We start from the raw sequence: 50,942 nt of genomic DNA, 5'->3' as shown, positions 1-50,942 counted from the left end.
TTATGCCCTGCAAAGCATACATTTTATGATAGAGTACCTTCTCTTTTTTGGCTAGGGGATTTTTTATCACTTTCGAGTATTATTTTACACATACTTTAGTTGGATCTAATATAAAATGAAGTTTTCATCAGTGTGTGGGGGCTGCATGAAAGATTAATAAAAAAGTGACACTCAACGTATCACTTTTTTATTAATCCAATTACAGTCAATCGTAAGCTCTATGAGGAGGGGAGAATGAAGTGAAGCCCTGATAAGTCTAAAAATTGGCAGTGGGGGAACGAAAAGTCCCCCACTAATGGCATTCTCGCATGATTAACTTTGTTTTGCTTTAGAATAGCGTTTTCTAGCGATTTTAGCTGCTTCGACCATTTTTTCCAACGCAGCAATAGTTTCAGGCGCTTTTCTTGTTTTCAGTCCACAGTCTGGATTGATCCAGAATTGTTCAACATCGATCGTTTCTAGGGCGCGGTCTATATTGGTTAACAGTTCTTCCACAGAAGGGACGCGCGGGCTGTGGATATCATATACACCCAAGCCAATTTCTTTATCATAATCATTTTTCTCAAAAGTTTCGACCATTTGACCATGGCTGCGTGATGTTTCGATCGAGATAACATCGGCGTCTAGACCATCAATTGCCTCATAGATAGCACCGAAATCAGAATAGCACATATGGGTATGAATTTGGGTATCGGACTTGACGGTAGATGTAGCAATCTTAAAGGCATTGACTGCTGCTTCAAAATATGCCGGCCATTTCAATTTATCTAGTGGCAACCCTTCACGCAATGCAGGCTCATCTACTTGAATAATACCAACTCCAGCCTTTTCAAGTGCCAGTACTTCTTTTTCTAAGGCAAGGGCAATTTGGTCTTGAACTGTGAAACGTGGTAATTCTTCGTGTACAAACGACCAGTTTAAGATCGTTACAGGACCTGTCAGCATGCCTTTAACAGGACGGTCTGTCAGTGACTGTGCATATTCAATTTCTTTGACGGTAATTGGTTTTTCCCATTCTACGTTACCTGCTAACAATGGCGGCTTCACACAACGGGAACCATAGGATTGTACCCAACCAAACTCTGTTACAGCAAAACCTTTCAGCTTCTCACCGAAGTATTCCACCATATCAGTACGCTCGAATTCACCATGTACTAAGACATCTAAGCCTAAATCTTCTTGGATTTTGATCCATTTCTTGGTTTCTGATTTTACGAAATCTTCGTATTGCTCATTCGTGATTTCGCCTTTACGCCATTTTGTTCTGGTTCCTTTCACCTCTGGCGTTTGTGGCAAGCTTCCGATAGTTGTTGTAGGCAGTAAAGGCAGATTCAATTTCTCATGCTGCAATTTTTTACGCTCGCTAAATGGCAGGCTGCGTTGGGCATTTTTTGTGGCAGCTTCTGGATTTTGATTGCGATAATCAGATTGATCCAAGTTATGGATAGCTTCTTGACTAGCTGTAAAATCCTTTTGAACCGCCTCTTTGCCTTCCTTTAAAGCAGTTGCCAGCGTGCTGATTTCAAACAATTTCTCATCGGCAAAACTCAAGCCTTCTTTTACAACTTGATCTAACTTTTGCTCTAACACTTTCGTAACTGGTACATGTAATAGGGAAGAAGAAGGCTGAACCAAAAGAGTCTCCACATTGGAAGCTTCTTGAATACCTTGTAATAATTGATATTTGTCTTCCAGATTGGCACGCCATACATTGCGTCCATTAATAACACCAGCACCAAGTACTTTATCTGCTGGGAAGCCGTGCTGTTGGATCAAGCTTAGGTTATCCCCATGAACAAAATCTAATCCAATCCCTGCCACAGGCAATGCTACCACGCGCTGATAGTGCTGCACTGTTTCAAAATAAGTTTGGATAATAATCTTGATATCAGGTACTTCTTGTGTCAGTTTTTGATATACTTTTTCGACCAGGCTTAATTGAGCTTCTGATAGATTGGTACCTAGGATTGGCTCATCAATCTGTACCCATTCAGCACCAGCGTCTGCTAATTCTTGCAGTACTTGTTGATAAAGTGGGAGTAACTTCTCTATCCATTGTTCAAAGTCTTTTTCTTGGTAGTTTTTCGATAATTTTACAAAGGTTACTGGTCCGACTAAAACAGGCTTTCCATTAATACCGAGTTCGTCTTTTGCTTCTTGATAATAGGTCAAAGCACGGTTTTCATTTAGTTTTGGAGCAGTTCCTTTCAGTTCCGGTACAATATAATGATAGTTAGTGTTAAACCATTTTGTCATTTCCGCTGCCACGGCATTTGCTTCTCCACGCGCAATCGCAAAATAGGTGGATAACTCAGATGGGTCATGATGTTGGAAACGCTCTGGAATGATATTGAAGGCTACCGCTGTATCTAAGACATGATCATAGAATGAGAAGTCCCCAACTGGAATAAGATCGATTCCTTGGTCTTTTTGTTTTCTCAACCCTTGCAGGCGTAATTGTTTCGTAGTTTTCTTTAAGTCTGCTTCACTGATGCTTCCTTGCCAGAATGCTTCGATGGCCTTTTTCCATTCTCTTAATTCTCCAATACGTGGATACCCTAGGTTACTGCTTAGAATAGTTGTCATGTGAAAAACTCCTTTATAGTTTAGTAATTAATTTCGTTTGTTCATGGACATACTTTGTTAATTCTACTGTTAAGGGGTAATGCATAAATGGTGTAATAATGTAGACGCCGTGGAAATATTGTAAGACCGTGTCGATAAGCTCCTTAGCAATTTGGACACCTTCTTTGAGACTGTCGGTACGGTTGTCATGCTGTTTCATGCGTGATCTTACTTCATCAGACAATTTCATGCCTGGTACTTCATAATGAAGAAACTCGGCATTGCGATGGGAGGTTAATGGCATAATTCCAATGAATATCGGTTTATCAATATGATTGGTTGCCTGATGTAAGGCGATAATTTGTTCATGGTTAAAAATGGGTTGGGTTAAGAAATAATCGGCACCATTGTCGATTTTGCGCTCCATCCGTTTGACGGCCTTATCCAGATTTGCCACGTTTGGATTAAAGGCAGCTGCCACTTGGAAGTTTGTTTTGGTTTTTAAGGAGCTGCCTGAGAAGGATAATCCTTCATTTCCTTGTTTAATCAACCTGGTAAGTTCAGCGGAAGTAACATCAAATACAGAAGATGCCCCTGGAAAACCGCCAATACGTGTTGGATCTCCTGTAATGGCTAAGATTTCATGAAATCCTAGTGTGTGTAATCCCATTAAATGGGACTGCAAACCAATCAAATTACGATCACGGCAGGTTAAATGAATCAGCGGGGTAACTTGACATCCCGCTTCCTTCATTTTCACAGCCATAGCCAAGTTGCTGACACGCGGGGTTGCCAGCGAATTATCGGCCAAGGTAATTGCATCGACACCGGCTTTTTCTAATGCTAATGCGCCTCGGATAAATTCCTCTGTGTCTAAGTGCTTGGGAGCGTCTAATTCCACAATCACAGTATGCTGTTTGGACGCTTTGTCTGCTAAGGTTTCGCGTGTAGCAGGCGGCTCTTCCTGTCTCTCTGTTGTAAATTGGATCACATTCGTTTCTTTCGATGTAATCGGTTCTAGATTGGCAACTCCAGTTTTCAATGCTTGGATATGTTCCGGTGTTGTACCACAGCAGCCTCCGATTAAGCGAACACCTTGGTCACGGAAATCCTTAGCACATTGTTCAAAATAGTTACTAAATTGGTTGTAGACTAGTTTGCCATTTTGATAGGATGGCAGACTTGCATTCGGATAGGCAGCCAGATAAGCCTTTTCCAGCAGTGGCACAGTTTCTAAAGCTTTTATCATAAAGTGTGGTCCAAGATGGCAATTAACACCGACTACATCTGCGCCAATATCCTCTAATGTCTGCAGGGCAGTAGAGAGGGCGGTCCCGTTTTCCATAACGCCCGGTTCATGCATAGATACATTCGCAATAATCGGCAGGTTTGTTTCTTTTCTAGCAATCCTGAGTACTTCTTGAATCTCTTCGAAGTCGTAGTAGGTTTCTAATAATAAGCCATCTACACCTTCTAATAGTAAAGAAAAAAGTTGTTCCTTAAAGCCGCGGATAATATCTTGTTTGGAGGTATCGAGTTTTTGTACCCCTCTGATTCCGCCCATAGTGCCGAATACAAAAGCCCTACTGCCAGCTGCTTGTTTGGCTAATTGTACGGCCTTCGTATTTAATTCATGTACATCATTTTCTAATCCATACCGCGACAATTTAATATAATTAGCCCCGTATGTATTGGTTTGGATTAACTCTGCCCCAGCTTCAATATAGGTTTGATGTACATGCAAGATTTGCTCTGGGTGTGTTGTGTTGTAGGACTCAAAGCAGCGATCACCGCCATGTGCATAGAGTAAGGTACCCATAGCACCATCAGCTACCAAAATTTGGTCTTTCAGTTTCTCAAGAATTGACGTCACTTTCTTTTTCACCTCTTTTCTGGAAAAATAAAAAAATCTCCGTCTGCTTAAAAGACGGAGATTGGAATTCACACATAAGTTCTCATCTTTCAAGCGAATGCTTGCTGGAAGTAGCACCTTGTCTATCATAAGACGGTTGCTGAGGTATCGACGGGCCAGTCCCTCCACCTCTCTGGATAAGAAAGATATTTAGTTTTATAACATTTGTAAGTATGTTACATTAAATCCAAGAACAATGCAAGGTTTTTTTGAAAAAATTGTTCAAAAGTGTAAAAGGTTACTAGAATAACAGGCACTTAGAAACCTATAACTAATGGAGAACAAACGCCTGTCAGCACTTAAAGGATAATGTATCTGACTTGCAGCAAATCTTGCTGGGAATAATTAAGGTTTAGTAATAGGTATACGTATTTCAAAATGAGGATCGTTCGGATTGGATGTACGATGATGGATGTCATGTTTAATCGGCAGTTCATCAAAGTAAGTTATACCTTCTTCTCGTAAGGGGATATACTCACTTTCTTTGAACCATTCCATAATTTGCTGATAAGTTGCTTCCACACTCCCTCCTTGATGGCTGGTAACGAAGTAAGTCATTTCCGGTACATGGATATCCACCATGCCTTCAAGTAACGGTTGACTCTTTTGTACTTCATAGACGGAATAATAAGTGAAACCATCTGGGCGGAGGTGATAAGACAATCCTAGTCTTACCTCTTTATTCACAACATATTGCAATTCGTCAACTCTAGTTATGGACGTGTGGATCAAATCTGCTATCGCTTCAATGTGTTGAAAGGATATATCACCCCTTAGTCCCATAGCTCGATAAGCAGGGATTTGCTTGATTTCATACTTTAAGTGAGTCATAGGCAACTCCTCCTTCATATATTTGCTGTACAGTATAACATAAGAAAAGGGAGGTTTGCAGGAAGAACAGAGGAAGGTTTTTTATGCTATACCATATTACCTAAACGAAGTGAACGAATACCTTGACAAGTACTTGAAATGTAACATAAAATGGTGGTAATTGAAAATCGTTATCAATAAGAAGGGGTGTTCCTTATTAACTTAAAACAAATAATTAAAGAACGTCGCTCGATATCTGCTTATCAAGATAAAGAAGTATCAGCAGATTTAGTGGCAGATTTATTAGAGACGGCCATTTGGGTGCCCAATCATAAACTAACTGAACCATGGCGATTTGTCTTTGTACAGGGAGAAGCCAAACAAAAGCTGGCAGAAATTAACCGTGAAGTCGCTCTTTCCAAGACCAAGACAGACAATGAACAAGATCGGCAGACCATCAGCGATAATGCCTATGAAAAGATTAATCAGGTACCTTTCCTCTTTTTTGTAATTAACACATTGCATCCAAATGAACAATTAAGAGAAGAGGATTATGCATCTTCCAGCTGCTTAATACAGAATTTTAGTTTGTTAGCTTGGGAGCAAGGATTAAGTACCTTCTGGAAATCTGGTAAACTAGCTATGTGTGAAGAAACGGCTGCCTTAATCGGTCTGAAAGAAAATGAAAGAGTGGTTGGCCAGATTCAAGTAGGTTATCCTGCTAAATCACCAACACCAGCTCCAAGACATCCGGCCAAAGATAGAATAACAGTGATGGAATAAAGCATCGGCTAGCCGGTGTTTTTTCTGTTATCGAGCAGCTTCAAAGAATTTTATGTGGAACTATTAGACACCTATTCTCGGTAAGTCATGCTCATGTTTTGTATCAAATAGAAGACAGGCGTAAGACATGGAATAGGTCTTAACCAGTATAAAAAGCAAAAAAGTACCGATAGCAGATTGCTACCGGCAAAAAGGGATATATCGTTTTGCGAGAAAAAACATGAAGCATAACTCCATGGAACACTTTAACTATAACAAAGAAATGAAAAGGGAATATAAATAAGAGGTTAACGTTTTGTAAAATAACTTAAAAACTATTGATCACGGTGAATCGTCTATTAAGACTGAGCACTTAAACGCCCAATAGAATGGGGAAAATAAGGGCGAAGCAACACTAAAAACTTTGATGCATTCAATTTATCTAGTACCTTAACTAAATACCAAAAATAACATAAAAAGAAAAAAATATTACGGATAAATGTATAAAATTCTTAAATGTTGCCCAATAATGACAAGTGTGACAGGCTATTGTAACATCGTAATGTTTGTTACACACTTTTAACACTTGTGTAACCACAAGGATTTTTTTATGTGTTATATTTGGCCTTGTCAACATGAAAGGAGGCAACATTGATGAAAAAAGTTTTAATATCAATGGGCGTTGTAGCGACTAGTTTTTGTATTGCATTACCAATTTCTGCAGCACAGCATGAGGTGAAACTAGGAGACACCTTATGGTCTATCGCTAGCGAACATAACACATCAGTTGCAGACATAAAGGAGCTTAACCAGCTAGATACACACATCATTCAACCAAATCAGATTTTACAGATAGATAAAGAAGTAGTACATGTGGTGAAGAAAGGTGAAACGTTAAGTGAGATTGCCAAAGAATATGGCGTATCTGTTAAACAACTTAAGAAATGGAATGAACTTAAATCAGATATTATTCTTATTGGCGATAAATTAACAATCGAGGAACCAAACAAGAAGGAAGCTGTTTCCACTCAACCTCAAGAACAGCCTGTTGAAGAGAAACAACAGGAGGAACCTCAGCAACCTGAACCTGTAGAGGAACCACAAGAAAAACCTCAACCAGAACCAGTTGAACAACCAAAACAAGAACAGCCTAAAGAAGAAGCTCCTGTTCAAGAGCAAAGTGCTCCAGCTCAAGGGCCGGCTGCAGAAACATCTTCTTCTGATCAAAGCGGAGAAACTATTTCTGTTTCCGCGACTGCCTATACAGCAGATTGTGAAGGATGTACAGGTGTTACAGCTACAGGTATTGACTTGAAATCTGATCGAGATAAGAAAGTCATTGCTGTAGACCCTAGTGTTATTCCATTAGGAAGCAAAGTCTATGTAGAAGGTTACGGAGAAGCTATTGCAGGTGATACTGGCGGTGCTATCAAAGGGAACAAGATCGATGTTCACGTACCTACTAAAGATGAAGCATTTGGCTGGGGAGTTCGCTCAGTAGATGTTACTATCTTAGACTAATAATCACATACTATTTATTTCATAACTCTCTCACATCTAACAGTGGGAGAGTTTTTTCTTGGCGTTAAGCCAAGTTTTTCTAGAGTGGAAAAGTGGCATTGTTAGCAGCAAAATGGGCTTGTGAAAAAAGAGTTATATCAAAGTCTAAAAAAATAGTTAAATTAAGTTGCTATTTTTGCGAATATATTTTACAATTTTAACAACGTTGTTATTAAAGCGATTACATTTTTAGAGAGGTGTAGGGAATAGTGAAGAAAAAATATGTACTTATTGGTACAGGTGGTCGTGCAGAGTTTTTCTATGGATCTATGGTAAGAGATTTTCAGGATACTTGTGAGCTTGTGGCATTTTGTGATGTGAACCAGACACGCTTGGATTATGCGAACAAATTGTTAGAGGAATCGTATGGTGTCCCTGCGATTCGCACATACCTGGCTAGCCAGTTTGACGAAATGATCAAGGCAGAACAACCAGACTTTGTTATCGTTACTTCTGTCGATCGAACCCATCACCGTTATATTATCCGGGCCATGGAACTGGGTTGTGATGTAATTACAGAGAAGCCGATGACGGTGGATGCAGAGAAGACTCAAGCCATTATTGATGCTGTAGAACGTACAGGTCAGCAAGTGCGGGTAACGTTTAATTATCGTTATGCCCCACACAATACAAAAATTCGTGAATTGATTCGTGATGGTGTGATTGGGCAGGTTAATTCTGTTCATTTTGAGTGGGCATTGGATACACAGCATGGGGCAGATTATTTCCGTAGATGGCATCGAGATAAGCGCAACAGTGGTGGTTTACTTGTACATAAATCAACCCACCACTTTGATTTAGTGAACTTTTGGTTAGGTACAGAGCCTGATACTGTATATGCAACTGGTGGTCTTCGTTTTTATGGAAAAGAGAATGCCGAAGAGCGAGGTGTTACTTCCTTTTACGAAAGGGCTTATGGAAGCGAGCTTGCCAAGGATGACCCTTTTGCCATTGATATGGAAAGCAATCCACATCTAAAAGGGATGTATCTAGACGCAGAGCATGAAGACGGCTATCACCGTGATCAAAGTGTTTTTGGTGATGGTATTAATATTGAAGACACTCTAGGTGTCAATGTCACCTATAAAAATAAGGCAATCTTGACTTATTCCTTAAATGCCTATCTTCCCTGGGAAGGATTCCAAATCGCCTTTAATGGCACAAAAGGCCGGATAGAAGTATCAGTTCGCGAGCAATCCTATATTAATTCTGGCGGGAAAAAGAGTGACGAAGGCAAGTTGGAACAGAAATCACTTCGTGTGATCCCGATGTTTGGTGAATCATATGAAGTAGAAGTCGAAGAGAAAGAAGGCGGCCATGGCGGTGGTGACCCAGAATTACTGAATGACTTATTTGGTGAACCAAAAGAAGATACGTTTCATCGGGCAGCTTCCCATATTGATGGTGCTGTCTCGATCTTAACCGGAATAGCAGGCAACCAATCCCTAGCAACAGGGCAAGCTGTTAAGGTAGATAGTTTAGTAGATTTAAAGCGTTAAATAGGAAAAAACTGGATCTGGTTGCAGGTCCAGTTTTTCTAGTTGGTTTAGATTAGCAGCTTGTGAGTCTATGAAGCGTTGGTGGTTTTAGCCTCTTAAAGAGGGGGCAAATTGCAAGACCAAATTGTGTGGACACAGGGAACAAGGAATATGCTCCTCAGTCTTTATGGACAGAAACACGAGAAAGCAAGTTCTTCAGTCCATAAAAACAAATCTAACAGATATCAAATGGATCAATTCTAAGTCTGTAGAAAATCATTATCTTCTGTTTATTAGATAAAAGGGAACTATCAGATCATAAATTGAGAATAAGGATAGTAATTTGACAATAACTAATAACATTAGTTAAAATACTAATATGATTAGTTAAAGGAGTGTTAAAGATGAAAATAAGTAAATATAAGAATCTTTATCAAATCACTTATTTACCTACGATGTTCCCGATTAACTGTTTTGTCATAGAGCAGGAACAAAAACTGTTGGTTATTGATATGGGTGTCCGCCCATTTGCAGATCAGGTGAAAAAGATCAGTGAACAAACAGGAAAAAAGGTAAGTCATTTGTTGTTAACACATGCCCATGCAGATCATGTAAATGGTGTCCCGCATTTCCGGCAGCTGTTTCCGGATGTCTCCATTGGTATTTCCAAACGTGATTCTCTTTTGTTAACAGGTGACTTTGAATTAAAAAAGGGTGAAAGTCAAAAGAAAATAAAGGGCGGTTTCCCAAACACACAAATCCCGTTTGATTTTACCATGGAAGATAAGGAGCAAATCGAAGGGATAAGTGTGGTCGAAAGCCCTGGTCATACACCTGGTTCGATATCATTTTATGAGCCCAACCATCAGCTATTAATCGTGGGCGATGCCTTTCAAATCCGCGGTGGTTTAGCTGTTTCCGGTACATTAAACCTTCTGTTCCCATTTCCGAAATTTGCAACTTGGGATGAAGACAAGGCACTGAATAGTGCCAAACGATTAACAGCGTTTCAACCCAAGTTATTGGCAGTGGGGCATGGAAATATGCGACAGGAGCCGCAACAAGCCATGCAACAGGCGATTCAAAAAGCAGAAAGCAGGAAATCATCATGAAAGCGAAAATAACTAGACAAGCTATTATCGACGTGACAAAGGAGATCCTTGATACGCAAGGTATCGAGGCGGTTACGATCAAAGCTGTTTCCGCTAATCTAGGAATTAAGCCTCCTTCTCTTTATAACCATGTCAAGAATTTGGAGGATTTATTAGATTGGATGGCTTACGAGAGTATCAGGAACCTTTATCAACATTTATTATTAGCTACAGTCGGTTTGGAGAAAAAGGAGGCCTTGATGGCAATAGCAAAGGAGTATCGGGAGTTTGCCAAACAGTTTCCCGGTCAATATGAGCTGACACAGAGGATTTCTTTTTGGAAGAGCAGTCAAACAAAAGAAATATCCTATCAAACGGTTCACTTGCTGGAGAAGATAGTGGAACGGTTTAACTTGTCAAAGGATGAAAGAATCTATTTTATTCGGACTCTAAGAAGTTATCTGCATGGCTTTACCCTATTAGAAGTGCAACATTCCTTTGGATTGGAACAAGATATCGAGACCAGCTTTTTATTTGGGATCGAGCTATTGCTGAATCAATTAAAAGCATAAAAAAAGGTTATGATTCTATCTGCCATCACAACCTTTTTGCCGCTATTTTTTCTATTGATCTTGCTCCATTTCAATGATGTCATTATTTATGGAATGGCTCTCTCTTGAGAAACCGAGCATGCTGAAGCCAGTGATTAATAGAAGAAATACAAAGATTAATAATTTTCTCATTGATTTTCCTCCCATTTGTCAATCCAAAATATATTGTATATGATAATTTAGAGAAAAACTATATAAATTTTGTGTAAATTGCAAAAAAATGTAGAATAGGGGTCGAAATATGCAAAATATCCTGAAAGAAGCAGAGGTTATCAACATGGAGCGAATTGGAGAAGGGGCAAGGGTCTGTCTGGATTTTGTGGATCGCCTCACTCCAACTGAGGGAGTGTTGATCGGCAATACAGGACATGGCTATATGGTAGTGTTGGCAGAGAATCGAACAACAGATACCTATCCAGCAAGACCGTTCCGAGTCAATTGTGGAGCTATTCACCATTATCTAGTAAAAGATGGACAACAAACAAACTATTTAGCAGAAGTAAAGCCAGGAGATACTATTCATGTTATCAATCACAAGGGTGAAACACGCACAATAGCAGTTGGTCGTGTAAAAATCGAAAAACGCCCCTTTATCCGAATAGTTGCCAAAGTTGATGAGACGGAGATTTCGGCGACATTGCAGGATGCAGACAGTGTCCATCTTTTAGCTCCAGATGATCAGGAAAAACAGGTGAGTTCGTTAAAAGAAGGGGATCTTATCATGGTGAGGATTGACCAGCCTGGCAGACATCTGGGAGAAAAAATAGAAGAAGAGATCACAGAACTGTAATGCTCTAGACAGAAGAAAACGTTTTATGTTATCCTAAATATGTCAATCGAAAATTGAATAATCAACACTAGGGGAGCCTTTGGCTGAGACGATAATTTCGGACCCTTTGAACCTGATCTGGTTAGCACTAGCGTAGGGAAGTGGCAGGAAAATGATACTATATATAAGTTTATATATCATGATGGCCGCTTATCCTTATTGGGTAAGCGGTTTTTCATTCTTCCTTCCAACCAGGAGAAAGGAGCATGCAGATGGGGAAATCATTACACCTGATTAGTGATGGCTGTTTCTCTAGAAGGCATTTACAAATACTACAGCAGATTCACCATGAGATTGATTATGTTCATATACGAGAAAAGGCGAAGACAGCGCAAGAGTTGCTAGCCATTTTGTCAGAATTAGAAAAAATTAAACTCCCAATGAAGAAAGTTATCCTCAATGACCGTGTCGATGTAGCTGTGGTTAAACAGTGTGGAGGAGTCCAGTTAGCCTATCATAGTCTCCCGGTAAAGGCTGTAAGGAACACCTTTCCGACATTAAAGATAGGAAGGTCTGTCCATTCCTTAGCAGAAGCACGGCAAGCGCAGCAAGACCAAGCTGACTTTTTACTGTATGGGCATATTTATCCCAGTCAGTCCAAGCCGAATCAGCAGCCAAAGGGTGTAAGCGACTTGAAGGCAGTGACAGCTAGTCTCTCGATTCCAGTCTATGCAATTGGAGGAATAACTCCCCAACTTGCCAAACAGGTGATCATGGCAGGTGCAGAAGGAATAGCGGTGATTTCAGGTATTTGGCAGGCGAGCGATCCGAAGCAAGTAGTTAAGGCTTACCGAATGGTGTTGAATAAATAGGAGGTTGCAGGTGAACAAAAGATTCGATCAAATTATTGTTGGCGGTGGAGTTATTGGTTGTTCGATTGCCTATCAATTAGCCAAAAGGGGTTACCAAGTACTGGTAGTAGAGGCGAATCAAATTGGCAGTGAGGCCTCAAGTGCAGCGGCCGGGATGTTAGGTGCTCAAGCCGAATTTACAGAGGATAGCCCTCTGTTTCGCTTAGCACAAGAAAGCAGAGCTTTATTTCAAAACTTGTCTGAGGAATTGCAGGCAGAGGCAGGTATTGATATTCAGTATATCCATAAAGGGATGTTAAAGCTGGCCTATGATCAGCAGCAATATCAGCAATTGGAACTAATGGCAATGTTTCAGCAGGCAATGGCAAATCCAGCGTATTTATTGTCAGCAGAAGAAGCGAGAAAAAAGGAGCCAGGTTTATCAAAGGATGTGATTGCTGCTCTGTTTCTGCCAGACGATGGTCAGGTTTCAGCTCGTCATATTACTAAGGCCTTTTCCTTGGCTGCGATTCATCGTGGAGCTGTATTACATGAACAGGAAAGAGTGAACAATTTGCTGGTCGAAAGGAAGACAGTCCGCGGTGTTCAAACAGCGCAAGCGGTCTATTATGCCGATCAAGTAATTATAACAACAGGTGCCTTTGGCGATGAACTGTTAGCTCCCCATTATACGACACGGCCGGTTAAGGGAGAGTGTCTGGCTTTGGAATTGGAGCAGCCGTTGTTTCAATCAACTATTTCAATGGCTGGCTGTTATCTTGTGCCCAAACATGGGCGGAAGGTAATTGTCGGGGCAACGTCGATACCAGGGCAGACCAATAAGCGTGTTAGTGCAGCTGGGATCCATCATTTGTTGACACATGCCCAACAAATGATGCCGCAATTGTCTGCTGCTAAGCTGGACTGTTATTGGGCAGGTGTCCGGCCGGCTACTGATGACGGCAACCCGTATCTAGGGCAGGTACCAGGTGTTTCAGGGTTATACACCGCCAAAGGTCATTATCGCAATGGGATATTGTTATCACCAATTACGGGGCACTATATGGCAGATATTATCGAAAATAAGCCTGTAGATCCGCTGTATGAAGAGAATTTTAAGTTGGATCGACAAGTGAGTCATAAACTGGAAAAGGCAGGTGAATGGCGATGAAGATAATCGTAAACGGAGATGGATTAGCAGTAAGTGAAGATATCAAGCATATCAAGGATTTACTCGATTATTTAGGCGTGGCAGATAAACCGCTGATTGTCGAACATAATCAACAAATATTACAAAAAGAAGCACATGAACAATCCGTATTAACAGAAGGAGACAAGATTGAGATTGTTCATTTTGTTGGAGGAGGTTAAACATATGCTTAAAGTTGGCAGTTATCAATTCAGTTCTCGTTTATTTTTGGGAACGGGTAAATATCCCGATTTTGATATACAGAAGCAAGCGGTAGAGAAATCGGGAACAGAGGTACTTACCTTTGCTGTGAGGAGGATGAATATTTATGATCCAACCCTGCCTAATTTTTTAGAAAAAATTGATGGAAATAAATATGCATTTCTGCCAAATACGGCGGGTGCGAAAGATGCCAAAGAGGCAGTAAGAATTGCTAAATTAGCAGCTGCTTCAGGCCGATGTGATATGATCAAAGTAGAGGTGATCGGCTGTAACAAGACACTGCTGCCTGATCCTATCGAAACATTAAAGGCAACGAAAGAGCTAGTAGCAGAGGGATTTACTGTTCTTCCTTATACATCAGATGATATCGTACTGGCAAGAAAACTAGAGGAAGCAGGTGCTCATGCGATTATGCCTGGTGCCTCTCCAATCGGCAGCGGACAGGGAATTATTAATCCGCTGCATCTCTCTTTTATTATCGAACAGGCGAATGTACCGGTTATCGTAGACGCTGGTGTTGGTTCACCGGCTGATGCGGCCTATGCTATGGAGCTGGGAGCAGATGGAGTTCTGCTAAATACAGCCGTTTCAAGTGCAAAAAAACCAGTGCAAATGGCAGAAGCAATGAAATATGCAGTTCAAGCAGGACGGCTTGGATATAAGGCCGGCAGAATAGACAAGAAGAGATATGCAACAGCAAGCAGTCCGGAAGAAGGGATCAGTATTGGCAGCTAATCGTTACCATCGTCAAGTGTTGTTCGCACCAATTGGAGAAGCGGGACAAGAAAAGTTAAGCCAGAGTCATGTATTGATTGTGGGAGTAGGTGCATTAGGCTCAAGCAGTGCCGAAGCGTTAGCTCGTGCCGGTGTTGGTAAGTTAACATTGATAGACCGTGATTATGTGGAAGAGAGCAATTTACAACGACAGCAGTTATTTAGTGAGCTGGATATGAAAAATAAGCTGCCAAAGGCTGTTGCGGCCAAACAGCGACTTGCTGCAGTGAATAGCTTGATTGAGATTGAGGCCATTGTAGGGGACGCTGAGGCAGATAACTTAAGTCAGCTTGTATCGCAAGTAGATTTGATTATCGATGCCACCGATAACTTTGAAACAAGGCTTTTGTTGAATGACCTTGCACAAAAATATCGCAAACCATGGATTTATGGAGCATGTGTAGCCAGTTATGGGATCACCTTTACCGTGATCCCTGACCAAACTCCGTGTTTACAATGTTTACAGGACTACATCCCCCAGCAGGGTGCCACATGTGACAGTGTTGGTGTGATTCAGCCCGTGGTACAGAAAGTCACCTCCCATCAAGTAACAGAAGCATTGAAATTGTTAACTGGTAATGAGGCGAATCTGTCAGGCAAGCTGACCGCCTTTGATCTATGGAAAAATCAGCATACGGAGGTCGATGTCGCAACCTTGCGAAACCCGGATTGTCCATCATGTTCCGAAGCGAGAAGCTACCCCAATTTGGCTTATGATGCTCGGATGAAAACAACCGTGTTATGCGGCAGGGATACCGTTCAGCTTCGTCCTCAGAGCAAGCAGGTTGAATTGGCGGAAGTTGCCCGAGAACTGCAGAAGAATAAGCAGATACAGCTAGTTCGGAATCCGTACCTGCTCTCCTTTGAAGTGGATTCCTTTCGGATTGTTCTTTTTCAAGATGGGAGAGCCTTGATCCATGGAACAATGGATCAAATGGAGGCAAAAAATATCTACTATCGTTATCTCAGCTGACGCCTTCCCGATGGCAGGCAAACGTCGCGACGACAATCGCCACGCTTGCACTAGTACGTCCTGTACGTCGAAAAATCGAAGGATTAGGCAGGAGTGAATTTTCGCATACTTAATTCAGTCAAAATAATAATAAGACAGGGGCGATAAGAAAGCATAGGTTTACGGAATGATAGCAAGATGTATGTGTTTGTTTATGTGTGCAAAAGTTGAGTAAATAATAAAACTTCTGATTATGGTTATCAATCATGAAAGGAGCGCAAACATTGATACAAGGTATTAATCATCTTACTTTTTCTGTCTCGAATCTTGAGACATCGATTGCCTTTTATCAACAAGCATTAGACGCAACTCTGCTGGTAAAGGGAAGAAACATGGCGTATTTAGATTTGGCTGGTCTTTGGCTAGCTCTAAATGAGGAAAAAAATATACCTAGACAGCAGAATCCGGCCACTTATACACATATTGCATTTACTGTTAGCGAAGCTGAAATAGCTAACTACCGAAAGAAATTTCAACAACTGAATGTGCATGTGTTAAAAGGAAGGACGCGTGATCCAAGAGATAAACAATCGATCTATTTTACGGATCCAGATGGTCATCTTTTAGAATTGCATACAGGTACATTAAAGGATCGAATTGATTACTACAAACAGGAGAAGCAGCATATGGAATTTTTTAATTGTGCTGATCCTCAGTAACTCCCGCCGATCATAGTCTTGCTTTAGCTGGAGTTTTCTGAAAATTAAATAAAATAGTTGACAAATAAAAAAAAGTAGTGCATAGTATAAATACAAAATATTCTGGCGTGGATGAAGAGTAGTAACTTAATCTTTCATACAACAAGAGAGCTGATGGCCGGTGTGAATCAGTGTATGAGATAAGTGAATGGACTTCTGAGCCTCCAAACCGAACGATAGACTAGTAGGCTTTGGCGAGAATCCCACTCGTTACAATTGGGCACATGCTGATATGGCATGATGAGTGAGCTGCTGATGCAGCTAATAAAGGTGGTACCACGGGTTTCCTCGTCCTTTGCGGATGTGGAGACCCTTTTTGTATATAAAAACTATATTATAAAATCAATGAGAAGGAAGAGTACAGATTCCCACTGTATGATAGAGAGCCGGAGCTGCTGGAAACCCGGTATACATGCAATCTGGAATGGACCTTTGAGAGAGCCTTGGAAATAGGAGTACAAGGCAACGGCTGATCTCCGTTAAGAGATAATGAGTGGAAGACAGTATTCAATCTGTCTTCAATAGAGGTGGCACCACGGTCAGAAACCGTCCTTATGTATATTGATAGCAGTATATATAAGGACGGTTTTTTATTTTTAAGTAACTATAGTGCGTATCAAAAAGATCGATAAATTTGAACAATCTCTATTAGAAGAAGATAAAGGAGTTGTAGAAAATGGTTAATTATAAAAGTTCTTCATTAAATGGTGACACCATTACACCGATCTCGGTATTTAATCGCATCCAAGGAAAAAAGAAATTCTTGCTGGAGTCTTCCGGCAATCACAGTGAAAAAGGACGCTTCTCCTTTATCGGATTAAATCCATATAAAGAAGTAATTGGAACAGGGGTGGATACTGTTGTAGTGGATCATACAAAGGCTACAGAAGAGCATCTGCAAGAGAAGCCGCTGGAGGTAGTCAAGGCACATATCCCAAATGAGGATATCCCGCTGCCATTTGCCTTCTATGGCGGAGCAATTGGTTTTATCGGTTATGATGCCATTCGACAATATGAATATATTGGCGAAATGTTAGAGGACGAAATTGATATGCCGGATGTCCACATGATGTTCTATCAAGATGTGATTGTATTTGATCATATGAAGCAATTGATTACCATTATGACGGTTGATTTAGATGGCACAAGGAATGAGGCTCTATTAACAGAACAGCTCCATCAGCTGCAGGAACAGATTCTTACACCAGAGAGTTTTTCTCCTGATAAAGAATTAGCAGTCAGCTTTGCACCGTCTATTCCTAAACAAGAATTCCTGCAAATGGTAGAAGAGGCCAAACAACATATTGTCGATGGTGATATTTTTCAAGTCGTGTTATCTCAGCGGATGAAGGCAACATTTGAGGCCGATCCATTTGTATTTTACCGCAAGTTAAGGGTGGCTAATCCGTCACCATATATGTATTTTATCGACTTTGATGATTATATTGTTTTAGGTGCTTCACCAGAGAGTCTAATCAAAACGACAGGCAGCCATGTGGTGACCAACCCGATTGCCGGCACAAGGCCTCGAGGTAAGACAGAGCAAGAAGATAAGCAACTAGCTGCCGAGCTGTTAGCAGATGAGAAAGAGCTGGCAGAGCATAAGATGTTAGTTGACTTAAGCCGTAACGATTTAGGCAGGGTTTGTGAGACTGGATCAATTACAATTCCGAAATATATGACGATTGAACGTTATCAACATGTTATGCACATTGTCTCTGAAGTACATGGTGAATTAACGGCTGCTTATACCGGCTTAGACGCATTAATTTCTGCCTTGCCGGCAGGCACGGTATCTGGAGCACCCAAGATACGTGCTATGCAGATCATTAATGAGTTAGAACAGAAGAAACGAGGCACGTATGCAGGTGCCGTCGGTTATATCAATATGAACGGTGATCTAGACCTAGCTTTAGCGATCCGCACTATGGTTATCAAGGGAGAACATGCCTATGTTCAAGCAGGTGCCGGTATTGTCTATGATTCTAATCCAGAGTCAGAATATCAAGAGACCCTGAATAAAGCCAAATCGTTATTGGAGGTTAGCAGCAAATGATTTTATTAATCGATAATTATGATTCCTTTACGTATAACTTATTTCAATATATGACAGAGCTGGGTAAAGAGGTAGAAGTTATCCGCAATGACAAATTGACACTGGAAGATATCACCGAGATGAATCCTGAGGCGATTATTCTTTCACCGGGACCGGGAACACCAGAACAAGCGGGTATTTGTATCGATGTTGTCAAGCAGTTAGCGAATAAGTTCCCAATCTTAGGTATCTGCCTGGGACATCAGGCCATCGGTGCAGCCTATGGGGCAGACATTATACATGCAGGACAGATTAAGCATGGCAAGACATCGATGATACGCCACCAAAATGATGAAATCTTCAGTTATCTGGAACAGCCGTTAGAGGTCATGCGCTATCATTCATTAGTAATTGATAAAGCTTCACTGCCTAATGAATTAGTAGTGACAGCAACAGCAATGGACGACGATGAGATTATGGCAGTCAAACATACGTATTTACCGGTATACGGCTTGCAGTTCCACCCAGAATCGATCGGTACAGGTAAAGGCAAGCAAATATTGAATAATTTCTTTGAAGCGATTAGAAAGGAGCAAAAGGCATGAAAAAGTATTTACAGAAAGTATTAAATAAAGAGGACTTATCCTTAACAGAAATGGAAGAGGCATCAAGACTTATTTTTTCAGAGGACACGAGTGATATTGCAATTGGAGCATTTTTGACGGCACTAAAGGCAAAAGGGGAGACATCAGATGAAATAACAGGACTTGTCAATGTATTATTAGAAATTTCGCCGCTTGCTTTGCCGGATGAATTGACCGATGCGATGGATAACTGTGGAACAGGGGGAGACGGCTCGCAAAGTTTTAATGTAAGTACAACGTCAGCCTTTGTCATTGCCGGTGCCGGAATTACGGTAGCAAAGCATGGGAATCGCAGTATCTCCAGTAAGACAGGGAGTGCAGATGTCCTAGAATACCTTGGTGTTCCATTAGAATTTACGCGCCCAGAGACATATGAAATTTTAAAAGAGAATGGCATTGCCTTCTTATTTGCACCAAATGTACATCCGGCAATGAAACGGGCGATGACAGTGAGACGGGCATTAGGTATTCCGACCATTTTTAATGTCATCGGTCCATTGACCAATCCTGTTAAATTAACTTCCCAATTAATGGGAACTTATCATCGGGAGTCGTTAGAAACGATGGCAAATGTATTGCACAAATTAGGCCGCCAGCGTGCCTTGGTTATTAATGGAGCGGGCCATATGGATGAAGCCTCTTTAGCTGGAGAAAATCATCTGGTATTATTAAATCAAGGAGAAATAACAAGATTCACGTTAAATCCAGAAGAAATAGACTTACCAGTCATTCCTAATGATTTGATCAAAGGTGGCGATGCCAAAGAGAATGCATTGATACTGCGTCAAGTATTAGAAGGTGTAAAAGGACCGCATCGTGATACCGTTTTATTGAATGCAGGCTTAGGAATCTTTGCCAATGGAAAAGCAGAAACCATTCAGCAAGGGATAAATATGGCACGTGAATCGATTGATTCTGGTGCAGCGCTGGCGAAATTGGAGAATCTTATTACGATTAGTAACCGAGTAAAAACAAGAGGTGTAGTATGACAATTTTAGATAAAATTTTAGCAGAAAAGGAAAAAGAGGTAGCTGAATTAAAGCAGCATTATCAGCCTGGTTCGATTCAAGGCAAACGAGTTGATGTTTCCTTATATGATACGTTTATGAAGGCAGATAAAATGAGTATTATTGCGGAGATAAAGCGGGCTTCACCGTCAAAAGGGTTAATCAATGACGGGATAGTGCCAAGTGAACAAGGTCGTTTATATGAAGCGTGCGGTGCAGGAGCCATTTCTGTTTTAACCGATACACCGTTTTTCCAAGGAACGATTCAGGATATGCAGGAGGTACGCGAAGCAGTAGAGGTGCCGGTATTAAATAAAGATTTTATTATCGATGACATTCAAATTGACCGTGCCTATGATGCCGGGGCAAACTTGATCTTACTGATTGGGGCTGCCTTGCCGGAAGAACGTTTAGCAGCTTTATATCGTTATGCTGACCAGAAGGGGCTGGAGATTTTGTTTGAGGTGCATAATGAGGAAGAATTGCAAACAGCCAAACGAATTGGTGCCCAAATTATTGGTGTGAATAACCGTAATTTAAAGACATTTGATGTCGATCTTGCTATCACCGAGCAGTTAGCAGCTCAGATTGATACCGAAAAGACACTATTGATTAGTGAGAGCGGGATGAAGACAGCGGCAGATGTGGAGAGAGCGAAAAAAGCAGGGGCACGAGGCATTCTGGTTGGAGAAACGATGATGCGATCTGGTGATTTACAGGAAACGTTCCAAGCATTACAGATACCGTTAGGAGAATAAGCAATGACCCAAGTAAAGATATGTGGACTTCGAGATCCAAAAGCAATTCGGACTGCTGTAGCAGCTGGTGCTGATTTTATTGGCTTTGTTTTTGCCAAAAGTAAGCGACAAGTAACAAAGGAAGAAGCCGCTGCACTTGCAGCCGCTATTCCGGAACAGGTAAAAAAGGTCGGTGTTTTTGTTAACGAAGAGATCGATACTGTTCATGAAATAGCAGAAGCAGTTGGTTTAGATTATATCCAGCTGCATGGTGACGAAACACCAGCATATTGTCAGGCGTTGAAATTACCTATTATTAAGGCCTTTGAAGTTCATAATCAGGAAGATTTAGAACGATTAGCGGATTATGATTGTGGCTATTATTTATTAGACAGTCCTGCTGACCAATATCGGGGCGGAAGCGGTAAAGCCTTTGACTGGTCATTGACAACCGCTTATGATTTTTTAGACAAACGAATTCTATTGGCGGGCGGCTTAGACGCTCATAATGTAGCTGAGGCGATTCAAGAAGTGCGCCCGGCTGGTGTGGATGTATCCAGCGGTGTTGAAACCGACGGCGTGAAAGACTTTGCCAAGATAAAGGCATTTATACAAGCAGCAAAGAAAGGTGATGACAATCATGGTCTATAATGTACCAAATGAAACAGGCCATTATGGTGAATACGGGGGTAGATTTGTACCAGAGACATTGATGCCAGCTGTATTGGAGCTAGAAAAGGCCTATAACGAAGCAAAGAATGATCCAGCATTTAACGAGGAATTCCAATATTATCTCAAGGAGTATGTCGGTCGTGAGACGCCATTATATTATGCAGAGCGGTTTTCAAAACAACTAGGCGGTCCAAAGATCTATCTAAAGCGGGAAGATCTGAACCATACTGGGGCACATAAGATTAACAATGCATTAGGTCAGGCCTTATTAACCTTGCGCATGGGCAAAAAGAAGGTGGTAGCAGAAACAGGTGCAGGACAGCATGGTGTAGCGACGGCCACTGTTTGTGCTCTGCTTGGCTTAGAGTGTGTGATTTTTATGGGGAAAGAAGATGTCCGCCGTCAGAAATTGAATGTCTTCCGGATGGAACTGTTAGGTGCACGTGTAGAGAGTGTGGATCAAGGCAGCGGGACATTAAAGGATGCAGTGAATGAGGCTTTGCGTTACTGGGTCAGCCATGTGGATGATACCCACTATATTATCGGATCTGTAGTAGGACCACATCCATTCCCACAGATTGTCCGCGACTTCCAGAGCATGATTGGTGAAGAAACGAAGCAGCAGCTTCAGGAAAAGGAAGGGCGTTTGCCAGATGCTGTGGTGGCCTGTATTGGCGGCGGCAGTAATTCAATGGGTATGTTCTATCCATTTGTAGAGGATGAAACTGTCAGCATGTATGGTGTAGAAGCAGGCGGAGAAGGCGTGGATACCAACAAACACGCTGTGACATTAAGTTATGGCAAAAAAGGTATTCTGCATGGTACGATGACGTATCTGCTTCAAGATGAGAATGGGCAAATTCAAGAAGCTCACTCTATTTCAGCAGGATTAGATTATCCCGGTGTCGGACCGGAACATAGCTATTTACGCGATCAAGGCCGGGTGAACTATGTCGATATCACCGATCAGGAGGCACTAGAAGGTCTGCAATTCTTGTCCAAAGCAGAGGGAATTATTCCAGCGTTGGAAAGCTCTCATGCGATCGCTTATGCGACTAAATTGGCAAAAGAGATGTCCGAGGATGAAATCATGGTGATTTGTTTATCCGGGCGCGGTGATAAAGATGTGGAAACAGTAAGAGATGCATTAGGTGGTGAAGCAAATGGGTAAACATAAGTTAGAAAAAGCATTTGCAGCCGTATTAGATCAAGGGGACAAGGCGTTTGTACCGTATATTATGGCTGGCGATGGCGGTTTAGATCAATTAAATGAACAGTTAGCTTTTTTAGAAGAAGCTGGTGCAACAGCGGTTGAATTAGGAATTGCTTTTTCTGATCCAGTTGCTGACGGTCCGACCATTCAAGCGGCAGGATTACGAGCCTTAGAGCAAGGTGTGTCTTTACGAGCCGTATTAGAGAAACTAACCGAAACAAAAGCAACACGTCAAATGCCGATTGTCCTAATGACCTATATAAATCCAATTCATACCTATGGAATCGAAGCATTTGCTGAGGCTTGTGCCGATTCTGGAGTCGACGGACTAATTATTCCTGATTTACCTTTGGAAGAGGAAGGTTTGATTGTTCCGGCCTTGCAAAGCTATGATATCGCCTTGATTCGTCTAGCTGCATTAACCAGTACGGAAGAGCGGTTAGCAGAAATCGGCCGGCGCACCGAAGGGTTCCTTTATGCCGTAACAGTAACTGGCACAACCGGTGTACGCAGTTCCTTCCAAGAGAATCTTGGTGAGCATTTGGAGAAATTACGCAAACAGAGTAATGCACCAGTATTAGCTGGATTCGGTGTATCGACACCAGACCATGTCAAATCGCTCACAACACATTGTGATGGTGTGGTTGTCGGCAGTAAAATTGTCGACGCCTTGCATAAAGGCGAACGCGAGGCAATTCGAGAGCTGATTGCAGCGGCAAAGAGTAAGTAAACAAGGGGAAAGAGAAGCTATTGTGTTTGTAATGCAATGGCTTTTCTTTTTTTAGTATAAATTAGATGTAGGATTTCAATAAAATCGGCTGAAAAATCAATATAAAGGGTGAGGGAGATGGAATCGAAATGGAAAGCATGGGCCAAAGAATTGCAGGCAATCAGTCAAGCAGGTACCACCTACTCTAAGGACAAGTTTGATATCCAGCGATTTGAGGAGCTTGGTGCTTTAAGTGAGCAGATAGCAGATTCATACTACGATATCGATACTGCTAAGTGGAATGATCTGTTTGAAAGCGAAACAGGAGTTATCACACCAAAGCTGGCAGTGCGCGGCGTGGTTTTACAAGAGAATAAACTGTTGTTAGTAAAAGAAAAGGCAGACGGCCGCTGGTCGCTTCCAGGTGGCTGGACGGATATAGGGCTGTCAGCTCAGGAAGTGATAGTGAAAGAAATAAAGGAAGAATCGGGTTTTATTGCTGAGGCTGTCCGATTATTAGGAGTCATTGATACACAATTACATCAATATCCTCCAACATCTGTCCATGTGTATGTGGTGATTATTCTATGTGAAATAACAGGAAAAGACACGATGGATTTTATGGAGACAGAGGAGATTGGCTTTTTTGAAAGAGATAAACTTCCCCCGCTGTCCCCTACGCGAAATACAGAGGAATTAATAGAAGAGATATTTGAGTTATTAGCTAAAGAGAATCAAGATAGTTTGTTAGATTAATGGCATTTTTATAGCCCCATCTAAAGATAAAGCCGTTGTACGTATGTGCAACGGTTTATTTTTGGTGAAATCGATAAAAAAGATATCAATTCCAAAAAAATTGACTTCCAACTCGAAGAATTTGCACGCATAATATGAATAAGCATTTTTATACTTGTACGTACAAAAAATAAATGTTTAGATGTAATTTAATTTGAAAGCGATAACAATAGGCAGCATAAGTGCGCAAATTCTTAAAAAGGGGAAGTGAAGCAAAGCAATGAAAAGGATACTATGTCTATTAATGATCATATCTTTAGTAACCATTGTCGCGTGTAGTAATAATTCTGCTACAGAGCCGCAAGAGACAGAGGATGGCAAGACGATTTTGACCGGATTGATTCTGAAGCACGCATTGACCAAAGAAGTGGCAGAGATGGAATGGCTGGCAGAAGCGGAGGAACGTGCAGGTGTAGAAATTCAATGGGAAGAGGTCTCTGCTGATTGGGATCAGAAGAAAGGGGCGATGTTGGCAGGCGGCGATATCCCAGATATTATCATCGGCCCTGGTGCCATATCAGATGCTGATTTCGCACAATTCACAGGGGTATTTGAGGATTTAAGCCCATTAATTGAGGAACATGGACCAAATATTCAAGCTATGTTTGAAGAACAGCCTTTGACAGAAGTTTTGTCTACCTACCCAGACGGTGCGATCTACGGTTTATCAAAATATCAAAGGTTTTGGCCGGAAACAGCAACGATGCAATTTATTAATCAAGATTGGTTAGATAACTTAGGATTGGAGGTCCCAACCAATTGGGACGAATTATTCGATGTTTTGATGGCGTTTAAAGAAGAGGATGCCAATGGAAACGGAGATCCAAATGATGAGATCCCGATGGATTTTGCTCCGATTGGCGAAGGCGGATTTGGATTCTTCCAGCCAACAGTACTGTTGGGAAGCACAGGCATGACGATTGTTGGCGGCGGAGGTCAAGGCTATTTCCTTGAGGATGGAGAAGTAAAGAACTTCTTTATTGATGAGCGCTATAAGGAATTTGTTATTTTCATGAATAAGCTGTATGCGAATGGCTTGATCAATGACGAGGCATTTACTCAGGATTATTCACAATACCAAGCAGTGGCAAGAGGAGAGGGAGATGTAGCCAAGATTGGTTATACCTTTGGCTGGGAAAAAACAGACCGATTTGGCCTGAATATTGCTGACCAGTATCAAACATTTGCCCCGATGCAGCAATCAGCAGATTCTGATGATGAGGTATCTTGGACATATGATTATAACCAGTTGAATTATGGGGTCAACTTTGCCCAAATATCCTCACAGGCCAGTGATAAAGAAGCTGCGATGCGCTTTATTAATGAACTGTATGATCCAGAAGTAAGTTTACAAGTATTGTTTGGTTCAATCGGTCCGAATATTGAAAAGACAGGGGATCAATCTTATAAAATTTTGCCGCCTGAAGATGAAGAAATGGATCCGGGAACATGGAAATGGACATCTTCATGGGCAGATAATGGTCCCATGTTTATCTCGGATGAAATAGATGTAGAACTTCCAGTCGATATGCAGGATGTGGAGGCACAGCAGGAACCATTTAAACAAGTATTTGAGAATTTAGATCAAGAAAACGATGTCTTCCCAGGCATGATGCTGAAATATTCACAAGAAGATCAGAATCAAATGACCTTGGTTAATACCGATTTTATGAATATAGCGATTGCTAAATTTGGTGAATGGGTGACCAGTGGCGGTATCGAAGAAGAGTGGGATAGTTATGTTCAGCAGGTTGAACAGATCGGTTTACCGTCCAATATAGAGATCATTCAAACTTACTATGATGATTATATCCAACAAATAAGCGAGTAATTTTTTCGGCTGTCGCCAAGTGTGCTTGGCGATAGGCCTACTTTTGCTAAAAAGGAGCGTACTATACGATGGCCTTTACCCAAGTATCGAAAACAAAAACAGCCTCAAGATCCAAAAGAGAAACCGTGCTGAGTACCTTTAGAAGAGACTACCAACTTTGGTTAATGATTTTTCCGGCGATCATCTGTGTCATCATCTTTAATTACGTTCCCATGTATGGGATCCAACTGGCCTTTCGCGAATATGACTTTACAGCGGGACTGACTGGCGGGGAATGGGCAGGTTTAAAATATTTTGAACAGTTTTTTAATAGTCATCTATTTTGGGACTTGATTAGAAATACCTTGTTAATTAGTATCACGACGATTGTGGTAGGTTTTCCGGCGCCGATTGCCTTAGCATTATTGGTGAATCAAATCCGCTGGAAACGAGGCAAGCGAATACTGCAGACAACGGTCTATTTGCCTCACTTTATTTCGATTGTGGTGTTAGTTGGCTTGCTTAATGTGATGCTGTCACCGAATACTGGTGTGCTAGGGTTATTACTTGCCAAGCTAGGGGTGGAAGGGAACCTGTTAGCTTCTGTAACAGCCTTTGTGCCCATTTATGTGCTCTCTGATGTATGGCAGCATGTCGGCTGGAACAGTATTATTTACTTGGCTGCCCTTGCTTCCGTTGATCCACAGTTATACGATGCAGCCAAGATTGACGGTGCTAATAAATGGCAGATTATTCGCAATATCGAGATCCCAGCGATTATCCCAACAATCATTATTTTGTTGATTTTGAATATGGGAAGTGTGATTAGTACAGGGTTTGAGAAGATATTCCTGATGCAAAACTCGCTTAATCTGCCCATTTCGGAAGTGATTGAAACCTATGTGTATAAGACGGGGATTGTATCCAATCAATTTAGTTATGCAGCGGCAATTGGGCTCTTTAATACGTTAATTAACTTTACCATGTTGGTTATTGTAAACACGATTGCCAAACGTGTAGCCCGAATCAGCTTGTGGTAATTGACGTGACAAGGAAGGAGAAACAAGATGGCTTCCATATCCATTGACAAAATCAAAGCAAAAAAACCGAAAGATCTATTGTTTGATACATTTATTATTTTCTTTTGTTTGTTCATATTCTTTGTAGTGGCTTATCCGATCTTTTTCATTGTGATTGCATCGATCAGTGATCCAACGTTTGTTTCGACAGGACAGGTACTGTTTCTGCCAAAAGGCTTTAGTTTATTTGGCTATGAGCAAATATTCGCTGATACACGTGTATGGATTGGTTATCGGAATACGTTGTTTTACGCATTGTTTGGTACCTTCATCAATTTATTATTTACCTTGCCGGCAGCCTATGTATTATCACGGCAGGAATTCAGAGCCAGACGTTTTCTGATGTTTTTCTTTATCTTCACCATGTTTTTTAACGGTGGTTTAATCCCGACGTACATGTTAATGCGTGATCTAAGTTTGGTGGATACACCGTGGGTATTTATCTTTAATCCATTGACTGTTAATGTCTTTAATCTTATTATTACGAGAACCTTTTTTGAGAATAATATTCCTCATGAAATGTTTGAAGCAGCGACAATGGATGGTTGTTCCCATTTCAAGTTCTTTTCAACCATTGTGCTCCCACTTTCTAAGGCAGTAACAGCGGTTATCGGTCTTTATTATTTAGTCGGACATTGGAATAACTTTTTTACTGGTTTAATCTACATTCGAGATTATAACCTCCAGCCCTTGCAGATTGTTTTGCGTGATATTTTATTATCCAATCAAGTATTTGCTGAAGGTGCTGGAAGTGGAGGAACCGGCGGCGGTTATGCCCAGCGCTATGCCGATCAAGTAAAATATGGGGTAATCATTGTTTCTTCTCTACCAGTGCTAGTTTTATATCCTTTTATCCAAAAGTACTTTGAGAAAGGTGTTTTAATTGGATCAGTAAAAGGATGAAAAAACAAAGCTGCTGCACAATTAAATAATTAATTATGCAGCAGTTTTATTCTGCCTGTATACTAACACAAGTAGATCGACTTCTTAACAGAGAGAACAGCAATTATTTCAACGTCTGGCAGATATCGAGAGCAAGGCACCGCTGCGGCTGACCGTTTCGCTTTCCGAGGGGCATGCTCTTCAGCTAACTTTTGCCAAGAAGAGCACTTGACAAAAGTGGATCTTCAGATCATGCGAATCCCTCCGGAGTCGAAACGATCGGCCTTCGCTAAAGGTGTGAACGTTGAACATACACCACACGGAATCGGCTAACACACAAAACCTGTCTTAATCTGCAAAGGAGCGATAAGCTGTTCGCATGATAATGTAAGCAAGCAGGCTTGTGCCGATCACAGGTATAAAACCAGGGAACGAGTAGTAAAAGTAGCATGTTGCTGCGATCAATAACAAAAGTAAAATGGTTTGCAGTGGTTTCCCTAGCACCATGACAGCGGAGTACTTTATATAACCTATGAGTGAGAATTGATAGTGTACATAGATAGGAAGAATGTAAACAGAAATTAATGCAATAACGGCCAATAATATATAAGTCATAATCATAAATAAAGAATGGATAAATGAACCTTCTAATTGTCCAAGTATTTGTAAATTAATCAGCAGCAAGCCAGCACTTCCACCGATTAAATAACCTAAAAGATTAGCCTTGAGGAACTCTTGCTTGTAAGAGTGCCAATAAGTTTGGAAGAGTTTCACATCTGTTTCTGATTTTAGCTCCTGCCGAATCGTAGCAAAAAGGGCAGCAGTTGCAGGGAATAGGCCAAACAAGAACAACCCAGCCAAACTAAATACAAACCAATAAATATTTAATAGGATGATCTTAAACAGCCATTCGCCTATTGATATATATGTAGTAACCCCTCTATTCATTTGTATCCTCCTGCCGATCCCGTTCCTGTTGAGGTGGGTCTGAGTATTATGATTACTTCCTTATCGATTTGTTATATGAGATAGCTATTATCTCACTTCAATTGTACCACACATATACGTATGATTTCTATCAAAATAAGGGGTATCACAATTGTTTTTATTAATAAGTGTGATGCTATAATCAATCTTGTACTTATATGTGGTAAGCTAGAAAAGAACTGTATCATGTTGGCAGAGTAGAATATTTGAGGTAGTGAATCGAAAATGAAAGCTGCTTCTATCTGCCATCCTTGTAATTCAAAAATGAAAGAGAGGAAGGGATAAGAGATGTGAATTTTACAGAATCTTAGTGGGAAGTAGATAACCAATAACTTATTTATACTTGAAAGGAGTATCTATGAGAAAGTTAGTGAGACAATTATTATTTGTGGTGATGTTGTTTGGATTAATGCTGCCAATGACTGCACTTGGAGAGGAGCAAGATGATATAGAACCTATTCATTTTGACCGCGTATCTGTTCATGATCCATCTATTATTAAAGTAGATAAGGATGCTTATTATCTATTTGGTACGCATATTTCTGCTGCCAAATCATCTGATTTAATTAATTGGACCTCTTTAGTAGAAAGTGAATACCAAACACCTGAGAATAACCCTATCTATGGTGATTTATCCAGTAACCTTGCTGAGTCGTTTAAATGGGCGGGAGAAGACGATGCAGACAGTACAGGAGGTTATGCCGTCTGGGCACCAGAAATTATTTGGAATGGTGACTATCTTTGGGAAGACGGTACAACCGGAGCTTATATGATCTACTATAGTGTATCTTCCACTTATATTAGATCAGCCATCGGCATTGCGGTGTCTCGGGATATAGAAGGGCCGTATGCGTATGTTGATACTGTCATGTATTCCGGTTTTACGGAAGAAGAAGCTTATGATCATAACAGCAATATCAATAAGCAATGGGAAAATACCAATATCTCAACACTGATTGAAGATGGGGTAATAGAAGACCCGAATTCGGATTGGTTTACAGATGATGGGCAATTTAATAATGCGTTATATACAAATGCGATTGATGCCAATGTCCTCTATGATGAAGATGGTGATTTATGGATGACCTATGGCTCGTGGTCAGGCGGTATCTATGTGTTGCCGTTAGATAAAAAGACAGGCTTGCCTATTTATCCGGGGACAGATGGGGAAACTGCTGATGGGAGAATGATTGACCGCTACTTCGGAACAAAAATAGCCGGAGGTTTTGGGCGTTCAGCGGAAGGACCATATGCTGTGTATGATGAAGAAACAGGGTATTATTACCTGTATGTCACATATGGAGGACTTGCCTCTGATGGCGGTTATCAAATGAGACAATTCCGGTCCGAACATATACAAGGGCCATACCAAGATGCAGCTGGAAATCAGGCAGTATTTCCGGATAGTTTTGATATGGGGGCAGGTAATTTTCCTGGTAATGATGATCATCAGAATATTGGCAATAAAATGATGGGAAACTTCTTGTTTGCGAGAGACTTAGGTGAAACAGGCGAAGGAATTGGTACTGGCTATATGGCTCCGGGTCACAATTCTTATTTGATAGATGAAGACCTAGGTAAAGAATTTATTATTACCCATACACGTTTTCCAGAACAAGGAGAAATGCATCAAGTGCGCGTACATCAAACATTTAAGAATAAGGATGGTTGGCCTGTCCCCATGCCATACCACTATACTGGCGAGGAAATGAAGGCGGTTTCTTTGGGCGATGTGACAGGACATTACAAATATATTAATCACGGTAAAGAGATTACAGGTGAATTAACTTCTTCTTCATGGATAGAACTTCATGATGATCAAACCATTTCAGGAGCGGTTTCAGGGAGATGGGAATTATATGATGACTACAGAGTCGGCTTAACGATTGATGATCAAACTTATGATGGTGTATTTATAGAACAATACGATCCTACTTCCGAAAGCTATGTAATGACCTTTAGCGCTATGTCCAATGAAGGAGTAGTTGTTTGGGGCAGCCGCGCAGAGAATAGGGATAAACAGGAAGTACTAGATCGTATAAAAAATGAATTAATGAACACTATTCCAGAACAAACTGCTTCCAATTTATTACTGCCTGTGACTGCGACACAAGGAGCCCAAATTACTTGGCATTCTTCTGATCCAGATGTGCTAACAGTTGACGGGACCGTTACAAGACCAGCATTTGGCATGGGGGATACCGAAGTCGAGTTAACGGCAGTGATTACTTTGGGTGGAATCACGAAAGAAGTGGTTTTTCAGATAAAGGTGCTGGCAGAAAAGGAAGCAGGCTTAGCTGCCCATTATTCTTTTGATGCTGGTTTGAAGGATAAGACTGGGAATGTAGAGGAAGCGGTTGTCACAGGAGATCGTATCCATAATACGGGTGGCGAAATAACCTTTGAAGGCGGAGTTGTCGGCAAAGCAGCAAGATTTGACGGTCAGTCCGGATTAAAATTAGCAGATGGTTTGATCAATCATGCGGCATATTCCGTTTCATTGTGGGTGAACCCCGAAGAAATCACGGAGTTTACAACGACTTTTTTCGGAACGAGAACAGAGAATAATTGGGTCAGTATCGTTCCTAATGCACACAATGTAACAAAGGTATGGGTTCACAATGACAATGATTGGTATGATGCGGAAGCAAATGATGTCATACCCCCAAATGAATGGACACACCTAGCCTTGACGGTAGATGATGGAGAAGGTACTTTTTATATCAATGGGGAAGTGGTATTTTCCGGTCAGGATTTCCCTCATGTTTTCACTGCTGACGAGTCGCAATTTGCTTTAGGTGTCAACTATTGGGATGCTCCTTTTAAAGGATTAATCGATGAAGTGATGGTGTATAATGGACAAGTTTTATCTCCAGACGAGGTGATATCTTTATATCATTTAGAGGAAGAGGAAATCGCTGAAGAAGAAACTTGTCCGGAAGCAAATAATTGTTCAGAAGAAGAGGAGCTTCCAGAAAAGGATCACTGTCCAGACGAAGAAACTAATTGTTCAGAAAAACAGGAAAAGACAGAAGAAAGTAATTGTCGAGAAAACGATGGAAATCTGACTGGAGACAGCTGTGCAGAAGCTGGTCAGGTTCCTGAGGACAATAACTGTTTAGCAGAAGCAGATTGCCCTGGTGATGAAGTGCCAAGAGATAATAAGCAAACAGAAAACAATGAAATATCTGACCAAAATGGTACGACAAAGACAGATGAGATGGATCTGTCATCAGAACAGGCGGATCAGCAAGGTAAGCTGCCTGATACTTTCACTAATCAATATAATCTCTTGTTATGGGGGATAATCTTAGTTGGTGCAGGAATGACAGCTTATTTTATGGCGAGAAAGCGAAGAGCGGTGGGTTAAAGTAATTTAGCATATTGCTTGTAAAATGAATAAACCGCATGAAAAGGATAGGCCTATCCTTTTCATGCGGTTTAATTTTTGAGAGGCTTAGTTATTTAAACATACATCCCCTGTATTTGCGTTTGCAGCTTCTTATCCGCCACATACTCATCATAACTGATTTCTTTATCAATAATACCGTTCGGTGTGATCTCGATCAGGCGATTGGCAATACTGTTGATAAACTGATGATCATGTGATGTGAATAAGATCGAACCTTTAAAGTTGATTAATCCGTTGTTGACAGAAGTAATGGACTCCAAATCTAAGTGATTCGTCGGTTCGTCTAGCACCAACACATTGGCATTGGATAACATCATTTTCGATAACATACATCTTACTTTTTCTCCACCAGATAATACGCTGGCTTTCTTTAAAGCTTGTTCCCCAGAGAAGAGCATGCGGCCTAAAAATCCGCGTAAGAAGGTTTCGGTCTGGTCATCTGGTGAGTATTGGCGAAGCCACTCCACCAAGGTCATCTCATTGCCTTCGAAAAATTCAGCATTATCCTTCGGAAAGTAAGACTGGGAAGTGGTCACACCCCAGGTAAAGCTTCCCTCATCTGGCTCCATTTCGCCCATTAAGATATCAAATAAGGTGCTTTTGGCGATCTCATTTGGTCCGACAAAAGCGACTTTATCGTAGGGGTTCAAAGTAAAACTGACATTATCTAAAACCTTCACACCATCAATTGTTTTAGAAATTCCTTCCACACGTAATAAGTCATTCCCAATATCACGACCAGGCTGAAAAGCAACATATGGATAACGGCGGGAAGAAGGCTTAATATCGTCTAAGGTGATATTATCAAGCATTTTCTTCCGTGAGGTGGCCTGTTTGGATTTGGAAGCATTCGCACTAAAGCGTGCAATAAAGTTTTGCAGTTCTTTGATTTTCTCTTCTTTTTTCTTATTTTGATCTTTAGCCATCTGCAGGGCAAGCTGGCTGGATTCATACCAGAAATCATAGTTTCCGACATATAATTCAATCTTACCATAGTCAACATCTGCAATATGAGTACATACTTTGTTTAAGAAATGACGGTCGTGTGAAACAACAATCACTGTATTCTCAAAGTTAATCAAAAATTCCTCCAGCCATTGAATCGCCTGAATATCTAAGTGGTTGGTCGGCTCATCCAGCAGCAGAATATCTGGATTGCCAAATAAAGCTTGTGCCAGTAAAACTTTTACTTTATCAGATCCAGATAGTTCAGCCATTTTCTTTGTATGCAGGCTCTCATCGATACCGAGCCCTTTTAACAGGATAGCAGCATCAGATTCTGCTTCCCAGCCATTCATTTCGGCAAACTCACCTTCTAGTTCAGCGGCACGCATACCGTCTTCTTCTGTAAATTCACCTTTGGCATAAATGGCGTCTTTTTCCTGCATTACTTCATATAAGCGAGCATGGCCCATAATAACCGCAGTTAACACTTCATATTCTTCATAAGCAAAGTGATCCTGTTTTAACACCGCTAGACGCTCATCCTTGCCAAGTGATACATGACCTGACTGAGGATCCAATTCACCAGATAATATTTTGAGGAAGGTAGACTTCCCAGCTCCATTCGCCCCAATTAGTCCATAACAATTACCTGCTGTGAATTTGATATTCACATCTTCAAACAACTTCTTATCTCCAAAACGTAAACTAACATTTGTAGCTTGTAACATATATCATAATTCCTCCATATTTCATATATAAAGCAAGCTTAAGCGATTTAGGTTAGGAAGTCAATCTAAGCAGCAGATTTAAGTTATGAATGGATATGGTACAATGAGAAAAAACTTTCAGCCAGTATGGAATTTCCTTTCCTGCTGATGGTTCATGTCTGAATAAAAAGGATGGGGATTTAATTGCGGCAATATTCTAAGCATAATACATATGGTTTTCGATTTAAAGGGGATTATCAAGAGCGAGTGGCAGGGCTGCATGCGATTGGTTTTGAAAGGCGTGATAACCCCAGCTATCGTTGGAATGGTCTAGATAGAGGGGAAAATGACCGGCTTGTTTTTCAATATACGTTAAATGGTAAAGGGGCGATTCGAATTGGCGAAACGACCCATGAAATAACACAAGGGAATGCCTTTTTTGTCCAGATTCCCAGTGATCACTGCTATTACCTGCCAGAAAATTCTGCACAGTGGGAGTTTATCTTTTTTACGATATACGGGAAAGAAGCGGTCAACCTATTTCGTCAGATCACGGAAAAACATGGACATCTGTTTCAATTACCTAGTCAAGCTGGTCCAATTCGGCATATTTTCCGAACGTTGGAAAAAGTCGAGACAACAGGAATTAATCATGGTTATGAAGCCTCAGCCTATGCCTATTCTTTCTTGATGGAATGTTTAGAGTATCTGGAATATGGCCAGCAACAGCCGAAACAAGTTCCGCCAGCAATTACCAAAGCGATTGATTATATGGAAAAACATTATCAAGAGGATATAACGCTGGATGACATTGTAGAGGTATCGGGGGTATCGAAGTATCATTTTACACGTTTGTTTACGAAAGCAGTCAATGATACACCGATTCAGTATTTAACAAAAATCAGAATCCAGCATGCATTAAGTTTATTGGCAATAAAAGAAAAAAGTATTGAAGAGATTGCTCGTGAAGTGGGCTATACGTCAAGTAATTATTTTAGCAAAGTCTTTAAACAAATGGTTGGCAGTACACCGAGTTATTACCGCCAGGATACGTCGGTTATGCCGGTGGATCGTTTATTTATTGATTAGATACCAGTGGCTGCCTCCCCAGTAAGAGACAAACATCTCTTAACTGGGGCTTTTGTTATTGTTCCTATCAGGGATTTCATTTATTGTGCCATTGAAATGGGGATCGGTAATCAGTTGTATTGCAGTGTATCTGTCTGTAACACTCCTGCTTCAAATAAAGGAATAGGTCATTTTTAAGCGGGAGTTCCAACAGGCCCGTTCGGTTTAACTAACGTTCAGTGAGGGGAGAGAGGAAACGGACTAAGTTCGCGACGTCGTGTCGCAATGTCTGCACTAGCACATCCTATACGGCGAACCCCTGCTGAACGAAGTTGCGTTTTATGCATATCATGTTGTAAACGCATTCAGTTTGCGGTGGTATGCTTTAATCGTTTGTAAACAGACTGGTGTAAGTAAATAAAATAGATTTAGATTAACTAACTGCATACCATTTTAAAATTCGATAGGATGGAGGGGGAGAAATTAATGGGGAAGAAACATGTATGGATAGTGTTGCTTTTTGGTATGATGTTGTTCTTATTTGCTGCATGTACGTCTGACACTGGTAATCAGAGTGAGAGCACAGAAGATAGTAATAAAAAAGAAGAGGTAAAACTAACGATGACGGCTTGGGGAAATCCAGCAGAACAAAAAGTATACCAACGAGCATTAGACGCCTATATGGAAAAACACCCGCATATTACGGTTGAATTAATTCCTGCACCAAGTGATACCTATAGACAGCAATTATTTACTCAATTACAAGGCAGCCAAGCTTCCGACTTGTTTTATGTAGGCGCAGAATATATGGCGCAATTAATTGAAACAGGAAGGATAGTTGAATTAAATGAATTCTTAGACTCAGATGAAAGTTATGTAAAGGCAAATGAATTTGCGGAAGGGTTATGGGGGCCAGCAAGGAATGAAGAAACCATTTATGGTGTACCTGTGGATTCTAATCCTTATCTCATCTATTACAATAAAAAGGTTCTAGAAGAGGCAGGGATTGATCCTGATGAACCACAGAAACTATTTGAGGCAGGAGAATGGAATTGGGATAATTTCGCTAATTTAAGTGAACAGGTTGCAGAAAGTGGGAAATATGGTTATGTGGCAGAAAATAAACCGGGCCGATATTTTAGCTGGATATGGACAAATGGCGGTGAGATGTATGATGAGGATGGTAATCTTATCTTCGCAGAGAATAAAGAAGCCCAAGAGGCTTTTGGATATCTCCGTGATAACATCGCTGCCGGCAATTTTACGTATGCAGGTTCCTTGCCGGAGGGGCAGGGTCCAGATGCGATGTTTATGTCCAATCAAACGGCATTCGTTTCTGCGGGGAGATGGTATACACCGATGTTTAGTGAAAACCAGGCCCTAGAATTCGATTATATTCCATGGCCAACTAATACTGGTGAACAAACGGAAAAGGTAGCTATTGCTACCGCGTATTTAGCAGTAGGCGGACATTCTGATCATATTGAGGAAGCCTTGAAATTCTTATCTTATTACACATCAGAACAAGGCCAGCGAGATAGATTAACAGATGGAGGGAATGCCGTACCATCTGTAGAATCGGCAGATGATATTGTGGAAAATGCTGATATCCCTGCACACTCTGCTTACTTAATTGATGCTAGAAATATCGGGCAAGTAGAGGATAAACAAACTTCGATTCCAGGTTTAGATGAGCAAGTAAATGCTGTGCTTGATTTGTTATTCTTAGGTCAACAAGATTTAGAAACGACTGTGGAAAAAATCGATCAGGTAGGGAAGCAGATTATAGAAGAGTACAAAAATGAGGAATAAGTATTAGCTTAACTATTATGATGACTAGCTATCTTATTAAGATTTAATATTAGGGGGGAACCGGCTGCTTATAGATAAAAGCAGCCGGTTTTTTTAGTAAATAAACAAACAAACAGCAGAATACTTTGGTTTATTGATTAGATAAAATCAGTTGTTATGTATCTCTATTTATTAGTTATTACAAAGCTACCCCTTTGTTGGGGATGAGAGATTCTAGTAGTTTATTTATTGATTTAAAGAGCAATATATTACTTATTTCAAAAATATTTACGATTGAAAACGATTAGAAAGCGCATTACCATGTATATAAGTAATAGCAATTTCATACGATTTCTAAGGAGGAATAAGAAATGTCCAAAATAACTTTTCTAGGTGCAGGCAGTACCGTTTTTGCAAAGAATGTATTAGGAGACTGTATGACAGTTGACGCTTTACAGGATTTTGAGTTTGCTTTATTTGATATTGATCACGAACGTTTAAATGATTCAGAAATGATGTTAAATAATATGAAGAAGAGCATGAATTCTACGGTAACGGTCAAGGCCTACCAAGACCGTAAGGAAGCATTACGCGGTGCGAAATACGTGATTAATGCGATTCAGGTTGGCGGTTATGATCCATGTACAATCACTGATTTTGAAGTGCCGAAGAAATATGGTTTGCGTCAAACGATTGCCGATACATTGGGAATTGGCGGTATTTTCCGTAATCTAAGAACAATTCCTGTTATGCAAGAATTCGCACGTGATATGAAAGAGGTTTGTCCGGAGGCTTGGTTCTTAAACTATACAAACCCGATGGCTGTGCTGACAAATATCATGTTAAAAGAAGGCATTAAAACAGTAGGATTATGCCACAGTGTCCAGGTTTGTGCCAGTGAATTATTAAAATCTTTAGAAATGCCAACCGATAATGTGCAATGGAAAATTGCCGGAATTAATCATATGGCTTGGTTATTAGAAATTACTCGTGATGGGGAAGATCTTTATCCAGAAATTAAGGAGCGTGCGAAAGAAAAACAAAAAGAGAAGCACAAAGATATGGTGCGTTTTGAGTTAATGGATAAATTCGGTTACTATATTACGGAATCATCCGAACACAATGCGGAATACCATCCATACTTTATTAAGAGCAAATATCCTGAGTTAATTGATCGCTTTAATATTCCGTTGGATGAGTATCCTCGCCGCTGTGTGAATCAAATTGAGGGTTGGAAGAAGATGCGTGATGATTTAGTGAATGATCAGAACTTAACACATGAGCGTTCTCATGAATATGGTTCGTACATTATCGAAGCAATGGAAACAAATAAGCCATTCAAAATTGGTGGTAATGTCATGAATACAGGGCGTTTAATTAGTAACCTTCCAGAAAACGCAGTAGTAGAGGTGCCGTGTTTAGTAGATGCCAGCGGTGTGACGCCGACTTATGTAGGCGACTTGCCAGAACAGCTTGCTGCTTTGAATAGAACGAATATCAATACACAGCTGTTAACAATCGAAGCGGCATTAACACAGAAAAAAGAGAAGATCTATCAGGCTGCACTATTAGATCCGCATACATCTGCAGAATTATCTATGGATGATATTATTGCGCTATGTGATGATCTTATCGAAGCACATGGTGATTGGCTGCCAGAGTATAAATAATATAAATAAATAGGATAAATAGAGGGCTGTCGCATACTTATAAATTGGGCAGTCCTTTTTGTATGAGCAGGTACGATTATTTTCTTGTTTTAGTAAATTTATTTAATGTATTACTCTTTGTTCTGTAACTTATTTGTAACCTTTTTGTAAATAAAACTATTGTAAACGCATTCATAATGTGGTAATATCAAACTAACGTTATTAAAAGGCCTGTTTTTAGTAAAAAATTCCGGAATTAAGTGAATTGTATCTGTTTAATTTACTAAATGTGAAGGGGAGAAAACAATGAAGAAGAAAAAATCATTGGTATTACTTGTCTTAAGTATGTTCTTATTAATTCTTGCAGCATGTTCTAATGATTCAGGTGGCGGTAACGGTAATAGTGGTTCCAGCGGAGGAAATCCTGACGCTGAGGTAAAATTAACGATGACGGCATGGGGAAATCCAGCTGAACAAGAAGTATACCAAAGAGCATTGGACGCTTATATGGAGGAAAATCCAGAGGTGTCCATTGAGTTAATCCCAGCGCCAGGTGATACGTACAGACAACAGCTCTTTACACAATTGCAAGGAAGCCAAGCTACTGATTTATTCTATGTTGGAGCGGAATATATGGCACAGTTAATTGCCACAGGACGAGTGATGGAATTATCAGAGTTTTTGGAGTCAGATGAAAGCTATGTGAAGCCGGATGAGTTTGCTGAAGGGCTTTGGGGACCTGCGCGAAACGAAGACGGTATCTACGGTACAGCTGTGGACTCGAATCCAATGTTAATCTACTATAACAAAAAAGTATTAGAGGAAGCAGGCATCGATCCAACAGAGCCGCAAAAATTATATGAAGCTGGTGAGTGGAATTGGGATAATTTCACTGAATTAAATCGTCAAGTAGCAGAAAGCGGAAAATATGGATTTGTCGCAGAAAATAGTGCGCTGCACCACTTTAGTTGGAGTTGGACAAATGGTGGTGAGATGTACGATGAGGACGCAAATTTGATCTTAGCTGATAATGAGAAGGCACAAGAAGCTTTTGGCTATGTTGCAGATAATATTGCAGAAGGTAACTTTACCTATGCAGGGGCACTCCCTGAAGGACAAGGGCCAGACGCGATGTTTATGTCGAATCAAACGGCTTTTGTGGCTGCAGGAAGATGGTTAACACCAATGTTCAGTGAAAATGAGGCATTAGAATTTGATTATATTCCATGGCCGACAAACACAGGGGAAACATTAGAAACTGCAAGTATTGCAACAGCCTATTTAGCAGTTGGAGAGCACTCTGACAATGTGGAAGAGGCGATGAAGTTCTTATCTTATTACACTTCCGAACAAGGACAGCGTGATCGATTAACAGATGGCGGTAATGCCGTACCATCTGTAGAAGCTGCCGATGATATTATTGATAATGCGGATGTCCCAGAACATGCTTCTTACTTGGTTGATGTAAGAAATATCGGTCAAGTAGAGGATAAACAAACTACAATTCCTGGTTTAGACGAAGAGATCAATAGTCTCTTAGACTTGTTATTCTTAGGACAAGAAGATCTGGATACAACGATAGGAAAAATTGATCAAGTCGGTACAGAGATCATTGAAGAGTATCGAAGTGAAGAGTAAATTAAAAAGGGGCGGGATTCTCGTCCCCTTTCTTTACACTAGCTGATGAAGACAATGTCTAGGGGGATCTTTCCGTCATGACGCATGATTATTATATCTTGTAAGGGGTGTAAGCATATGCAAAAAGGTAATGCAAAGTGGGCGTTCTTTTTTCTAACCCCGCAGTTAATTGGCTTAATTGCCTTTGCGATTATTCCGCTGGTCTCTGCCTTTGTACTGAGTTTTATGAAGTGGGACGGCTTTGGTGAGCGGACTTTTGTGGGCATTCAAAACTATGTCAGCCAATTTTCGCAGTCGGATTTTTGGACGGCCACCTATAATACGATTCTGTATACGATATTAACCGTGCCGGTAGGATTATTCTTAGCCTTAGTGTTAGCGGTTGCTTTGAATAAGATTAAGGGGAAGGAATTTTACCGTTTATTCTTCTTTATGCCGGTAGTGACGAGTTCGGTTTCGATTGCCGTTATTTGGATGTGGATTTTGAACGGGGATCTCGGTATCTTAAACCAAGTGCTGGCAATGATCGGTATTGAGGGGCCGAATTGGTTAACCAACACAAGCTTGGTGATGATCTCTATTGCAATCTTAAGTATCTGGTGGCAGTTAGGTTATAATATGGTTATTTTCTTAGCTGGTTTGCAGGGGATATCCAAATCCTACTATGAAGCAGCAGAAATTGATGGAGCCAGCAAGACCCAGCAGTTTTTTAAAATCACGTTGCCAATGTTGTCGCCAACGACGTTCTTCTTAACGATAATGGCGATTATCGGTTCCTTCCAAGTGTTTGACCAGGCCTTTGTATTAACCCAGGGTGGTCCTGGTAAGGCAAGCTATACCTTGGTATATCATATTTATCAGAATGCCTTTATTGATTTCCGTTTTGGTATGAGTGCCGCGGCGGCGATGATTTTATTTGCGGCTATTCTGGTCATTACCTTAATCCAATTCTCGCTGCAGAAGAGGTGGGTGTACTATGAAGACTAAACGAAACATATCGCCAGTAAGAATTTTGTTGCATATTGTCCTTATCATTGGATCTTTTCTGATGGTCTTTCCGTTTCTGTGGACGATTGGCAGTTCATTGAAGGATATGACCCAGATATTTGCGATTCCGCCGGTTTGGATTCCTAACCCTGTGGTATGGCAGAATTATATCGATTCATTTAATGCGATGCCGTTTGATCGTGCTTATTGGAACAGCTTTTATATCACTGCGGTTGTTGTGGTGGCTCAAATATTTACCGGATCTATGGCAGCCTATGCCTTTGCCAAATTGAAGTTTAAAGGGTCAGGCGTCTTGTTTATTTTATTCTTAGCAACAATGATGATTCCTAAGCAGGTAACAATGATTCCATTGTATTTAATTATGGATCAGTTAAGCTGGTTAGATACACACTTACCATTGATTATTCCGGGAGCATTATTTAACGCCTTTGCGGTTTTCTTATTGCGTCAATTTATTCGCGGGATTCCGAGAGAATTAGAGGAAGCTGCGATTATGGATGGAGCCAATCCAATCAGGGTGTACTGGAGTGTGATTTTGCCATTGATCCGACCTGCCTTAGCGGCGATGTCAATTTTTATTTTCATGGGAACATATAATAACTTTATTGATGCCTTGATTTACTTATCGTCACCGCAAAATTTCACGGTTCCGTTATTGTTAAATAACTTTAAAGGGTTATATGTGACAAACTGGTCCTATATGATGGCGGGTGCTACTATCTCTGTCGTACCAGTAATTGTGGTGTACCTATTCGCCCAGCGATATATTATTGAGGGAATTACTTTGACAGGTATTAAAGGATAATTATCTTAGATACAGACTAAGATGTCTGTTCACATATGCAGTGAAGGTTCTCCTTCGCTGCATAGCAGTCACAAAGGATGATCAATTCTTTAGGGGTGTTTAAATGAAAAATGTAATGAATGTGATGGAATGGATTGCTAAAATTGCCTACTTAAATGTGCTTTGGCTGTTGTTTACAGCAGCGGGTCTGGTTGTTTTTGGCCTTTTCCCAGCAACTGTTGCGATGTTTACCATAATTAGAAAATGGTTAATGGGGACTATCCAAGAGTGGGATTTCCGGATGTTTTGGGATATCTATAAACAGGAATTTTGGAAAAGTAATCGGATAGGCGCAGTTTTTTTTGTTGTTTTCTTCTTGAGTTATGTTAATATCCAATATATGAATTATTACGAAACTGGTTTCCACCAAATGATTAAGGTCCCGTTAATGGTTGTGATGATTGTTTTAGCTGTAGCGATGCTGTATGTGATCCCTGTCTATGTTCATTATCAGGTTTCTTTAAAAGAAGTATTTAAATATTCCTTTTATCTGATGTTGATTCATCCGATATATAATATAGGCATGCTTATCAGTTTAGGGATTAGTTTGTTAATGATGTTGTTTTTACCGAATGCTGTTTTCTTTTTCTTAGGTAGTTTAACTGCGTATATTATCATGCGTACTTGTTTACATGTTTTTACAAAAGTTTCAGAGAAGCAAGAAATGCTGCGATTAAATGAAAATTAATCGCTCTTTATGTTAGATGAACTCCCTTTCCTAATAATAGGAAGTAAGCTTCTTTTACTTTTGATATACTGCTAGGATCCTCTGAAGCAATTGTTTTAATTGAGATTTATACAGGGCTGTGCAGTTAACAAAGCGTGACAAAAGAAAAGAAAACGGATAATCTATTATTAGAAGAGGTGGCGATAACTGTTATGGCAACAATAAAAGATATAGCAAAAGAAGCAAGGGTTTCACCTGCTACCGTCTCAAGGGTTTTGAATAATGATAGTTCGCTCTCTGTAACTAGTGATACACGTGAGCGAATTATTAGTGTTGCTAAGAGCTTAAACTATAAAACCGTGAAAAGTCGAAAACAGGCTACCATGAACAAAAAGTTACCTTATCGAATTGGTATATTTGTAAATCAGTCGATTGAAGAGGAATTAAATGATCCTTATTTTCTTACGTTGCGTAAAGGGGTAGAGGACCAATGTACACGGATGGGGTTGGAGACAACAGAGGTATATCGGTTAAATAATTCTATACCGACAGATATCTACCAGCAGTTAGATGGAGCAATCTTGGTTGGGAAGATAGATCCAAGTTTAATCTATGCATTGAAGGATAAGGTGGAGCACTTTGTTTATGTCGATTGTTCGCCAAATGAAGATAAATATGATTCGGTAATGATCGATTTTGACAAAGCAACGAATTTAGCATTGACACATCTGTTGAAGAGGAATCCACAGCAAATCGGATTTATCGGTGGTTACACGATTGAACATACGGTAGACTACGGGGAAAAGGTAGTAATGGATGAGCGTCATCAAGCGTTTGTGGGACGAATGAAGCAAGAAGGCAGATATCGTGAAGATCAGGTATTTATTGGTGACTTCACCATGTCAGAAGGCTATCGTCTAATGAAAGAGGCAATCAGCAAAGGGAAGTTGCCTGAGGCATTTTTTATTGCGAGTGACCCAATGGCAATCGGAGCATTGCGCGCCCTTCGCGAACAAGGGCTGCAAGTACCAGCAGACGTGGCAATTGTTAGTTTTGATGATGTAGAGATGGCTGCGTTTGCAAGCTGCCCACTGACAACGATTCATGTGCCTATTGAGTTAATGGGTGCAACAGGAGTTAAACTGCTAATGGATCGCATGGAAGGAAGACAGATTCCACTCAAGGTAACGGTGCCAACGAAACTGGTGATTAGAGACAGCTGTGGAGGGCAGGCATAGATTAAATAGTAGGCAGCGAAGGGGCTGATTGTTCAACAGCTCCTTTTTGTGTGAGAAAAATTAGGCAGTATTATACATAGGTAACAAACATATTAACAGGTTTGTGATAATCTTCTAGTGGTTGAATGCATCCTTTTCCGTGCCTGGAGTAATCATAAGTACCGCTTGCTTGATCATTAATTACACAAAATATCTTTAACAGCTACCTCATTTTGCGTCATTAATTGATACGTGAAGCCTTAGGTGTTGTGTATGTATTCTTGAATAAAAAGTGAGTGAATATTCTGCTTGGCTAAACAGCAAAGTACTAAATTTGCTGTTTAGTTTTAATTATCTATTAATATTTTGTGACGACTGGGAAAGGCTGTTGACAATTAGTCAACACTCAGATAACCTTGAAAGATGATTGAAACAATTAAACGAGGTGGATACAGATATGACAGCAGTGTATCAACAGAGTATTCAAACAAGACTTCGGGAGCAGGGTATGAGCATGCGACAGCTGGCTAAGGAGACAAACATTAATGTTTCCACTATTTCGAGGATTTTAAGCGGCAAACGCAAACCTACACTCAGTCATCTCCGATCTATTTCACAGGTTTTAGATATTCCGCTGTTAGAATTAATCAAGGAAGAGAAAGCGGAGAGGAAAGAACGCCTTTCACTGGAACACGTACGTGCCATTATTCAAGATATGCAATTACCAATCAAGCCGTTCACCTTGACTGACATAGAAGAAAAGTTAGCGGAATATCAACAAATTAGCCAGACTGATCATGGGCAAAAACAGATTACACAACAGTTTTCGGCCAAATTATCAGAATTAAATGGACAAGGCCCTTTTGTAGAACGACTAAAAATATTGTATAGCATCTTTATCGATAAAAAGTGTCCTAAGAAAGAATTTTTATTAATAGGCGGTGCTCTGTTTTATTTTATTACCGCTATGGACCTTATTCCCGATTATATGTTACCAGTTGGTTATTTAGATGATGCTTTAGTTATTCAATACGTGATGCAGTCCTTGTCTTTCAAACAGTGAGGGATTTGAATGGTAAAGAAACCAATGGTGGATTATTTAATGATTATGATTCTAATTGGATTATTATTGATTAGCCTGGCTGCTGTCTACAGTGGTACAGGGCAATATACAGATGGTGCTTCGTTTTACTACGCCCGGAGGCAATTGATTTGGTATGTGGTTAGTGGATTGATTATGTTAGTAGTGGCTCGTTTTGACTACGAACTGCTGGAGAAGTGGGCTGTTTATTTATATGTGTTTGGTATAGGCTTACTATTGTTGGTTCGCTTCTTCGGGATGGAGAAGAATGGCTCGCAAAGGTGGATTGATCTTAAATTTATGGATTTTCAACCTTCTGAGCTGATGAAAATATTCTTAGTAATTTATTTAGCGGCCATCTTGAAAAAGATAGGCACGCAGAAGATTACTTTTGTAAAAAGTATTCCGATTGTATTACAGGTGATGGTCGTGGTGATTATCCCTTTCTTCCTTATATTAAGACAACCTGATTTAGGAACGGCCTTGCTGATTGCCGTCGCTTCGCTAACAATATTATTTATGTCCAGTGTTAGTAATAAGATGATAGGAACGATTATAGCAGCAATTGGTTCAGGGGTGTATCTCCTTGTCTACTTATTCCAATATCGGCAAGATATTATTTCGGTTATTTTTAAGCCTCATCAATTGGGCAGGATTAATAGCTGGTTAGATCCTACCGAATATGCGATGGATTTCGGCTATCAATTGCGGCAAGCCATGCTAGGAATTGGTGCTGGACATTTAACTGGATCAGGATTTAATTCAGGGTATCAAGTGCAGAGTGGGCGTGTGCCTGAAGCACATACTGATTTTATTTTTGCGGTAATAGGGGAGGAATTTGGCTTTATTGGCGCAAGTATGTTAATTCTGTTGTATTTTCTATTAATCTATCGGATTATTACCATTGCTATCAAAGCAAATGACATATTTGGTGTCTATATTTGTGTTGGGGTCATTGCGCTTATAGCCTTTCAAGTCTTTCAGAATATCGGAATGACGATTGGTTTAATGCCCGTGACAGGGATTGCCTTGCCTTTTATTAGTTATGGTGGGAGCGCCTTAATCACCAATATGATTGCACTAGGTTTGATACAAAGTATCTATCTGAGGTCGAAGGATTACATGTTCTCTTCGGAAAATGAAGTCACAGCATGAGGGGGATAAGCATTGAAACAAATCAAGCGAATAGATAAAAGTTTGTTCGTTATCCTAATAATGTTTATCATCTTTGGTATCGTGATGGTCTACAGTGCCAGCTTTCCTTATGCTTATATCCGCTTTGAGAATCCAGAACACTATTTTTACCGGCAATTGTTCTGGGGCGTGATGAGTCTTGTATTCTTATATGTGATAATACATATACCATATCGAATCTATGGTAGATTGACGCCGATTCTGTTATTAATAACTTTTGTGTTGCTTATCTTGGTACTGGTGCCGCAAATTGGGATAGAACGCAATTTTTCCAGACGTTGGCTGGGCTTCGGTAGTTTGCAGTTCCAACCTGTTGAAATTGCAAAGATGACACTGCTCCTTTATTTTGCTTATTTTTACAGTAAAAAACAGGATTTAGTGCACCATTTTGGCAAAGGGGTTATGCCGCCACTCATCGTATTAGTTATCGTATTCGGCTTGATCCTGATGCAGCCTGATCTTGGTTCCGCCACTTTATTATTATTTTCTTGCGGTTTACTCCTCTTTTTCACCCGTATACCTTACCGTTATTTGTTGTCCTTGCTGCTCCTTGCTGTGGCCGCGTTCGTTTTTTTTGCGATCCGGTCACCCTACCGATTAGAGCGGATTACCTCTTTTCTCGATCCATTTGCTGACGCAGAAGGAACTGGTTATCAGTTGATTAATTCCTATATATCGATTCATACTGGTGGGGTATTTGGTCTTGGCTTAGGACAATCTGTACAGAAACTAGGTTATCTGCCAGAAGCGCATACCGATTTTATCATGTCCATCATTGCAGAAGAGTTAGGGTTATTCGGTGTATTGATTGTCCTCAGTTTTTATGCATTTTTATTGATCAAAGGATTACAGATTGGAAAAAATGCGCCAGATTTATTTGGAAGATTATTAGCGGTCGGCATTATCTTTCAAATTACAATGCAAGCATGTATTAATTTGAGCGCAATGTTAGGTTTACTGCCTATTACGGGAATTACTTTGCCATTTGTCAGTTATGGCGGTTCTTCCTTACTTATTACCATGACGGCCATGGGAATTCTTCTGAATATCTCTGTCTATGCCAAAAAAGAAAATAGTTGATTAGATAAATAGTTTTTAGACGTATGCCTCAAATCATGCACACGTCTTTTTTATAAGAAAGAAATATTTGGGAAAAGGTTCAAAAAAGCTTGCTATAACTGTCGGTTTTTGATATAAATAAAAGAATGAGGTTCTATAATTGCTAGTTACGCAGGAAAGGGTACTAGACTGATGATACTTACAAGTTAAATAGCTTGTAAGTATGTGGAATGTTTAAATATTTGTAAGTCTGAGATAGAAGCTCCCTTTATAATACAGCTGGCAGGATATCAAACGTTAATGGGAGAAGCATAAGGTATTTGGCAAACGGTATTAATGGACGATAACAGGAACTAAGGTATATGCTGGGAACTTCAAAGCAGGCGGAAAGAAATATATATTAATAAGAACCAATTTTTTGCCTTAAAGGAGAATATGTATGTGTGGTTTTGTAGGACTTTTTCTTAATGAGGAGCATTCATTTACACAACAAGAAGTAGAGGAGTTTAAACAACGTAATAATTTGATTACACACCGTGGCCCAGATGATGAGGGGTATTATAATGAAGACGGTGTGTTCTTTGGTTTTCGCCGTTTAAGTATTATTGATATAGAGACTGGCAGCCAGCCATTGACTTATGATGACGAGAAGATATGGATGGTATTTAATGGTGAGGTATATAATTACCGTGAATTACGAGAAGAGTTAATCGCAGAGGGCTATACATTTAAAACAGAGTCAGACACAGAAGTTATTGCGGCAATGTTTGCGAAACATAAGGAGCAAGCCTTCACGTATTTACGAGGGATGTTTGCTATCTTGATTTGGGACAAAGAGCAAGAAACTTTATTTGGTGCCCGTGATCCATTTGGTATCAAACCTTTCTATTATGAAGAAACAGAGGATCGGTTGATTTGTGCTTCTGAGAGAAAGAGTATTTCCTTATTCCGTGGAAAAGAAACAATTAATCAAAAGGCACTGCAACAGTATTTTAGTTTTCAATTTGTGCCAGAAACAGATGTGTTAACCAAAGGAATTTTTAAATTAGAGCCTGGTCACTATTTTGTGAAACGACGTCATCAAGCAATGGAGCGCCATTGTTATTGGAAGGCTTCCTTCAAACCAGTATTGATGGAGAAGTCACAATGGATCGAACGGATTCAAAATGTACTGTTTGATTCGGTAGAAAAGCATATGCGCAGTGATGTACCAGTTGGTTCCTTTTTATCCGGTGGAATTGATTCATCTATTATTGCATCGATTGCTAAACAGCTTCACCCATCGATTCAAACCTTCTCTGTTGGGTTTCAGCATGAAGGTTATTCCGAAATTGATGTAGCGAAGGAAACGGCCGAGAAATTAAATGTTTCGAATACAGCTTATATGGTCAGTCCTGAAGAGTATGTAGAACATTTACCAAATATTATTTGGCATATGGATGATCCATTAGCCGATCCTTCTTGTGTGCCATTGTACTTTGTAGCACGAGAAGCGCAAAAACAAGTGAAGGTAGTGTTGTCTGGAGAAGGGGCAGATGAATTATTTGGCGGTTATAATATTTACCGTGAACCAGAGTCGTTAAGCATGTTTGAATCGATCCCTTCCCCGGTTAAACATTTATTGAGTAAGGTTGCTCAAGTATTGCCGGAAGGGGTAAAAGGAAAGAGTTTCTTAGAGCGGGGAACCACACCGCTTTCCGAACGGTATATTGGCAATGCTAAGATGTTTGAAGGAAATGAATTGGCGAAGTTAATGAAGCAATATGATGCGTCTTTATCCTACCGTGATGTTACAGCTAAGTTATTTGAAGAGGCTAGTCACTATCCATTAGTTAATCAAATGCAGTATGTGGATATCCATACTTGGCTGCGTGGCGATATTTTATTAAAGGCTGACCGGATGACAATGGCTCACTCATTGGAGCTTCGTGTACCATTTTTGGACAAAGAGGTCTTCCGAGTGGCAAGTGAACTGCCGGTAGAGTTGAAGATTGCTAATCATACGACAAAGTCTATCCTGCGTGAAGCGGTGCAAGGTATTGTACCAGATCATGTCTTAACGAGAAAGAAATTAGGTTTCCCTGTACCAATTCGCCTTTGGTTAAAAAATGAATTAAATGATTGGGCAAAGACCTTAATTAATGAAAGTCAAACAGACGAATATATTAATAAACAATATGTGCTTGAACTATTAGACAAGCATTGTCAAGATAAGGGAGACTACAGCCGCAAGATTTGGACCGTCCTTATGTTTATGGTATGGCATAAGGAATATATCGAAAAGCCAAACCATGTGCTAGTCGGGTAACTATTATATAGGAAAGGCCTATGATGCTTTCTTCAAAATACAGCAGCTCCTGTATTTTGAAGAAAAAGTCCACAGGTCTTTCTTTTTAAACATTTTTTAAAAAATATATTTTGGCATAAATCTTAATCTAGCAGGGTATATGATCACTCCTAGTTATTTGATAAGAAAAACGAAACAAGATTATTAGTCAAGACCAAATGAATTTGATATACTGTTAAGGTGAGTGCAGAGGGAATACCTTAGTCTTTAAGAAAGCGAATTCAACAATACATATTTAAATGAAGGAGTGCAAAATAAGATGGTAAATGTAGCTTTACTTAGTAGATGGCATGTACATGCAGATGATTATGCACGACAAGCACAGGCAAATGAGGATATCCAAATAAGCGCTGTATGGGATGAAGATCCAGAGCGGGGACAGAAATGGGCAGAAGAATTATCCGTACCATTCTATCAAGATTTGGATGAACTATTATCACAATCAGATATTGATGGTGTGATAGTAGATACACCGACGAATATGCATAAAGAAGTAATTACGAAAGCAGCAAAATATAAGAAACATATTTTCACCGAAAAGGTGCTAGCGATTACACTAGAAGATTATCAAGAAATTATAACAGCCATTGAAGAGGCTGGTGTAGAACTAATGGTATCACTGCCAAGATTAACGGATGACTATTATCTCCGTGCTCAGAAGATATTGGATGAAGGCAAGTTGGGAACATTAACAACAATTCGCTGTCGTTTCGCCCATAACGGTGCCGTGCCTTCGGAAAATAGTGACACAGGCTGGCTGCCAGCACACTTCTTTGATAAAGAGCAATGTGGCGGAGGAGCCCTGATTGACTTAGGAGCTCACCCGATTTACTTGACCAACCGTTTGGCAGGACCTGCTCGTTCTGTTTCTGCCGTACTGCAGTCAACAGGTGATAAATATGATGTAGACGATAATGCAGCGGTCTTAGTGGACTATCAATCAGGTGCGATTGGTATTCTTGAGACAAGTTTCTTATCTAGTGGCAGTCCATTCCAGTTAGAGCTTTACGGAACACAAGGAACACTGTTAGTAGAAGAAGAAGCGGTTCGTTTACGCACAGGTGAGGGCTGGGAAGAAGTAACGGATGAAGTGTCAGCGCCAATGCCGATGGAGCAGTGGGTACATGCGATCAATAAAACAGCAGAACCGAGTTTAAAAGAAGAAGATTTCTATAACCTTACCTTGATTAACCAAGCGGCAGCTCAATCAAATGAGACTGGTGAACGAGTAGTATTAGAAAAGTTAACAAATAAATAATCAAGACAGAAAAAGCAAGTGCATCGCTCACTTGCTTTTTTCTTATCTTAAAATGTGTGTCCTTTTTATCCGTTTTTCTGAATAGCTTATAGAAAGCATTCCTGTAATGAAGAAATATGAGGGGAAATGAGCGTAGAATCAATTTTACAGAAAAGAATCCCCCTTGGTAGTATAGAGAGTGTC

The 50,942-nt window shown here is 40.3% G+C and carries 42 protein-coding genes, 2 riboswitches and 2 other annotated features; of the genes, 37 read left to right on the top strand and 5 right to left on the bottom strand.

Going from position 1 to position 50,942, the window contains the following annotated elements:
• Nucleotides 1–312 precede the first annotated feature (312 nt).
• The 3 genes from metE to JOD18_RS20700 all read right to left on the bottom strand — a co-directional run bounded on the left by metE (nucleotide 313) and on the right by JOD18_RS20700 (nucleotide 5,308).
• The gene (metE, locus tag JOD18_RS20710; RefSeq protein ID WP_204671046.1) at nucleotides 313–2,586 is read right to left on the bottom strand and encodes a 5-methyltetrahydropteroyltriglutamate--homocysteine S-methyltransferase; all 2,274 of its coding nucleotides are present in this window, start codon (nucleotides 2,584–2,586) and stop codon (nucleotides 313–315) included.
• Nucleotides 2,587–2,599: 13 nt separating this feature from the next.
• Entirely contained in the window at nucleotides 2,600–4,438 is a 1,839-nt protein-coding gene (locus JOD18_RS20705) for a bifunctional homocysteine S-methyltransferase/methylenetetrahydrofolate reductase (protein WP_204671044.1), read from the bottom strand.
• 79 nt (nucleotides 4,439–4,517) lie between these two features.
• A riboswitch (SAM riboswitch) is annotated at nucleotides 4,518–4,621 on the bottom strand.
• 201 nt (nucleotides 4,622–4,822) lie between these two features.
• Nucleotides 4,823–5,308 (bottom strand): GyrI-like domain-containing protein, encoded by a 486-nt coding sequence (locus JOD18_RS20700; RefSeq protein WP_204671042.1) that lies wholly within the window; start codon nucleotides 5,306–5,308, stop codon nucleotides 4,823–4,825.
• A 186-nt stretch (nucleotides 5,309–5,494) separates the two neighbouring features.
• Here JOD18_RS20700 and JOD18_RS20695 point away from each other — a divergent pair, with 186 nt between their 5' ends.
• From JOD18_RS20695 to JOD18_RS20590, 23 genes are all read left to right on the top strand, one after another.
• Nucleotides 5,495–6,070: a nitroreductase family protein gene (locus JOD18_RS20695; protein WP_204671040.1), complete on the top strand. Its 576-nt coding sequence runs from the start codon at nucleotides 5,495–5,497 to the stop codon at nucleotides 6,068–6,070.
• Between the two features lie 633 nt (nucleotides 6,071–6,703).
• On the top strand, nucleotides 6,704–7,570 hold the full coding sequence (locus tag JOD18_RS20690) for a LysM peptidoglycan-binding domain-containing protein (RefSeq protein WP_204671038.1): 867 nt from the start codon (nucleotides 6,704–6,706) through the stop codon (nucleotides 7,568–7,570).
• 248 nt (nucleotides 7,571–7,818) lie between these two features.
• The gene (locus tag JOD18_RS20685) at nucleotides 7,819–9,108 is read left to right on the top strand and encodes a Gfo/Idh/MocA family oxidoreductase (protein WP_204671036.1); all 1,290 of its coding nucleotides are present in this window, start codon (nucleotides 7,819–7,821) and stop codon (nucleotides 9,106–9,108) included.
• Between the two features lie 383 nt (nucleotides 9,109–9,491).
• Complete coding sequence (locus JOD18_RS20680; protein ID WP_204671034.1) at nucleotides 9,492–10,199, top strand: MBL fold metallo-hydrolase; 708 nt, start codon at nucleotides 9,492–9,494, stop codon at nucleotides 10,197–10,199.
• Nucleotides 10,196–10,750 (top strand): TetR/AcrR family transcriptional regulator, encoded by a 555-nt coding sequence (locus JOD18_RS20675; protein WP_204671032.1) that lies wholly within the window; start codon nucleotides 10,196–10,198, stop codon nucleotides 10,748–10,750. Before JOD18_RS20680 ends, JOD18_RS20675 begins: the two co-directional genes overlap by 4 nt.
• A gap of 280 nt (nucleotides 10,751–11,030) precedes the next feature.
• Nucleotides 11,031–11,579: a 3-dehydroquinate synthase II domain-containing protein gene (locus JOD18_RS20670; protein ID WP_204671030.1), complete on the top strand. Its 549-nt coding sequence runs from the start codon at nucleotides 11,031–11,033 to the stop codon at nucleotides 11,577–11,579.
• A 59-nt stretch (nucleotides 11,580–11,638) separates the two neighbouring features.
• Nucleotides 11,639–11,735: riboswitch (TPP riboswitch) on the top strand.
• Between the two features lie 95 nt (nucleotides 11,736–11,830).
• Nucleotides 11,831–12,430: a thiamine phosphate synthase gene (locus JOD18_RS20665; RefSeq protein WP_204671029.1), complete on the top strand. Its 600-nt coding sequence runs from the start codon at nucleotides 11,831–11,833 to the stop codon at nucleotides 12,428–12,430.
• A 10-nt stretch (nucleotides 12,431–12,440) separates the two neighbouring features.
• On the top strand, nucleotides 12,441–13,580 hold the full coding sequence (gene thiO, locus JOD18_RS20660) for a glycine oxidase ThiO (RefSeq protein WP_204671028.1): 1,140 nt from the start codon (nucleotides 12,441–12,443) through the stop codon (nucleotides 13,578–13,580).
• Nucleotides 13,577–13,780 (top strand): sulfur carrier protein ThiS, encoded by a 204-nt coding sequence (gene thiS / locus JOD18_RS20655; protein ID WP_204671027.1) that lies wholly within the window; start codon nucleotides 13,577–13,579, stop codon nucleotides 13,778–13,780. The genes thiO and thiS overlap by 4 nt, the downstream gene beginning before the upstream one ends.
• Nucleotides 13,781–13,784: 4 nt before the next feature.
• Entirely contained in the window at nucleotides 13,785–14,555 is a 771-nt protein-coding gene (locus JOD18_RS20650; protein WP_204671026.1) for a thiazole synthase, read from the top strand.
• Nucleotides 14,545–15,567 (top strand): ThiF family adenylyltransferase, encoded by a 1,023-nt coding sequence (locus JOD18_RS20645; protein ID WP_420827816.1) that lies wholly within the window; start codon nucleotides 14,545–14,547, stop codon nucleotides 15,565–15,567. Before JOD18_RS20650 ends, JOD18_RS20645 begins: the two co-directional genes overlap by 11 nt.
• 263 nt (nucleotides 15,568–15,830) lie before the next feature.
• The gene (gene fosB, locus JOD18_RS20640; RefSeq protein ID WP_239588272.1) at nucleotides 15,831–16,265 is read left to right on the top strand and encodes a metallothiol transferase FosB; all 435 of its coding nucleotides are present in this window, start codon (nucleotides 15,831–15,833) and stop codon (nucleotides 16,263–16,265) included.
• Nucleotides 16,266–16,364: 99 nt separating this feature from the next.
• Nucleotides 16,365–16,603 (top strand) — a binding site (T-box leader).
• A gap of 37 nt (nucleotides 16,604–16,640) precedes the next feature.
• Nucleotides 16,641–16,861, top strand: a binding site (T-box leader).
• 119 nt (nucleotides 16,862–16,980) lie between these two features.
• Entirely contained in the window at nucleotides 16,981–18,360 is a 1,380-nt protein-coding gene (gene trpE, locus JOD18_RS20635; protein WP_204671023.1) for an anthranilate synthase component I, read from the top strand.
• On the top strand, nucleotides 18,357–18,944 hold the full coding sequence (locus JOD18_RS20630; protein ID WP_204671021.1) for an anthranilate synthase component II: 588 nt from the start codon (nucleotides 18,357–18,359) through the stop codon (nucleotides 18,942–18,944). The genes trpE and JOD18_RS20630 overlap by 4 nt, the downstream gene beginning before the upstream one ends.
• Entirely contained in the window at nucleotides 18,941–19,972 is a 1,032-nt protein-coding gene (gene trpD / locus JOD18_RS20625; RefSeq protein ID WP_204671019.1) for an anthranilate phosphoribosyltransferase, read from the top strand. Before JOD18_RS20630 ends, trpD begins: the two co-directional genes overlap by 4 nt.
• On the top strand, nucleotides 19,969–20,748 hold the full coding sequence (gene trpC / locus JOD18_RS24460) for an indole-3-glycerol phosphate synthase TrpC (RefSeq protein ID WP_239588271.1): 780 nt from the start codon (nucleotides 19,969–19,971) through the stop codon (nucleotides 20,746–20,748). Before trpD ends, trpC begins: the two co-directional genes overlap by 4 nt.
• Nucleotides 20,749–20,751: 3 nt before the next feature.
• On the top strand, nucleotides 20,752–21,378 hold the full coding sequence (locus JOD18_RS24455; protein WP_239588270.1) for a phosphoribosylanthranilate isomerase: 627 nt from the start codon (nucleotides 20,752–20,754) through the stop codon (nucleotides 21,376–21,378).
• Nucleotides 21,368–22,570, top strand: coding sequence for a tryptophan synthase subunit beta (trpB, locus tag JOD18_RS20615; RefSeq protein ID WP_204671017.1), 1,203 nt, complete (start codon nucleotides 21,368–21,370; stop codon nucleotides 22,568–22,570). The genes JOD18_RS24455 and trpB overlap by 11 nt, the downstream gene beginning before the upstream one ends.
• Complete coding sequence (trpA, locus tag JOD18_RS20610) at nucleotides 22,563–23,342, top strand: tryptophan synthase subunit alpha (RefSeq protein ID WP_204671015.1); 780 nt, start codon at nucleotides 22,563–22,565, stop codon at nucleotides 23,340–23,342. Before trpB ends, trpA begins: the two co-directional genes overlap by 8 nt.
• A 117-nt stretch (nucleotides 23,343–23,459) precedes the next feature.
• Nucleotides 23,460–24,077, top strand: a complete 618-nt coding sequence (locus tag JOD18_RS20605) for an NUDIX hydrolase (protein ID WP_204671013.1) — start codon at nucleotides 23,460–23,462, stop codon at nucleotides 24,075–24,077.
• 259 nt (nucleotides 24,078–24,336) lie between these two features.
• Entirely contained in the window at nucleotides 24,337–25,947 is a 1,611-nt protein-coding gene (locus tag JOD18_RS20600) for a type 2 periplasmic-binding domain-containing protein (protein WP_204671011.1), read from the top strand.
• A 68-nt stretch (nucleotides 25,948–26,015) separates the two neighbouring features.
• Nucleotides 26,016–26,966, top strand: a complete 951-nt coding sequence (locus JOD18_RS20595; protein ID WP_204671010.1) for an ABC transporter permease — start codon at nucleotides 26,016–26,018, stop codon at nucleotides 26,964–26,966.
• Nucleotides 26,967–26,993: 27 nt separating this feature from the next.
• Nucleotides 26,994–27,908, top strand: a complete 915-nt coding sequence (locus JOD18_RS20590) for a carbohydrate ABC transporter permease (protein ID WP_204671009.1) — start codon at nucleotides 26,994–26,996, stop codon at nucleotides 27,906–27,908.
• A gap of 327 nt (nucleotides 27,909–28,235) precedes the next feature.
• Here JOD18_RS20590 and JOD18_RS20585 read toward each other — a convergent pair whose 3' ends face one another.
• Nucleotides 28,236–28,835 carry a YesL family protein gene (locus tag JOD18_RS20585; protein WP_204671008.1) on the bottom strand — a complete coding sequence of 200 codons (600 nt, stop codon included), beginning with the start codon at nucleotides 28,833–28,835 and terminating at the stop codon, nucleotides 28,236–28,238.
• Nucleotides 28,836–29,232: 397 nt separating this feature from the next.
• Here JOD18_RS20585 and JOD18_RS20580 point away from each other — a divergent pair, with 397 nt between their 5' ends.
• Nucleotides 29,233–32,244: a LamG-like jellyroll fold domain-containing protein gene (locus JOD18_RS20580; protein ID WP_204671007.1), complete on the top strand. Its 3,012-nt coding sequence runs from the start codon at nucleotides 29,233–29,235 to the stop codon at nucleotides 32,242–32,244.
• A 95-nt stretch (nucleotides 32,245–32,339) separates the two neighbouring features.
• On the opposite strand, the gene JOD18_RS20575 is transcribed toward JOD18_RS20580, so the two are convergent.
• Nucleotides 32,340–33,959 (bottom strand): ABC-F family ATP-binding cassette domain-containing protein, encoded by a 1,620-nt coding sequence (locus JOD18_RS20575; protein WP_204671006.1) that lies wholly within the window; start codon nucleotides 33,957–33,959, stop codon nucleotides 32,340–32,342.
• A gap of 183 nt (nucleotides 33,960–34,142) precedes the next feature.
• Between JOD18_RS20575 and JOD18_RS20570 the strand changes: the two genes are divergently transcribed.
• The 13 genes from JOD18_RS20570 to JOD18_RS20510 all read left to right on the top strand — a co-directional run bounded on the left by JOD18_RS20570 (nucleotide 34,143) and on the right by JOD18_RS20510 (nucleotide 50,759).
• Complete coding sequence (locus JOD18_RS20570) at nucleotides 34,143–35,027, top strand: helix-turn-helix domain-containing protein (RefSeq protein ID WP_204671005.1); 885 nt, start codon at nucleotides 34,143–34,145, stop codon at nucleotides 35,025–35,027.
• 465 nt (nucleotides 35,028–35,492) lie between these two features.
• Nucleotides 35,493–36,818, top strand: coding sequence for an ABC transporter substrate-binding protein (locus JOD18_RS20565; RefSeq protein ID WP_204671004.1), 1,326 nt, complete (start codon nucleotides 35,493–35,495; stop codon nucleotides 36,816–36,818).
• Between the two features lie 350 nt (nucleotides 36,819–37,168).
• Nucleotides 37,169–38,467, top strand: a complete 1,299-nt coding sequence (melA, locus tag JOD18_RS20560) for an alpha-glucosidase/alpha-galactosidase (protein ID WP_204671003.1) — start codon at nucleotides 37,169–37,171, stop codon at nucleotides 38,465–38,467.
• Between the two features lie 285 nt (nucleotides 38,468–38,752).
• Nucleotides 38,753–40,084, top strand: coding sequence for an ABC transporter substrate-binding protein (locus tag JOD18_RS20555; RefSeq protein ID WP_204671002.1), 1,332 nt, complete (start codon nucleotides 38,753–38,755; stop codon nucleotides 40,082–40,084).
• 117 nt (nucleotides 40,085–40,201) lie between these two features.
• Complete coding sequence (locus JOD18_RS20550; RefSeq protein ID WP_204671001.1) at nucleotides 40,202–41,071, top strand: carbohydrate ABC transporter permease; 870 nt, start codon at nucleotides 40,202–40,204, stop codon at nucleotides 41,069–41,071.
• On the top strand, nucleotides 41,061–41,897 hold the full coding sequence (locus tag JOD18_RS20545; RefSeq protein ID WP_204671000.1) for a carbohydrate ABC transporter permease: 837 nt from the start codon (nucleotides 41,061–41,063) through the stop codon (nucleotides 41,895–41,897). The genes JOD18_RS20550 and JOD18_RS20545 overlap by 11 nt, the downstream gene beginning before the upstream one ends.
• Nucleotides 41,898–42,000: 103 nt before the next feature.
• Nucleotides 42,001–42,624, top strand: a complete 624-nt coding sequence (locus JOD18_RS20540) for a YesL family protein (RefSeq protein ID WP_204670999.1) — start codon at nucleotides 42,001–42,003, stop codon at nucleotides 42,622–42,624.
• A gap of 191 nt (nucleotides 42,625–42,815) precedes the next feature.
• Nucleotides 42,816–43,841, top strand: coding sequence for a LacI family DNA-binding transcriptional regulator (locus JOD18_RS20535; RefSeq protein WP_204670998.1), 1,026 nt, complete (start codon nucleotides 42,816–42,818; stop codon nucleotides 43,839–43,841).
• A gap of 436 nt (nucleotides 43,842–44,277) precedes the next feature.
• Complete coding sequence (locus JOD18_RS20530; protein WP_204670997.1) at nucleotides 44,278–44,883, top strand: helix-turn-helix domain-containing protein; 606 nt, start codon at nucleotides 44,278–44,280, stop codon at nucleotides 44,881–44,883.
• 9 nt (nucleotides 44,884–44,892) lie between these two features.
• Entirely contained in the window at nucleotides 44,893–46,056 is a 1,164-nt protein-coding gene (gene rodA, locus JOD18_RS20525; protein WP_204670996.1) for a rod shape-determining protein RodA, read from the top strand.
• Between the two features lie 12 nt (nucleotides 46,057–46,068).
• The gene (gene ftsW, locus JOD18_RS20520; protein ID WP_204670995.1) at nucleotides 46,069–47,175 is read left to right on the top strand and encodes a putative lipid II flippase FtsW; all 1,107 of its coding nucleotides are present in this window, start codon (nucleotides 46,069–46,071) and stop codon (nucleotides 47,173–47,175) included.
• 418 nt (nucleotides 47,176–47,593) lie between these two features.
• Complete coding sequence (asnB, locus tag JOD18_RS20515) at nucleotides 47,594–49,462, top strand: asparagine synthase (glutamine-hydrolyzing) (protein ID WP_204670994.1); 1,869 nt, start codon at nucleotides 47,594–47,596, stop codon at nucleotides 49,460–49,462.
• A 298-nt stretch (nucleotides 49,463–49,760) separates the two neighbouring features.
• Nucleotides 49,761–50,759 (top strand): Gfo/Idh/MocA family protein, encoded by a 999-nt coding sequence (locus tag JOD18_RS20510; protein WP_204670993.1) that lies wholly within the window; start codon nucleotides 49,761–49,763, stop codon nucleotides 50,757–50,759.
• The last annotated feature ends 183 nt before the right edge of the window (nucleotides 50,760–50,942 follow it).

The sequence above is a fragment of the Gracilibacillus alcaliphilus genome (assembly GCF_016909015.1).
Lineage (GTDB): Bacteria > Bacillota > Bacilli > Bacillales > Amphibacillaceae > Gracilibacillus > Gracilibacillus alcaliphilus.
This window is presented reverse-complemented; position numbering and strand designations above follow the sequence as displayed.

What these genes read in the sequence shown, in the direction of transcription:
- metE (WP_204671046.1), bottom strand. Translation starts at nt 2,586, where the DNA reads ATGACAACTATTCTAAGCAGTAACCTAGGGTATCCACGTATTGGAGAA.
- JOD18_RS20700 (WP_204671042.1), bottom strand. Translation starts at nt 5,308, where the DNA reads ATGACTCACTTAAAGTATGAAATCAAGCAAATCCCTGCTTATCGAGCT.
- JOD18_RS20690 (WP_204671038.1), top strand. Translation starts at nt 6,704, where the DNA reads ATGAAAAAAGTTTTAATATCAATGGGCGTTGTAGCGACTAGTTTTTGT.
- JOD18_RS20680 (WP_204671034.1), top strand. Translation starts at nt 9,492, where the DNA reads ATGAAAATAAGTAAATATAAGAATCTTTATCAAATCACTTATTTACCT.
- JOD18_RS20675 (WP_204671032.1), top strand. Translation starts at nt 10,196, where the DNA reads ATGAAAGCGAAAATAACTAGACAAGCTATTATCGACGTGACAAAGGAG.
- JOD18_RS20670 (WP_204671030.1), top strand. Translation starts at nt 11,031, where the DNA reads ATGCAAAATATCCTGAAAGAAGCAGAGGTTATCAACATGGAGCGAATT.
- JOD18_RS20665 (WP_204671029.1), top strand. Translation starts at nt 11,831, where the DNA reads ATGGGGAAATCATTACACCTGATTAGTGATGGCTGTTTCTCTAGAAGG.
- thiS (WP_204671027.1), top strand. Translation starts at nt 13,577, where the DNA reads ATGAAGATAATCGTAAACGGAGATGGATTAGCAGTAAGTGAAGATATC.
- JOD18_RS20650 (WP_204671026.1), top strand. Translation starts at nt 13,785, where the DNA reads ATGCTTAAAGTTGGCAGTTATCAATTCAGTTCTCGTTTATTTTTGGGA.
- trpE (WP_204671023.1), top strand. Translation starts at nt 16,981, where the DNA reads ATGGTTAATTATAAAAGTTCTTCATTAAATGGTGACACCATTACACCG.
- JOD18_RS20630 (WP_204671021.1), top strand. Translation starts at nt 18,357, where the DNA reads ATGATTTTATTAATCGATAATTATGATTCCTTTACGTATAACTTATTT.
- trpD (WP_204671019.1), top strand. Translation starts at nt 18,941, where the DNA reads ATGAAAAAGTATTTACAGAAAGTATTAAATAAAGAGGACTTATCCTTA.
- trpC (WP_239588271.1), top strand. Translation starts at nt 19,969, where the DNA reads ATGACAATTTTAGATAAAATTTTAGCAGAAAAGGAAAAAGAGGTAGCT.
- JOD18_RS24455 (WP_239588270.1), top strand. Translation starts at nt 20,752, where the DNA reads ATGACCCAAGTAAAGATATGTGGACTTCGAGATCCAAAAGCAATTCGG.
- trpB (WP_204671017.1), top strand. Translation starts at nt 21,368, where the DNA reads ATGGTCTATAATGTACCAAATGAAACAGGCCATTATGGTGAATACGGG.
- trpA (WP_204671015.1), top strand. Translation starts at nt 22,563, where the DNA reads ATGGGTAAACATAAGTTAGAAAAAGCATTTGCAGCCGTATTAGATCAA.
- JOD18_RS20605 (WP_204671013.1), top strand. Translation starts at nt 23,460, where the DNA reads ATGGAATCGAAATGGAAAGCATGGGCCAAAGAATTGCAGGCAATCAGT.
- JOD18_RS20600 (WP_204671011.1), top strand. Translation starts at nt 24,337, where the DNA reads ATGAAAAGGATACTATGTCTATTAATGATCATATCTTTAGTAACCATT.
- JOD18_RS20595 (WP_204671010.1), top strand. Translation starts at nt 26,016, where the DNA reads ATGGCCTTTACCCAAGTATCGAAAACAAAAACAGCCTCAAGATCCAAA.
- JOD18_RS20590 (WP_204671009.1), top strand. Translation starts at nt 26,994, where the DNA reads ATGGCTTCCATATCCATTGACAAAATCAAAGCAAAAAAACCGAAAGAT.
- JOD18_RS20585 (WP_204671008.1), bottom strand. Translation starts at nt 28,835, where the DNA reads ATGAATAGAGGGGTTACTACATATATATCAATAGGCGAATGGCTGTTT.
- JOD18_RS20580 (WP_204671007.1), top strand. Translation starts at nt 29,233, where the DNA reads ATGAGAAAGTTAGTGAGACAATTATTATTTGTGGTGATGTTGTTTGGA.
- JOD18_RS20575 (WP_204671006.1), bottom strand. Translation starts at nt 33,959, where the DNA reads ATGTTACAAGCTACAAATGTTAGTTTACGTTTTGGAGATAAGAAGTTG.
- JOD18_RS20565 (WP_204671004.1), top strand. Translation starts at nt 35,493, where the DNA reads ATGGGGAAGAAACATGTATGGATAGTGTTGCTTTTTGGTATGATGTTG.
- melA (WP_204671003.1), top strand. Translation starts at nt 37,169, where the DNA reads ATGTCCAAAATAACTTTTCTAGGTGCAGGCAGTACCGTTTTTGCAAAG.
- JOD18_RS20555 (WP_204671002.1), top strand. Translation starts at nt 38,753, where the DNA reads ATGAAGAAGAAAAAATCATTGGTATTACTTGTCTTAAGTATGTTCTTA.
- JOD18_RS20550 (WP_204671001.1), top strand. Translation starts at nt 40,202, where the DNA reads ATGCAAAAAGGTAATGCAAAGTGGGCGTTCTTTTTTCTAACCCCGCAG.
- JOD18_RS20545 (WP_204671000.1), top strand. Translation starts at nt 41,061, where the DNA reads ATGAAGACTAAACGAAACATATCGCCAGTAAGAATTTTGTTGCATATT.
- JOD18_RS20540 (WP_204670999.1), top strand. Translation starts at nt 42,001, where the DNA reads ATGAAAAATGTAATGAATGTGATGGAATGGATTGCTAAAATTGCCTAC.
- JOD18_RS20535 (WP_204670998.1), top strand. Translation starts at nt 42,816, where the DNA reads ATGGCAACAATAAAAGATATAGCAAAAGAAGCAAGGGTTTCACCTGCT.
- JOD18_RS20530 (WP_204670997.1), top strand. Translation starts at nt 44,278, where the DNA reads ATGACAGCAGTGTATCAACAGAGTATTCAAACAAGACTTCGGGAGCAG.
- rodA (WP_204670996.1), top strand. Translation starts at nt 44,893, where the DNA reads ATGGTAAAGAAACCAATGGTGGATTATTTAATGATTATGATTCTAATT.
- asnB (WP_204670994.1), top strand. Translation starts at nt 47,594, where the DNA reads ATGTGTGGTTTTGTAGGACTTTTTCTTAATGAGGAGCATTCATTTACA.
- JOD18_RS20510 (WP_204670993.1), top strand. Translation starts at nt 49,761, where the DNA reads ATGGTAAATGTAGCTTTACTTAGTAGATGGCATGTACATGCAGATGAT.